Origin of the sequence: Cryobacterium sp. Hz7 (assembly GCF_004402815.1) — a bacterium.
Classification (GTDB): Bacteria; Actinomycetota; Actinomycetes; order Actinomycetales; family Microbacteriaceae; genus Cryobacterium; species Cryobacterium sandaracinum.
Map to the genome: position 1 here is coordinate 1 of NZ_SOFB01000014.1, position 55,808 is coordinate 55,808.

Below are 55,808 nucleotides of genomic sequence, written 5' to 3' on the forward strand. Positions count from 1 at the left end.
CCCCTCCCCGGGCAGGCCGCGGGTGTCGTCGGTGACGGCGCCGGTCGCACTGGCCACCAGGGCACGTTCGGCAGTGCCGAGCTCGTCGGGCGCGACCCGGGCCGCGACCAGGTCGAGGGCCGTGACGATGTTCTCGGCCGCGTCCACGCCGAGGTCCCCGGCGGTGAGGGAATCGGCCACGGCCGGATAGTAGGGCGGCAACATGCTGGTGCCCGCCCGGCGCGGGGTCACGTTCTCGCCCAGGCGCACCCGCCGATTCGCCTCACGCGACGAGACGCGGGTCAGGCGAGTGACCAGGTCGATGCCGCTGCTAGCCCCGTTCTTATACGCCAGGGACTCATGGCCCAGGATACGCCGAGACCGCACCGAAATGTCAGCGGCGGAGGCAACCCTGGCCGCATCGACCCGACGGCCGGGGTCTTCAACCGCGCCCAGCACCATCATCGCGTCCGCCTCGCCCAGGAGGGAGAAAGACACCGAGTCGAGCACGGCTGCGGCCAGATCACGGGCCTGCTGCAGCTGCTGCACGAGGGGTGACTGTGCACGGGGTGCCTGCGCGAGGGGTGCCTGCGCGAGGGACGGCACCCCCTGCGGTGAGGCGGTGGAGTGGTGCGGAGTGGGGGCTCCAGCCATACCTATATCGTATACACGTTCTAAGTTGGAGTCAATAGCTGAGGGAATATAACTGTTGAGTTTCGTTTTCCTGTTCTAATTGATTCGGTGACAGGAGGAGGTGGCGGCGCGGGGCACGGATGGTGCGGCGCGGGTTTGCAGGCTGGACTGCCGGGTTTTGGCACGCTCAACCACCGGCGGCGAGCGCAGCCAGCCCGGGGCATCCGTCGTGACGTCAACTCGGAGAAATACGCGACACGCCGGAACTGATGGCGCCCAAACCGGCGTTTCCTAAGATTCTCAGCGTTTACGTGCCGACGGATGCGGGTGGCGGGCCCGGTGACGGGTACCTCCGACGGGCGGTGCGACGGCTGTCCGCGGGAAACCCATCCGCTCCAGGTCGGCAAAAAAGATCGGCCGCACAACCTGAGCTGCGCGGCCGATCCCGGAACTATACGGTCGGCTGGACTACACCGGCGAGGGCATCGTGAAGCTCTTTGGCTTCAGCGTCGTTCACAGAGACGACAAGTCGACCTCCACCTTCGAGCGGAACACGCACGATGATAAGGCGCCCCTCTTTTACAGCCTCCATTGGCCCGTCTCCGGTCCTTGGCTTCATGGCCGCCATGAACTCCCCTTCCATTCATTCGTCTGAACTTCTATTATCTGCCATTACGGGCTGAGACTGTAATTAGGGAGGTGTCCAGTCCGCTCCGTCGACCCCCCAGCACAGCAGGAGCCAGCCCCACTGTCCGGCGATGAACAGCAGCACGATGCCCACCCGGTAGACGGCGCTCCGCGGCTGCGCCACGGCACCCAACAACGGAAACATTGGCATCAGCAGGCGGAAGGTGCTCGACTGCGGGAAAAACACCGCTAGCAGGTAGAGGCCGTAGCTGGCGAGCCAGAACCGCAGGTCAGTGCCCAGTCGGCGCACCGCCGGCAGCAACAGGGTCAGGCCGAACGCCAGGATGAGCCCCGAGACAACGATGATGCCCAGCGGCATCCCGAGCCACCAGACACCGCCCTGGAACCAGGCGGTGAACGGAACGAGTTCCTGGTAGCCGATGTAGGCCGACCGCCAGGCCAGCTCGGTGTCGGTGTAGGCGGTGATCGACCCCGTGGCGATCCAGGCGATGGCCGGCCAGGCCAGGCCGGAAATGCCGCTGAACACGGCAACGGATGACGCCAGCAACCGTTCGCGCACCGAAAACGGGTCTTGTGTCCGGGCAAGCCAGCGGTGCAGGACGTGCAGCCCCAGGGCGAGCGCGAAGGCCAGGCCGCTGGGCCGGGTCAGCGCCATCACGGCGATCACCGGGAACAGCAGCACATACCGCCGCTCGAGCAGCAGGAGAAGTGCCAACGTGAGCAGGAAGAGGTACAGCGACTCGGCATAACCGAACTGCAGCACGGGCGACAGCGGGGCCACACAGAACAGCACCACCGCGAACAACGCCGTCCCGGAGGCCTGTACAGTGCGCATCAGCCGGTAGAACAGCAGGGCGGCGCCGAGGCTGGCGGCCAGGGACACGAATACGGCCACGGGTGCCCACGGCTGCCCGAGGAGCACCATCAGCAGGCGCACGACCACCGGGTAGCCGGGCATAAAGGCCCAGGCGTTCTCCGCGATCTCCCCGCCGGCGGTGAGCGGCAGTGTCGACGGGTAGCCCGCGACGGCGACGATGTTGTACCAGCGGGCGTCCCACATGTTCGCGAACTCCGCGTAGCCGGGTGACACGCCCGTCCACGGGTTGGCGCCCTGCACATTCGCAAGCAGTAGCACCAGGGTGGTCGTGACGAGCCGGGACGCGGCCCAGATCAGGGCGACCAGGGCCCACCACGGCGTGAGCCGGTAGCCGGCCTTCCAGCCGGACGACGCCACGGCTACCCGACGCTTGTGGTCAGCCACGCGCGAAGGCCGTCCTCGCAGTCCGTGATCTGCGCCAGGGCGACGCGTTCGTCGTCGGCGTGGGCCTTCAGCGGGTCGCCGGGGCCGTAGTTGACGGCGGGAATGCCCAGGGCGGAGAAGCGGGCGACATCCGTCCAGCCGTACTTGGGCTTGGCCTCGCCGCCGACCGCGGTCAGGAACTGCAGGGCCAGCGGGGCATCCAGGCCCGGCCGGGCACCCTCGGCCCGGTCGACGACGGTGATCTCGTAGCCCGCGAAGAGCTCCTCCAGGTGCACGATGGCCTCCGCCGAGGTGCGGCTGGGGGCGAACCGATAATTGATGTGCACCATGCACTCATCGGGGATGACGTTGCCGGCGATGCCGCCGCCGATGCCGACGGCGTTGAGGCCTTCGCGGTAGACGAGGCCTTCGACCTCGACCTGCCGCGGCTCGTAGGCCGCCAGGATGTCGATGACGGGCCCGATCTTGTGGATGGCATTGTCGCCGACCCAGCTGCGGGCGGAGTGGGCGCGCAGCCCGAAGGTGCGGATCTCCACGCGCACGTTTCCGTTGCAGCCACCCTCGATCTGGCTGTTTGTGGGCTCGCCGAGGATAGCGAAGTCCCCCGCGAAGAGGTCGGGCCGGTTGAGGGCGAGGCGGCCGAGACCGTTGAGGTCGTCGGAAACCTCCTCGTGGTCGTACCACATCCACGTTACGTCGACGCTGGACGCGGTCAGTTCGGCGGCCAGCTTCAGCTGCACGGCCACGCCGGCCTTCATGTCGACGGTGCCGCGGCCCCAGAGATAGTCGACGCCATCGATGGTCTCGAACCGGGTCGGCAGGTTGTCGTTCAGCGGGACTGTGTCGAGATGGCCGGCAATGATCACGCGCTGGGCCCGACCCAGGTCGGTGCGGGCGACGACGGTGTCGCCGTCGCGGAAGATGTCGAGGTGCGGGTACCCGGCCAGCGCGCGTTCCACCGCGTCTGCGATGGCGGCCTCGTTACCGGACACCGACTCGAGGTCGCAGAGCGCCCGGGTGAGCTCGATCGAGGTCGCGGACAGGTCCAGGTTCACGGTGTTTTGGGGCACTCTACTAACCTAGAGCCATGACCTCCGCCGTGCCCCCGACATCCGTTTCCCCCTCGAACGCGTGGGGCTACGGCCTCGCCACCGTCGCCGGCGACGGCACGGTGCTGGACACCTGGTTCCCCGAACCTCGGCTCGGAACCCTGCCGGCCGGGCGCGACCGCTGGATCGTGCCGTCTGAACTCGAGGAATTCGCCGGGGTGGACCCGAGGCGAATGGTGCGAATCGAGGCCGTGACGATCGAGATCGACCTCACCGCTGCGCCTGCCGGAACGTCGGATGCCTACCTGCGCCTGCACCTGCTGTCGCACCTGCTGGTGCGCCCGAACACCCTCAACCTCGACGGCATCTTCGGCCACCTGCCCGCCGTGGTCTGGACGAATGCCGGCCCGATGCTGCCCGCCGACTTCACCCGACTGCGGCCGGCCCTGCAGCGCCACGGCATCCAGACGACCGGAATCGACAAGTTCCCGCCGCTACTGAACTACGTCACGCCCGACCGGGTGCGGATCGCGGACGCGTCCCGGGTGCGTCTTGGGGCGTACCTCTCCCCCGGCACCACGGTGATGCACGAGGGTTTCGTCAACTTCAACGCCGGTACCCTCGGCACCTCGATGGTCGAGGGCAGGATCTCTCAGGGTGTCGTCGTGGGTGACGGCGCCGACATCGGCGGCGGTGCCTCCATCATGGGCACGCTCTCCGGCGGCGGTACCGAACGGGTGTCCATCGGCGAACGGGCCCTGCTCGGGGCCAATTCCGGGGTGGGCATCTCGATCGGCGCCGACAGCGTCGTCGAGGCGGGGCTCTATGTGACCGCCGGCACCAAGGTGCTGCTGCCGGGCCAGCCGCGCACTGCCGACGGCACGACGCCGTCGGTGAAGGCCGTCGAACTCTCCGGGGTCGCGAACCTGCTTTTCCGCCGCAACTCGGTCTCGGGCGCGGTCGAGGTGCTGGCGCGCACCGGCACCGGCATCGTGCTGAACGCCCAGCTGCACGCCTGACGCCGGGCGGCCGGTCCGACGCTCGAGCGTGACCGAAACAACCCGCACGGCGGCGCCTCCGCTGAGTACGCTGCCAGTCGCAAGAGAGTGGCGTGGGAACGACGCACCCGACCATCATCGCCGAGGCGCCGCCCGCCTACAGCCCCAGGTCCCTGACGAATTCGACGGAGATTCTGCTCGAAATCGCCCTAAACAGGCCGGAAACCGGCATTTTCGGCAGAATCTCCGTCGAATTGGTTCGATCCCGGCAGCGCGGGCGCGCGGTGCCTCGCGGCGGCTAGCGGCGCGGGAAATCGCGGGCCGGCGACCCGATGTAGAGCTGTTGCGGGCGACCGATCTTGGTCGTGGGGTCCTCGTTCATCTCGCGCCAGTGCGCCACCCAGCCGGGCAACCGGCCGATCGCGAAGAGTACCGTGAACATGCTGGTCGGGAAGCCCATCGCCTTGTAAATGACGCCGGTGTAGAAGTCCACGTTCGGATAGAGCTTGCGCTCCCGGAAGTAGTCGTCGTTGAGCGCGATGTGTTCGAGTTCCTTGGCGATGTCCAGCAGGTCGTCCTTGACGCCCAGTGCGGCGAGCACCTCGTCGGCGCTCTCCTTGACCAGGGTCGCCCGCGGGTCGTAGTTCTTGTACACCCGGTGGCCGAAGCCCATCAGGCGAACGCCCTGTTCTTTGTTCTTGACCCGTTCAACGAACTTCTCGACGCCTTCGCCGGATGCTTTGATCTCGCCCAGCATCTTGAGCACGGCCTCGTTGGCGCCGCCGTGCAGAGGCCCGGAAAGCGCGTTGATGCCCGCGGAGACCGACGCGAACAGGTTCGCCTCAGTGGAGCCGACCAGGCGAACGGTCGAGGTCGACGCGTTCTGCTCATGGTCCTCGTGCAGCATCAGCAGGCGCTCGAGGGCCTTACTGACGACCGGGTTCACCTCGTAGGGCTCGGCGAGTGTGCCGAAGATCAGCCGCAGGAAGTTGTCCACGTAGCCGAGCGAGTTGTCGGGATACAGGAATGCCTGGCCGATGCTCTTCTTGTAGGCGTACGCCGCCATCACGGGCAGCTTGGCGAGCAGGTGCACGGTGGCCAGCTCGACCTGCTCCGGGTCGTTGGGCTCGAGCGCATCCTGGTAGTACGCGGCCAGCGCCGAGGTGCCGGCGGAGAGCACAGCCATCGGGTGCGCGTTGTACGGCAGCACGTCGAAGAGGCGGCGCAGGTCTTCGTGCAGCAGGGTGTGCCGACGGATGCGCGTGTCGAAGGCCTCGAGTTCGCTCGCGCTAGGAAGGGAACCGTAAATCAACAGCCAGGCGGTCTCGAGGAAGTTGGAGTTCTGGGCGATCTGTTCGATCGGATAGCCCCGGTAGCGCAGGATGCCCTTCTCGCCGTCGATGAACGTGATCGCCGACCGCGTGGCCGCGGTATTCACAAACCCGGAGTCGAGGGTGATCAGACCCGATTTGCGGGTCAGCGTCGAGATATCGATGCCGGAGGCGCCGGCCGTGCCTCGCACGATCGGGAACTCGGCGGATCCGCCGGGGAACGACAGTGTTGCCTGCTTGGGTTCGATGGATGGCGTTCGCTCGGCGATGTCGCTCACGGCGGCTCCCTGGGTCTGACTGAGTGTCACTGGATATCACTACCTAACCGTCTGGTGGCTGACCGTCTGTGGCGATGGGCCACAGCACACCGGTGTGTCTGGAGACGTCAACGCGGATACAGCCTAATGGCCGCAACCGCCTACTGTTGCATCCACCAAGAATGTCCACTCTTCATTGGAGAGAGTTGACATTTCCCGACAGTGGGGCATTAGCCAGCGTGCAACCGAGTCACAGCCGCCGCGATGCGTTCGTCCGTGGCGGTGAGGGAGAAGCGCACGTGTCTCGGGTAGCCGTCGCCGTAGAACGGACCGGGTCCGGCGAGGATACCCCGCTCGGCGAGCCGCCCGATCGATTCCCAGGCGGGGCGCCCCTCGGTCGCCCAGAGGTAAAGCCCGGCCTCACTGCGGGTGATGCGGAAGCCCGCCGCCACCAGTGCGGGCAGCAGCACCTCGCGTCGCGTCTGGTAGCGCCGACGCTGCACGATGACGTGTTCGTCGTCGCCGAGCGCGGCCACCATGGCGGCTTGCAGCGGCGCGGGAAGCATGAGGCCGGCATGCTTGCGCACGGTCAGCACCCGGGCGAGCAGGTCCGCGCAGCCGGCCGCGAACGCGCCGCGGTAGCCGGCCATGTTCGACTGCTTGCTCAGGGAGTAGAGCGCGAGCACATCGTGCCGGTCCTGCCCGATGACGCGGGGGTCCAGGATGCTCGGGGTCGGCCGGGCATCCCACCCGTCGGTCCAGCCGAGCTCGGCGTAGCATTCGTCGGAGACGATCACCGCGCCGAGTTCCCGGGCGCGCGCGACGGCCGTGCGCAGCGCGTCGACCGAGAGAACCCGGCCATCCGGGTTGCCCGGGCTGTTCAGCCACACCAGCTTCGTCGTCTCGGGCCAGTCGGCGGGGTCGTCGGCGGCGAGGGCGTCCGCTCCGGCCATGGCCGCGCCGATGCTGTACGTCGGGTACGCGGCAAGCGGATGCACAATGGTGTCACCCTCGCCGAACCCGAGCATGAAGGGCAGCAGGGCCACTATCTCCTTCGACCCGATGGTCGGCAGAACGTTCTTCTCGGTGAGGCCGGTGACGCCGCGCCGGCGCTCGTACCAGTCGATGATCGCCCGCCGCAGCTCCGGCGTGCCGGCGGTCTGCGGGTAAGAGTGGGCGTCGGTGGCCTGGGCCAGCGCTCGGCGGATGACCTCGGGCGTCGGGTCCACCGGCGAACCGATCGACAGATCGACGATGCCGCCCGCATGGGCCCGGGCCCGGGCGGCGAAGGGGACCATCTGGTCCCACGGGTAGTCGGGGAGCGGCTTCAGCATGGCTGAATCAGACCTGGGGAGGCAGCACGGCAATGATGGGGTGGTCCTTATGGATCACGCCGACCTTGGCCGCCCCGCCGGGCGAGCCGATGTCGTCGAAGAACTCGACGTTGGCTTTGTAGTACTCGGCCCACTGCTCGGGCACATCGTCCTCGTAGTAGATGGCCTCGACCGGGCAGACCGGTTCGCAGGCACCGCAGTCGACGCACTCGTCGGGGTGGATGTAGAGCGAGCGGTCACCCTCGTAGATGCAGTCGACCGGGCACTCGTCGACGCAGGCGCGGTCCTTCACGTCGACGCACGGCAGAGCAATGACGTATGTCACGTTGGAGGGCTCCCTTCACAAGCGAATATCCAGTCTATGCCGAACGCGGACGGGCCGGGATTCGTGGCCAGGCCAGCACGATCGTGGCCACCAGGGTCGGCACGACGGTCCAGAGCAAACCCGGAATCCCCTCGGGGACCAGGACAGAGCCGCCGGTGCTGCGCAGAGACAGGATGAAGATCGTGCCGAGGAGGCCGATCGCGCAGGAAAAGACGACCAGGCGGTCCCCCAGCATCAGCCGGAGACCTGCCAGGAGCGTCATGATTCCGGCCAGGGCCAGGATCAGCCCGATCGGGATCGTCACGGGCCCGATTGGGAGGGTGGCCTGGTGCGCGATCGTGCCGAGCACGCCGAAGGCGGCCCCGGTCAGGAGGGCGACGACCGCGGCCAGGCCGCGGCTGAGCAGCCCGGGGGTCGCGTCCGGGTCGGGAGCGTGCGCCAGGGGCAGCCGCAGGAAGGTCTCGGTGCCACCGATCGTGACCGGGCGGTCCGCCGGGTCGGCCGGGTCGGCCGGGTCGGCTGCGGCCACCGACTCGACCGGCACGACGGTGTGGTCGGTGACGCTCCAGCGGCGCGCATACGCGGCGAGGGCGCGCAGCTTCTGGTCGACCTGGCCGCTCACATCGATCGCGACGAGCCGCTGGCCGACGGCATCCGTCACCTGGCGGTGCTCGAAGACCGGCACATTCAGGCTGTCGGCGGCCCCGGCGGCCGCCCGGCGGAGGGTGTCGTCGTCGGCGCCGATCACGACCGCGGTGGCGTGCACGTCCGCGAGCACGTCGGCGACGGCCTCGGCCAGTGACTGCGCCCCGGATGCCGCGGGCAGCATCCGCCAGTCGCTTACGTCGAGCGCCGCCATGGCTGCGCGCACGTCGGAGTCGTCCGCGGAGTGGGAGTCCGTGGAGCCGAACAGAACGACGACCTCGGCGTCGTCTGACCGCAGCCGGGCGATGGTTCCGCCGGTCAAAAGGGATTCCTGACCGGGCCGGTCGTGCACGAACACGACTCGTTCTGCGCTGCCGGACATGACCATTGCTGAGCTCCACGGAGTTGGGACGGGCGGACACCCACGCATGAATGATAGCTGGACACGATCGCAGAACCGAAGCTGGAGTCAGGATACTAAGGTTAGCCTCACCAAACTTCTCCCTCAAACCCAGGAAGCCTTGTGCTCGCGCAATTACCTGATCGGCCTCCGTGAAGGCCTCGAAGTCGCCCTCATCGTGACCATCCTCGTGGCCTACGTCGTGAAGGTCGGCCGCCGGGACGTGCTCCGGCGTATCCGGACCGGATGCAGCCTCACCGTGCTGCTGGCGCTCGGCATCGGCGCGCAGCTCACCAACGGCACCTACGGCCTGTCGTTCACGTCCCAGGAGGCCATCGGCGGCGTGCTGTCGATCGTGGCGACGGGCCTCGTGACCTGGATGGTGTTCTGGATGCTGGCGCGAGCCCGCAACCTGTCCGGCCAACTCCGGTGCAGCATCGACCGCCCCCGCCGGAAACCTCAGCTTCAGCATCACCAACTCGGGCGACCAGGTCGCGGAGTTCTACCTGCTCGCCGATGACGGCCTGCGCATCGACGGCGAGGCCGAGAACATCGGTCAGGGACTCACCCGCGACCTGGTCATGCAGCTGGCCGCCGGCGAATACGTCACCGCCTGCAAGCCCGGCATGACCGGTGACGGGATCGGCAAGGCCGGCTTCATCGTCACCGCCTCCGACCAGGTTGTCGCGGTCGACGACGACTTCGAGGCGCAGATCGAGACCGCCAACGTCAACGACGCCTCCTCTGTGCGCGACCAGGTGGCCCAGCTGGTCACCGGCACCGACTGGCACCAATCGAGAAGGACCTCTGGCCGGCCGACGCCGAGGCCGGTTTTCTCGCCTATCCGGCCGCGGAGCGCCGACGCCTCGCCGACCGCCTGATGCAGGACACCGCGACCCTGAACGAGGAAGTGCAGACCCTCTCCTGCACGCTGTCGCAGCAGACCAACGGCGCGATCGGCCTTCTCGACGAGGTCGCCACCGGCAAGGTCGCCACCGGCAAGGTCACCTTCGAGGAGGAGTTCTGATCGCACACCGACCTCTGGGATTTCCAGGCCAACGTCGACGGTGCCGCGGTGCTCTACGCCGGCGTGCGGGACATCCTGGTCGACAGGGATGCCGCCCGCGCCGATAGCCTCGACACCGAGTTCGCCGCGCTGCAGACACTGCTGGACGCCCAGCGCGTCGGCGACGGCTTCACCCCGTACACCGAGCTGAGCGAGGCCGAGATCAAGGCCCTCGCCGACCAGGTGGACGCCCTCGGCGAACCGCTCAACCAGCGGACCGCAACCCTGGTGTTCTAGGTGACCGGGCAACAGCAGTCGCGCGGCCTGTCACGTCGCGGGCTGCTCGGCCTCGGCGTTCGACGTTTCCGCGGGCACCATCAGGTCCGGGTTGGTCGACTGCTCCGCGACCGGACCGATGCCGCCGCCGCCATGGCTATGGGGTGTGACATCGGCGATTTCGGGGCCGTCAGCGGCCCTTACGACGCACCCCGGAGGACACCGGCGAGGCGCTCGGCCTGCCGGCCTCCGGGCTGACGATCACGTTCGGGTTCGGCCCGAGCCTGTTCGAGAGCATCGACGGCGCCGACCGTTTCGGCATCGGGAGTCGGAGCCCGGTCGAGCTGGTCGAATGCCGCACTTCCCCGGGGACAGGCTCGAGCCGGGACGGAGTGGCGGCGACCTCGGCATCCAGGCCTGCGTGGACGACCCGCAGGTGGCCGTGCACGCCAGCCGCAACCTCTCCCGCATCGCCTTCGGGCGCGCGGCGTTCCGCTGGTCTCAATTGGGGTTCGGACCCACTTCCTCGACGAGTACGGCGCAGGCCACGCCGCGCAACCACTTCGGTTTCAAGGACGGCACATCCATTATCACGGCAGAGGAGCCGGATGCCGCCGCCGACCATGTCTGGGTCGGCGGCGGAGACGGGCCCGCCTGGCTGGCCGGCGGCTCCTATCTGGTGGCCCGGCGCATCCGGATGACCATCGAGTCCTGGGACCGCACCATCCTGCGCGAGCAGGAGGCCGTGTTCGGCCGCAAGAAGGGCGAGGGTGCCCCGCTGTCGGGCGGCACGGAGTTCACCGCTCCGGACTTCGCCCTCACCGGCCGGACAGACCTGCCGCTGATCGGCGCGACAGCGCACGTGCGCCTGGCCCGGCACGACGCTCCGAACGAGTACATCCGCCACGTCGGGTCAGCCCTCTGCGCCGTCCCGCCCGGGGCCGCTTGGGGCCGCCCGCGGCTCCTACGCGGGTGCCGCCCTCTTCGCCTGATCCCCCGCGGCTGAGTGAGCCTGCCTTTCGGTCGGCCTGACCCGGTGCAGCAACTCCGGCCCGAACGAATTCGACGGAGATTTTGCCCGAACCGCGCCCAAACACGACAAAACAGTCGTTTTTCGAAAGAATCTCCGTCGAATTGGTTCTCAGCTAGGCGGCCGGGGACACCGTGTAGAGCACACCCTCGGGAGTGCCGGCGACGACCACCGACCAGGTCTCGTTCGTCAGGGCCGCGACGCCGGCATTGCCGACGTTCGCGGTGGCGGCGTTGTCGGCGCTGAAACCGGCAGCCTCGAGCATCGCCGTGGCGTCGGCCAGCGGGTCCGCGGCGCTGGTGGTGACGGTGACGACCCAGCCCCGGCCGGCGTCCGCGGTGTTCGCTGCCCCGAAACCGAGATCCCCGTCGATCACGGGGATCTCTTTCGGCCAGCCCTCGGGCAGCTGCCCGCCCAGGCTGACATCGCCTCCGGTTGCCCCGTTCACCGCGCCGTCGACCGCGGAGCCGACGGCCTCGCCGGAGCATCCGGACAGCAGGGCCACGCCCGCGACGGCCAAGGTGACGGCCAGCACACGTACTCGGTTCAACTGCATCAGGGATCCCATCCTTCGGTTCGATCGTTCACGTGCTTAAAAGCGCGAAACCGCAGGGGCAGCACTATGGAAAACCATAACCGCACCCCTACGGTTTCGCTCGTCGCGGCCGCTCAGCCGCACGGTGGCGACGGTTAGTTCGCGTCCTGCTTTTTCAGACGCGAGACGTTGCGCTGACGTGCCGAGGCGGCCAACTCGACCTTGCGGATGCGCACGACGGCCGGGGTGACCTCGACGCATTCGTCTTCACGGGCGAACTCGAGGCACTGCTCGAGCGTGAGCTGCTTGGACGGGGTCATCGACTCGAACGTGTCGGAGGTGGACTGACGCATATTGGTCAGTTTCTTCTCCTTGGTGATGTTCACGTCCATGTCGTCGGCGCGCGAGTTCTCGCCGATGACCATGCCCTCATAGACCTCTTCGGTCGGGTTGACAAAGAACGACATGCGCTCCTGCAGAGCGATGATCGCGAACGGCGTGACCACGCCGGACCGGTCGGCGACGATCGAGCCGTTGGTACGAGTGGTGATCGTGCCGGCCCAGGCCTCGTAGCCGTGGAAGATGGCGTTCGCGATACCGGTGCCGCGGGTGTCCGTGAGGAACTCGGTGCGGAATCCGATCAGGCCACGCGACGGAACGATGAATTCCATCCGGACCCAGCCGGTGCCGTGGTTCGCCATGTTCTCCATGCGTCCCTTGCGGGCGGCGAGCAGCTGGGTGATCGCGCCGAGGTACTCTTCCGGCGAGTCGATAGTGAGGTGCTCGTACGGCTCGTGAATTTTGCCGTCGACGCGCTTGACGACGACCTGCGGCTTGCCGACGGTGAGCTCGAAGCCTTCGCGTCGCATCTGCTCCACCAGGATGGCGAGGGCGAGTTCGCCTCGGCCCTGGACCTCCCAGGCATCCGGGCGTCCGATGTCGATAACGCGGAGCGAGACGTTGCCGACGAGCTCCTTGTCGAGACGGTCCTTGACCATGCGGGCGGTGAGCTTGTGGCCCTTGACCTTGCCGATGAGCGGCGAGGTGTTGGTGCCGATCGTCATCGAGATGGCCGGGTCGTCGACCGTGATGGTCGGCAGCGGGCGCGGGTCCTCCGGGTCGGCCAGGGTCTCACCGATGGTGATGTCGGCGAATCCGGCGACAGCGACGATGTCGCCGGGGCCGGCGCTCTCGGTTGGGTAGCGGTCGAGCGCCTTGGTGATCATGAGCTCGGTGACACGCACATTTGCGATGGTGCCGTCGTGCTTGATCCAGGCGACCGTCTGACCCTTCTTGATGGTGCCCTGGAAGATGCGCAACAGTGCGAGACGGCCGAGGAACGGCGAGGAGTCGAGGTTGGTTACCCAGGCCTGCAGCGGGTGCTGGTCGTCGTAGACCGGCGCCGGAATGTGCTCGAGGATCGCTGCGAAGAGCGGCTCGAGGTCTTCGTTGTCGGGCAGCTGGCCGTTCTCGGGACGGTTGAGGCTGGCGGACCCGTTACGGCCGGACGCGTAGACGACGGGCACGTTGAGAACCAGGTCGAGGTCGAGGTCGGGCACATCGTCGGCCATGTCGCTGGCGAGGCCGAGGAGCAGGTCCTGGCTTTCCTCGACGACCTCGTCGATGCGAGCATCGGGACGGTCAGTCTTGTTCACCAGGAGAATGACGGGCAGGTGGGCCTCGAGCGCCTTGCGCAGCACGAAGCGGGTCTGCGGCAGCGGACCCTCACTGGCGTCGACGAGAAGCACGACACCGTCGACCATGGAGAGGCCGCGCTCGACCTCACCGCCGAAGTCGGCGTGGCCGGGGGTGTCGATCACGTTGATGGTGATGGGGCCATCCTTGGCGTGGATGCCCTTGTAGGAGATCGCCGTGTTCTTGGCGAGGATGGTGATGCCTTTTTCGCGCTCGAGTTCGTTCGAGTCCATGGCGCGCTCTTCGGTGTGTGAGTGCTCGGCGAACGAGTTGGTCTGCTGGAGCATCGCGTCGACCAGCGTGGTCTTGCCGTGGTCAACGTGGGCTACGATCGCGACATTTCGGAGGTTATTGCGCGTGGCAATCGCCATGAAGTAAATCCTTACGAAGAATGGATGCCGCAAAGTACCGCATGCGACGAAGAATGGATGTGTGTGGTCAAAGTCCGACCCAACGGATAATCCTATCGCACTCTCCCCGTCCGGGGGCTGAGAGTCCCTCGGATCCCGACTCGGAGCACGAAAAACGGGGCGGAGGGCTCAAGTCCCCGTCCCGTCCTCCGTGCTGTGTTGCGGGTGTGTCCGCCACTGGGTGGCCCTGTGGTTGACGAGGCCGGACTTCACGGCGTACACGTTCGGCAGCGGCGCGATCGGGATGATGGGCACGTACGCGGCGAGGACCGTGTTGATCTCGTTGGCGATGACGATGCGCTTGTCGGCGTCGAGCTCCGTGTTGGCCACGTCGTAGCCGATTGCGTCGCCCACGTTGTCTTCATATCCCTTTTGACCCGGCATAAAGATGAAGCTGCCCTGGGTGGTGGCGTCGACGCCTACCGGCGTGTTGACCGACTCGGAGATGAGACCGCGGTTGACGGCGTGGCCGATGGCGCGCCGCAGTTCGACGTCCGCGAGCGGGCCCTTCGAGCCGTTCATGGTGACGTGGGTCCAGGTGAGGCCACCGGATGCCTGGATCTCGGCATCCGCGCGCTTCTCAGCCCTCTGGTCGGCATCGGCGTTCGACGAGATGTGGAGCAGGTCGGTTTCGGAGTTGCCGAACGACGTGGCTGCCGATGCGCCGCTGGCCGGCAGCACGCTCGTGAAGATCGACGCCCAGTCGGCGTTGATCGAGTCGAACGTGACCGTGAAATCGAATTCGGTTCCGGTGGATTCGATCGCGCTGATCTGGTCGAAGATGGCCGTGGAGGCTGGGGAATACTTCTCGTTGGTGCCGTTCATGGCCGTCCAGGTGGCCACGTAGTCCTTGTACGTGATCGGAGTGCGCTCTTCCCAGACCGCGGCCGGGTTGAGCTCGGATCAGACCAGGGTGCCGGGAACGGCGACGATCTGCGTACAACGATGCGAAACCATGAAGACTCCCCCATCGTTCCCCCCGCCGGGATACCGGGGGAAGGAACTGCTCTCGTGTGCTTGAGGGGAGAGCCTATGCCTGCGTGAAGCGACTCTGCCCCAGATGCCAGTCTGGGGCACTCTAAGACGGAAAATGTAACAGTTTTGAAACTTTGAGGGCACAATGCGCAAGAACACGATCTGTCCTGGAGCAAAGCTCAGGCGCAACCAGAAAATTCAGGCCAGCGACGACCACGCCAGCTGAACGGCCGGCCCGAGGACGAGCACGGCGCCGACCAGGAACGACCGTCGATGCCAGCGGCGCACCACTCGCTCCCCGGCGCGCTGCGGAGCCTCGTGCCGGTCCCAGAAGCCGCGGATGGCCCGGTGCGCGGACGACCCGGTGATCCGCCCGCTGGCCTCCCGCACCTGCCCGGCCGCCCGAGAGGTCTCCGGCGAAGTCGCCACCGACGACCGGACAGCGGACGGTGCACCCCAGCACACGAGGCGTTCGCCCGATCGGGTCACCACGACGACCTGGTGCCGAAGCACCCGGAACCCGGTCAGCGGCCAAACTGGAAGTTGCCACCGGGGATGGCCGCGAGCAGCTCCTGGGTGTAGGCCTCGCGAGGACTGTCGAAGACCTCGTCCGTGGACGCGGTCTCGACGATCTTGCCCTTCTGCATGACGCAGACGTTGTCGGCGACGAGCCGCACGACCGCGAGGTCATGCGTGATGAACAGGTAGGTCAGGCCCAGTTCAGTCTGCAGCTCGGTGAGCAGGTTGAGGATCTGTCCCTGCACGAGCACGTCGAGGGCGGAGACCGCCTCGTCGAGCACGAGCACGTCCGGCTTGAGCGCCAGGGCGCGCGCCACGGCGATGCGCTGGCGCTGCCCACCGGACAGTTCGCTCGGGTACCGGTACCGGGTGGCCCAGGGAAGGGAGACCTGGTCAAGCAACTCGCGCACGCGGGCCTGCCGCTCCGCGGCGTTGCCGATCTTGTGGGCCAGCAGGGGCTCCGCGATCGTGTTGCCCACGTTGTACTGCGGGTCCAGGGAACCGTACGGGTCCTGGAAGACCGGCTGAACGCGACGCCGGAACTTGAGCAGCGCCGCACCCTTGAGCCCGGCGACATCCTGGCCGTCGAATTCGATCTGCCCGCTGGTGATGCTCTCCAACTGCAGGATGAGCTTGGCCACCGTCGACTTGCCCGACCCGGATTCGCCGACGAGCGCCGTGGTGGTGCCCTTCTTGATGGCGAAGGAGACGTCGTTGACGGCCAGCAGCTCGTTGTACCTCAGACCCTTGGTGCGGATGCGGTACATCTTGGAGATGTTCTGCACCTTGATCAGGTCCTGCGTCGCCGCCGCCTGCTCCCGCTCGGCCGCACGGGCCACGAGGGTCGTGTCGAGCGATCCACCGGAGAAGATCTCCACGTCGTCCGCATCCTGGCTCTTGGCCGACTGGATGCGGCGCGACGCGAGGCTCGGAGCCGCGGCCACAAGGCGCTGGGTATAGGGATGCTGCGGGTTGGCGAGGATCTCCAGCGACGGCCCGGATTCGACGACCTTGCCCTTGTACATCACGACGAGCTGCTCGGCCCGCTCGGCCGCGAGGCCGAGGTCGTGGGTGATGAACAGCACCGAGGTGCCGTAGTCGCGGGTGAGGGTGCCGAGGTGGTCCAGGATCTGACGCTGCACCGTGACGTCGAGCGCCGAGGTGGGCTCGTCGGCGATCAGGAGCTTCGGCCGGGCGGACAGGCCGATGCCGATCAGAACACGCTGGCGCATGCCGCCGGAGAACTGGTGCGGGAACTGCTTGAGGCGGTCCTCCGCGTCGCTGAGGCCCGCCTCCTGCAGCACCTGGATGGTGCGCTGACGCGCCGCCTTGCCCTGAGCTACGTTGTTTGCCCTGATGGCCTCCTCAACCTGGAAGCCGATGTTCCAGACGGGGTTCAGGTTGCTCATCGGGTCCTGCGGCACGTAGCCGATCAGGCGACCGCGCACATCCTGCATCTGTTTGTCCGACAGCCCGGCGAGGTCGCGGCCCTCGAACAGGATCTGTCCGGCCGTAATCTTGCCGGTACCGGCGAGGAGCTTGATGATGGCCTGTGCGGTCGTGGTCTTGCCCGAGCCGGACTCCCCCACGATCGCCAGCGTCTGACCGGCATACAGGGTGAGGCTGACCCCCCGCACGGCGGGGACGAGGCCGTGCTGGGTCTGAAAACCGACCTCGAGGTCGCGGATCTGGAGCAGAGGCTCGGTGGAAACGACGGCGCTCTCGCCGATGGATTCGATGACGGTCTGGCTCATCGGCGGGCCCTCGCTTCGGGGTCGAGGGCGTCGCGCACGACGTCGCCCAGCATAAGGAACGCGAGAACGGTCACGGACAGTGCCGCCGCCGGGTAGAGCAGCACCTGCGGGTTGGTGCGGAGCGAACTCTTCGCCGCGTCGATGTCGTTACCCCAGGACATGATGCCCGGCGGGAGGCCGATGCCGAGGAACGACAGGGTGGCCTCGGCCACGATGAACGTGCCCAGCGAGACGGTGGCGATCACGATCACGGGGGCGATCGAGTTCGGCACGACGTGGCGCAGCAGAATCCGGAATTTGCTGACGCCCAGGGCGACGGACGCCGTGACGTAGTCCGAGTTGCGGGCGGAGAGTACCGCGCCGCGCATGATTCTCGCGATCTGCGGCCAGGCGAAAAGCGACAGCACGAGTGCGATGGTGACGGGGGTTCGCTCCGGCAGGACCGACATGAGCACGATCGCGCCCAGCACGGTGGGGACGGCGAAGAAGATGTCGCCGATGCGGGAGACGATTGAGTCGAGCACGCCGCCGTAGTAACCGGCGAGCGCGCCGACGATGATTCCCGTGAAGGTCACCAGGATCGTGGCGAGCAGGCCGACGGTGACCGAGGCCTGCGTGCCGAAGATGATTCGCGCGTAGATGTCGCAGCCCTGACGGGTGTAGCCGAGCGGATGTCCGTCTCCCGGACCAGCGTGGCTGTCGCCGAGGTCGCACTCGGTGGGCGACACCTGGGCGAACAGGCTCGGGAACAGGGCGACGATAACGATCAGGAGGATCAGGGCCGAAGAGATCCAGAAGGTGGGCCGCACGCGCATGGCGTCCCAGGCATCCGCCCAGGTGCTGCGGGCCTTCTGCGATTCATCGAGGCGGTCGACGACTTCGACCGGGGTTTCTTCGAGCGCGGCCACGTAGTGGGTCTGCGCGTTCGGGTTCTTATTTGGCATAACGAATCCTCGGGTCCAGAGCTGCGTAGAGGAGGTCGACGAGCAGGTTGGCCAGCACGAAGATCACGACCATCACCGCGATGAACGACACCACGGTGGGTCCTTCGCCGAGCTTGATCGCCTTATAGACGGTGCCGCCGACGCCGTTGATGTTGAAGATGCCCTCGGTGACGATGGCACCGACCATCAGTGAGCCGAGGTCGACGCCGAGGAAGGTGACGACCGGGACCAGGGAGTTGCGCAACACGTGCACGCCCACCACCCGGCGGCGGGAGAGCCCCTTTGCTGTGGCGGTTCGCACGAAATCCGCGCTGAGGTTGTCGGAGACACTGGCCCGGGTGAGCCGCACAATGTAGGCGAAGGACACGGAGGCCAGAACAAGGGCCGGCAGCAGCAGTTCACTCAGGGGAGCTTCGCTGCTCACCGTGGTGCGCGCCCAGCCGAGCTTCACCGCGAAGACGTATTGCAGCACGAAACCGATGACGAACGTGGGGACGCTGATCAGGAGGAGGCTGACCACGAGGGCGCTGGTGTCGAAGAGCTTGCCCTTGCGGAGCCCAGCGACGAGACCGACGAGGATGCCGAAGATGGCTTCTATGGCCAGCGCGAGCAGGGCCAGACGGGCGGTGATCGGGAAGGCCTTCGCCATCACGTCGCTGACCGGGCGGCCGGAGTAGGTGGTGCCAAGGTCACCCTGGAAGAAGTTGCCGATGTAGATGAAGTACTGCACGATGAATGGCTTGTCCAGGTTGTACTGGGCGCGGATCTGCTCGATCACTCCAGGAGCCGGGGGCCGATCGCCGTACAGGGCCGCGATGGGGTCTCCGGGAAGAGAGAACACCATGAAGTAGATCAGGAGTGTCGCACCGAAAAACACCGGGATCATCTGGAGCAGGCGTTTGCCGGTATACCAGATCATCAGGTCCCCAAGCCGGAACGTATGTACATGAAATTCTCAATCACTGGTTGAGTCTAGTCACGTGTGGGGTCCGGGGCTGTATGCCCCGAACCCCACACGTGTTATCTGTTTACTGCTGACGAGCTGGTTGAACGAGAGCTACTCGCTCTTGGTGATGTCGGTGTACATCGGCACGGAGTCCCAGCCGAAGACGACGTTCTCGACCGACTCGGACCAGACGCCACTGACGTTGGAGTACCAGAGCGGGATCGTGGGAAGGTCGGCGAGGAGGACTTCCTGTGCTTCCTGGTACTTCGCGGTGGCGTCCTCGACGGAGGACGCGGCTGCGCCTTCCTTGAGCAGCGCGTCGAACTCTTCGCTGGTGTAGTCCTCGTAGTTCGAGCCGGCACCGGTCTGGTACAGCGGAGCGAGGAAGTTGTACAGCGACGGGTAGTCACCCTGCCAGCCGGCGCGGGTTCCACCGGTCAGCTTGTCGGCGGAACGGTCGTCGAGCGCCGCAGCGAACGTCGGGTACGGCTTGCCGATGGCTTCGATGCCCAACGTGTTCTTGATGCTGTTGGTCACCGCGTCGACCCAGGCGGCATGGCCGCCGTCGGAGTTGTAGGCGAGGTCGAACGTGCCGGTGTAAGGTGCGATCGCGTCGGCTTCGGCCCACTTGGCCTTGGCTTCTTTCGGGTTGTATTCGAGGACTTCGGCACCCTTGAGGGAATCGGAGTAACCGTCGATGACCGGCGAAGTGAAGTCGGTCGCAGGGGTGCGCGTGCCCTGGAAGATGACGTCCGTGATTTCCTTGCGGTCGATCGACATCGAGATGGCGGCGCGTCGCAGCTTGCCCTCCTCACCACTCCAGTGCTCGAGGTAGTACGGCATGTTGAAGCCCTGGAAGATGGCGGCCGGCTGGTTCACGAAGCGGTCCGGGAAGTCCGACTCGTAGGACTCGAACGCGGCGTCCGGGACGGCGTCGAGCACGTCGAGGTTGCCACCCTGGACATCCGCGTACGCGGCGTCCATCGAGGCGTAGAAGACGATGTTCAGGCCACCATTGGCGGGCTTGCGCACGCCGTCGTACTCGGGGTTGGTGACGAGGTCGATTCCGACCTCGTGCTCCCAGGCGCCCTCTTTGGCCAGCATGTACGGGCCGTTGCCGATCGGGTTCTCGCCGAAGGCTTCCATGTCCTCATACGCGGCGGAGGGCAGCGGCATGAACGCCGTGTAGCCCAGGCGCAGCGGCCAGTCGGCCTCGGGCGAGGCCAGCTCGACCGTGAAGGTGGATTCGTCGACAACCTTCAGACCGGTCAGTTCGGCGTCAGCGTCGTAGCTGAAGCCGGCGATGTTGTCAAAGAAGTAAGAGGCGCTCTGAGCGTTGCTGAACTTCGCTCCGAAAGTCCAGGCGTCCACGAAGGAGTCAGCCGTGACGGCCTCGCCGTCGGTGAACTCCCAGCCGTCGTTCAGCGTGACGGTCCAGTTCTGGGCGTCGTCGGACTCGATCGACTTGGCGACCTCGTTCTCGATCTCGCCTTTGGCGTTGTACGAGACGAGCCCGGCGAAGATCGAGGTGGTGATCTTGCCGCCTCCGGTCTCGGTGGTGTTCGTCGGGACCAGCGGGTTCTGCGGCTCGGATCCGTTCGTGGTGATGATCGCCGCGGTGTCACTCTCTGCCGGGGCGTCTCCGCTGGCGCAACCGGAGAGCACGAGGGCTCCCGCGGCAGCCAAGGCGATGGCAGGTATGCCCAGTCTCCTGATTTTCAATTTTCCTCCAGTGCACAGGGAAATGCCGCGTGACCCTCAGGCGAGCAGACATCTCGGATATACCGACCTTAAAGAGTGGGCGCGGACTTCGCATAATCTATTGGGGAAACGTTACAGATGCGAAACAAACTGCGCAGGATAGTTGCGCCACAGCAGGTTCTTGCGCGCAATCCGTCCACCGAATTCAGCAACCTGCACGTTCCGGGCAGTGGGAAGATGGGAGGATGATCGTGACCGCCCACGCACGCCCTCCGCTGTTGATCTTCGACGGCGACTGCGCGTTCTGCACGACCTCCGTGAACACCATGAAGCGTCTGATTCCCGGCATGCCGGCTTCCGCTCCCTACCAGTGGACCGACCTGACGTCCTATGCGCTGACGACGAAGGATGCCCAGTCCCGGGTTTGGCTGATCGTCGACGACCACCGGTTCGGCGGCGCCGCGGCCGTGGCCGCCCTGCTTCGGCACCAGCCGAATGTGCTCATGCGCGTCTTGGGCTGGCTCGGCACCGTGCCGCCGTGGTCGTGGGCGGCCGAAGTGGGCTACCGGCTCGTGGCGCGGTACCGCCACCGGCTGCCCGGGGGAACACCGGCCTGCCGGATGAAGCCGGGCGCGTGACTCTGCGCGGCAATCGAACCGGGCTCCGCTGGGAGGTGGGGATCGTCCTCGGAATGTCGCTCGGGGCATCCGCGCTCTACTCGATCATTTCGATTATCGCCCGGCTGACCGACGCCCGGCCGCTCTCGGAGCAGTCGGCGACCCTGAACGGGTCGCAGTCGCCGCGGGAATGGCTCGACTTCAGCTATCAGTTCCTCGGCATCTTCTTCGCCCTGTTCGCCGTGGCCCTGGTGCTCTACCTCCTGTGGCTGCCGGGGCAGAGCCCGTTCCGGCGGCTGGGCTTCGACTTCACGCAGCCGGGGCGCGACCTACTGCGCGGTTTCGGGCTGGTGCTCGTGATCGGTATCCCCGGACTGGGGCTCTACCTCGCCGGGCGGTCCCTCGGCTTCACCGTGGCGATCGTGCCGTCGCCGCTCGACACGTTCTGGTGGACGATCCCGATCCTGGTGCTCTCGGCGTTGCGCTCGGCACTGGTCGAGGAGCTGATTGTGGTCGGCTACCTGTTTACCCGGCTGCGCGAGCTGGGTTGGTCCACCTGGACCATCATCGTGTCCTCGGCGCTTCTGCGCGGCAGCTACCATCTCTACCAGGGCATCGGGCCGTTCTTCGGCAATGCGGCCATGGGGGTGCTGTTCGGCTGGTGCTATCTGCGTTGGGGACGCACAATGCCGCTCGTGATTGCGCACTGGATCCTCGACATCGTCTCCTTCGTCGGGTACCCGCTCGCCCTCACCTGGTGGCCGGGGCTCCTCGCCCCCGCTGCCTGACCTGCCGGCCGACCTGACCTGCCTGACCTGCCGGCCGGCCGGCCTGCGAATTCGACGGAGATTTTGCCGAGAATGGCGCGAATCGGGCCAAAACCTGGCCGGACAGGCGAAATCTCCGTCGAATTCGTTAGGGAGTGGCGGTCTACTCGAAGGCCTCGGGGGGCGGGCAGGCGCAGACGAGGTTGCGGTCACCGAAGGCGTTGTCGATGCGGCGCACCGGCGGCCAGTACTTGCCACGGATGAGACTGCGCACCGGGTAGACCGCGGTCTCACGGTCGTAGGCGTGCGTCCACTCCCCCTCGATCACCGACTGTGCAGTGTGCGGGGCATTGTGCAGCGGGTTGTCCTCGGCAGGCCAGCGGCCGGCGGCTACGGCATCCGCTTCGGCCTTGATCGCGATCATGGCCTCGACGAACCGGTCGATCTCGCCCAGGTCTTCACTCTCGGTGGGCTCGATCATGAGCGTACCGGACACCGGAAAGCTCATGGTCGGCGCGTGGAAGCCGTAGTCGACGAGGCGCTTGGCCACATCATCGACGCTGACCCCGGTGGCCTCGGTGAGCGGGCGTAGATCGAGGATGCACTCATGTGCGACCAAGCCGTTGTCACCGGAATACAGCACCGGGTAGTGAGCCTCGAGGCGCTTGGCCACATAGTTGGCCGCGAGAACCGCGGCGCCGGTGGCCGCGTGCAGACCCTCGGCCCCCATCATGCGCACATAGGCCCAGGAGATCGGTAAAATGCTCGGGCTGCCGTACGGCGCCGCCGAGACCGGCCCGCCGGAGTGCACGACCGTGCCGCCCACCGTGCCGCCCACCGTGCCGCCGACCGTGCCGCCACTTTCATCGACACCGCCGTCGACCGCCGCCGCATCGCCGGAGGCGAGGAGGTAGTGCTCGTCGCTCTGAGCGAGGGGATGCCCCGGCAGGAACGGAGCGAGGTGCGCCTTGGCCCCGACCGGACCGACGCCCGGCCCGCCGCCGCCGTGCGGGATGCAGAACGTCTTGTGCAGGTTCAGGTGCGACACGTCGCCGCCGAAGTCGCCGTAACGGGCGAAACCGAGCAGGGCGTTCAGGTTGGCGCCGTCGACGTAGACCTGGCCGCCGGCGTCGTGCACGGCCGTGCAGATGGCGCCGACCTCGTGCTCGTAGACGCCGTGCGTCGACGGGTAGGTGATCATCAACGCGGCGAGGTTCTCGGCGTGCTTCGCGATCTTGGCGCGCAGGTCCTCCAGGTCGACGTTGCCGAGCTCGTCGCAGGCGACGACGACGACCTTCATGCCGGCCAGCACGGCGGATGCCGCGTTGGTGCCGTGCGCGCTGGACGGGATCAGGCAAACCGTGCGCTGGGTATCCCCGGTGGAGAGGTGGTAGCCGCGGATCGCGAGGAGCCCGGCGAGTTCACCCTGGCTGCCGGCGTTGGGCTGGAGGGACACGGAGTCGTAGCCGGTGACATCCGTCAGCCAGGATTCGAGCTGCCGGATCAGTTCCAGGTAGCCCTCGATGTCGGCACGCGGCGCGAACGGGTGCAGCCCGCCGAACTCGGGCCAGCTGACGGCCTCCATCTCGGTGGCCGCGTTCAGCTTCATGGTGCAGGAGCCGAGCGGGATCATGCCGCGGTCGAGCGCGTAGTCGAAGTCGGCGAGGCGCTTGAGATAGCGCATCATGCTCGTCTCCGAGCGGTGCGTGTTGAACACCGGGTGGGTGAGGAACTCGCTGGTGCGATGAAGTTCGGGCGGAAGGCCGGCCTCGACCATGCTGAAGTCCACCAGGCCGAAGGCATCCCGCCCGCCGAACGCGCCGACGACCAGGGCGAGATCCGCGAGAGTCGTCGTCTCGTCGACGGCGATGCCGACGGTGTCCGCGTCGACCAGGTAGAGGTTGACCCCGCTGGCGGAGGCGGCCTGGGTGATCTCGGCGGCGCGGCCCGGAACGGAGGCACGGACCGTGTCGAAGAACGTCGCGGTGACAACGTCGACACCGGCGGCGAGGAGAGCGACGACGAGTTGCCCGGCGCGCTCGTGCACCTGGGCGGCGATCTTCCGCAGGCCGTCGGGCCCGTGGTAGACCGCGTACATGCCGGCCATGACGGCCAGCAGCACCTGGGCGGTGCAGATGTTCGAGGTGGCCTTGTCCCGACGGATGTGCTGCTCACGCACTTGCAGCGACAGGCGGTAGGCCGGGTGGCCGGCCGCGTCAACGCTGACGCCGACCAGGCGGCCGGGAAGCTGACGCTCGAGGCCACTGCGCACGGCCATGTAACCCGCGTGCGGACCGCCGAAGCCCATCGGCACGCCGAAGCGCTGGCTGGTGCCCACGGCCACGTCGGCGCCGAGCTCGCCGGGCGAGGTGATCAGGGTCAGGGCGAGCAGGTCGGCGGCGACGACGACGAGCGCCCCCTGCGCCTGGGCGGCGGCGATAACGCCGGCCGGGTTCCAGACCCGGCCGGATGCGCCGGGGTACTGCACGAAGAGACCGAAGTACTCGCCGAGGTCCTCAGCGGACCCAGCCAGGTCGACCTCCACGAGGTCGATCCCGACGGCGGCCGCGCGATTGCCCAGCAAGGCCTTCGTCTGCGGCAGCGCGTCGGCGTCGACGAGGAAACGGGTCGACTTCGACTTCGACGCCCGACGGGTGAGGAGCATGCCCTCCACCACGGCGGTCGACTCGTCGAGCATGGACGCGTTGGCCGTGGAGAGTCCGGTCAGGTCGGCGATCATGGTCTGGAAGTTGATCAGCGCTTCAAGACGGCCCTGGGAGATTTCGGGTTGGTACGGAGTGTAGGCCGTGTACCAGCTGGGATTCTCGAACACATTGCGCTTGATCACGGCCGGGGTGACGGTGTCGTAGTAGCCGAGACCAATCATGGACCGCTTCACGGTGTTGCGGCCGGCGAGGTCCCGCAACTCCGCGATGGCCTCCCGCTCGGTGGCGGCGGGCGGCAGGGTGCTATCACCGATGGTGCGGAACTGGTCCACCTGGATCGATTCGGGCACGGCCGCGTTGACGAGGGCGTCGACCGAGTCGTAACCGAGGATCGACAGCATGCGGGACTGCGCGTCGGCATCCGTGCCGATGTGGCGCTGAGTGAAGGGCTGTGACATGTGTGCGGAACCTGGCTTTTCGTTTTCGTTACTCGCCGATGAGGGCGGAGTAGTCGGCGTAACTGAGGAGAGGAGGCAACTCCGCGAACGTGACCTTGAGCAGCCAGCCGGCGCCGAACGGGTCGCTGTTGACGAGCTCGGGGCTCTCGACGACGGCGTCGTTGGTCTCGGCGACGGTGCCCGTGACGGGGGCGAAGAGCTCGCCGACCGACTTGGTGGACTCGATCTCGCCGACGACGGTGCCGCCGGCGACATCGCTGCCGACGGCTGGCAACTCGACGAAGACGACGTCGCCGAGCTTGTCGGCGGCGTAGGCGGTGATGCCGACGGTGGCGGTGTCGCCGTCGACGAGAACCCACTCGTGCTCGGCGGTGTACTGGAGTTCAGACTGTTCGGCCATGGGGGTGTTCCTCTCGAGGGGTGGACTATTTCTGACGCTTGTAGAACGGAAGGGCGGTCACAGTTGCGGGGATGCGGGTGCCGCGCACATCGACGAAGACCTGGGTGCCGAGTCGCGCCAGGCCGGGAGCCACGTAGGCCATGGCGATCGGATGTCCGAGCGTCGGCGACAGCGCCCCGCTCGTGATCACGCCGTCGGCCACGGTCGCGTCGGCACTGCGATACACCGGGTAGTCGGCGCGCCCGGCACGCTTGCCGGCAGATTCCAGTCCCACGAGTACGCGCGCCTCCGCGCTGGGACCCTCTTCGCTGGCCTCGCGACCGATGAAATCGACCTCCTTGGCGAGGTTCACAACGCGGCCGAGTCCGGCCTGCGCCGGGTAGGTCGAGGTGCTCAGTTCGTGGCCGTAGAGCGGCATGCCGGCCTCAAGACGGAGGGTGTCGCGGCTGGCGAGCCCCGCCGGCACGAGGTGGAAAGAGGCGCCCGCCGCGCGGAGCGCGTCCCAGAGCGCCGCGGCATCCGGCACATCGACATAGAGTTCGAAGCCGTCTTCACCGGTGTAGCCGGTGCGGGCAATGAGAACGCGGCCGGCCTGGAAGGTACCACCCAAGGCGCGGTAGTACTTCAGCGCTGACAGGTCGCCGTCGACCGTGAGGTCCGCCGTGGCCTCGAGGATGGCGCGCGAATTCGGCCCCTGCACGGCGATCAGGGCGACGTCGTCACTCTGATCGGTGACGGTGACGTCGAAGCGGGTGGCCCGGGCCGTGAGCGCCTTGACCGCCGGGAAACGGTTGCCCGCGTTGGCGATGACGAGGTACTCGTTCTCGGCCGTGCGGTAGACGACGATGTCGTCGATGATGCCGCCGGCGCGGTTGAGGATGAGGCTGTACTTGGCCTGCAGCAGGTCGATCGTGGAGAGTTGGCCGGCGAGGGCATAGTCGAGGAACGCTCCGGCGTCCGGCCCGGCCACCAGGATCTCGGCCATGTGCGAGAGGTCGAAAATGCCCGCGCTGGTGCGCACGGCGTGGTGCTCGGCGAGATCGCTCGAGTAGCGCACCGGCATCTGCCACCCGGCGAAGTCCGTGAAACTGGCGCCGGCATCCACGTGCGCCAGGTGCAGCGGGGAGAACCGCTCCACCGTGGGGGTTGAATCGGTGTGGGCTTCAGTGTCCGAGGTCATGAGTTCTCCAGGTTGTCGCCGGTTGGGGGCCGAGCAAGAATCTCCGGGGCGCGATCGATCGATCGTACCCCTGGGAACTCCCCCTCTGTCGTCAGGCCTGAGAGCTTCACCGCAGCCGTTCGTCGGGCGCGATTTTCACCGTGGGCGAGCCGCTGTAGAGCCGCGACTACTTTTCAGAGTGGCCAGTTCGATGCGGTACGAGTACCTGAGAGATTGTCGGGGAGGATTGCTCCTTCGGTGTTCGACTGCCTGAGGGCGCCGAACTCTCCCGCATCGACCTTGATGGCCCTATATTCACTTGAGGGTGTGCGCTCCGAGCCTAGCGCGTGCGGGCCCGGCAGCGCGGTGCGGCCGCTTCCGTTGCCTCCCGGCGACACCTCCAGCGGGAACGCGTACCCTTGTCACTTCGCCCGCGATTCGTGCGGCCCACACAGAAAGGCGTTCCGTGGACATCACACTCCTCCGGCATTTCATCGCCGTCGCCGAGGAGTTGCACTTCCCGCGCGCCGCGATGAACCTCAATATCTCCACCCCGAAATTGCGCTCCTCGATCGCAAAACTCGAGGCGAACATCGGCGTCGTGCTGATCGACCGCACCACGGAGACCACCCGGCTGACCGCGGCGGGCAACCTATTTCTCACGGATGCCCGCACCGAGCTGGCCGCCTCGGATGAGTCCTGGAAGCCGCCGCTTCCGGCGGGCGGAAAGGCCAAGGCGGCGAAGGGCAAGGGCCGCGCGCCCGAGGTGAAGGGCCAGCCGCGTCCCGGCAAGCGCCGCCAGGGCCGCTAGCTGTTGTTCCCACTGACGTTGTGAGCACGGTTGATGGGTGATTTGCCGCCGATGCCGGTATGGGGTCTGTGGTGATTGTAGCTATGGATCCAGTCTTGGTAGATTGCGGCAGCCTCAGGTGGTAGCCGATGCGGTGCGGCCCCCACCGCCTCGTGAAGCGCAGCGCGATGATTCGCCGTTCGGTGCGCCGGGCACATTGGTTCGGGGAGAAGTGCGGGCGCGACGACCGGTCGACGAGCCCGGAACCACCCTGAGCCCGGTACCGGGTAACCCATTTGGCCACGGTCGCGCGAGAGACCTGGAGCCGTTCGGCGACCCGGGCTTGAGCCCAGCCGTCGTTCACGACGAGCTGAACCAGCTTCAGCCGGCCTCCCGGGGTCAGCGGGGCGTTGGCATGAGTAACGTAAGAGATGAGGGCCTCCGNGCACGCTCGACTTCGGACTCTAGACGCCGGCCGAGGCACGGCGCCAGGCCGAGAAACTGGCCACCGATCCGCTATGCGGCGGCACCAGCCACGGCCACGGATGCAGCACGGCCGCGCCCTCCGCGTAGCGCGCAAAGCTGGGTACCGGCGCAAACGTGACTGCTGCGTCGAGGTCCGGAACGATCACTCGCGGGTCACCCAGGTACACGACCACCTCGCGACGCCGGGCCAGATCCTGAAGGGTTTCCACGGTGAAGATCAGTCTTTTGCTTGAGAGCCGCAGCCTGGCCAGGGCCGGCTCGTCGAAGACGAAGGCGGCCGGGAGTGCGGGATGCGCCGCAAGGGCCGGATCGGCGTCACCCAGGGAATCCACCGTCAGCAGCACCGACCGGGGTGCGCGGCGGCGCACGACGTCGGTAGGCCCCTGCGTGTCGGACAGGTGCGGATCGTGCGTGAGGTTCGCCGGCGCATCCGTCACCGGCACTGGCGCTGCCCCCACCGGAAACTGCTCGATCGGGCAGGCCCGGGCGAGCGGACAGTCCCGGCAGAGCTGCGGCGCTCGTTTCTCAACCTGCCAGCGGGCGAAGCCGTAGGCGGAGCCGGTGCCGGCACCCACGGTCCACTGCCAGCCCAGGAGGTTGGCCGCGCGGGAGCCGTCGAGCAGGTGCCGGTAGAATTCTTCCTGGCCGGCATGCCACCCCGCGCCAGACCGGACCGTGTACTGGGAGGCCAGCCACATCCGGGTCTGGTTGACCAGCCAGCCGTCGGTTTCCAGTTCCGACACGACCGAGTCGATGCAGTGCATCCGGTGCGGCCAGGCCTGGGGTTCGAATTCTCCGGACCAGGGTGCCGCAAAGCGCAGGTTTCGGTGCAGGGCCACACCCACACGCGCATAGAGATGTCGGGCGTATTCCTGCCAGAGCAACTCGTCCCGGAATTTGCGGGTATCTCTGGCAGGTCCGTCTGCGACGTGCTCCCAAGCCCGGCTAAGCGGCACCAGGGAGTGCCGAATGTACGGTGATAGCCGGGATGCCCCGCGATCGATTTCCGGCAGCACCTGGCTGCGCCTAGCCGCATAGCCCGCGACCGAGAATGCCGCGAGGGCACGGTCGGCGCTGGTCTGGCCACCCCGGATGCTCGGGCTCGCCCGCACCTCGTCGTCGACCAGGTGGTGCAGATGGCGCCGCACCACGGCATCCGCGGTTCCGTCATTCAGAGCGATGAGCACACCTGATTTTAGACCCTGCCTGAGGGGCAGCAGAAAGCGAAACGGGCCTGGGCCGGTCACGATCAAAATGATCGCGATCGGCCCAGGCCCGCTGGCGGTGAGCAGGTGGCCGGGTAGGCCTACTTGTTCCGCACGTGCACCGGGGCGGCGATCTCCTCGGCCTCATCGACCGATAGTTCGAGGTGTGCGAACGCCGGGTCATCCGCGAACGATTTCATCCGCGCGATCCGGTAGATGATCAGACCGTAGAGGGCCTTGGCGAGGATGTCGGCGACCGAGTATCCGATCTGTTTGCCGACCCAGGCATCCGAGCCGTCGATACCAAGCATGGGCAGTAGGTAGGCGATCGGGTAGACACCCCAGGTCAGCAGCAGAAGCAGACGCAGCTGGCTGATCGTGCGGCGCACACTCCGCGGCTGGCGGTCGAGGGACTTGGTCAGTTCGATGAACAGAACATAGAGGATGTATGCGAACGGGATGGTGGAGAGCAGACCGAAGATTCCGCGCACCCCGTTGTCCCCGCTGAGCTCGCCAGGGTACCCGAGGATGATCATCAGGGCCGAAGCCGGAATGAGCCGGTACAGGAGACTGGTCTGCACCTTGCGGGCCAGGGCGAGAACCGCGATCAGTTCGAGCAGCAGCAGGGGAACCGTGAGCAGCCAGTCGACGTAGCGGTAGCCCTCATTGAAGGACTCCCCGGCGACCTGCACATAGTTGCCCGCCCCGCCGATGGCCTCGGTGACGAAGGCCGCCTTGAAGGAGTCGAAAATGCGGAAGTAGTGGTAGGCGGCAATCGCACAGACGATGGCCGCGACGGTCATCGCCTGACGGTACCGGGGCAGGACCCGCTTGAGCGAGATGATGATGAAGATCGACGTGAACAGCTGTGACGCGATGACGAGCGAGAACACGTTGTAGACGGTGTCGTATTGAATCTGGGTGAGGGAATCGGGAATCACGTTGTCCTCCGAATAAGCGAGAAAGAACAGGAAAGAGCCGTGCTGTAGAGCTTTGCTGTGTTTATTGATTGATCAGTCATTTAACTGCCTAGCTGACTGCTGTCTAAAAATTTAGTACGAGTTTCCTGAATCTTTGCATAGAGTATGCCCCCAGTCAAAAGCTCAATAGCGTGCAGACAGATGACGGCCCCTGGGAGCACGGATGAGCGGGTCCTCCGGCAGGGGGTCGGCCGATCCGGTACGCGCCACGTCGGCGAACACCCCTAGCCTGACAGCGTGGTGCTTGAGCAGGTGGTTGCGGATGGCGCGCAGCCGCTACACGCTCGGTGACCTGGTCGACACCAGGCCGACCGCGCCCAAGCCGATGAAGATGGCCGTGCGAATCAGCAGACGCACCATGACTACCCCTTCTTGACCGCGGCCTTTGCCGCGCGCTTGGTTTCCCGCACCCGGGTCAGCGATTCGGGGTCGACAATGTCGGCGACGGACCGGAACGAGCCGTTCTCGCCATAGGGCTCGGAGGCCTCGCGCCAGCCCTCCGCGACGAGCCCCTGACGCTTGCCGAGCAGGGCAAGGAAGATCTTCGCCTTCTGCTCGCCGAATCCCGGGAGCGCTTTCAGGCGCCGCAGGATCTCGGCGCCGTCCGGGGAGTCGGCGGTCCACAGGGCGGACGCATCACCCCTCCAGTCTGAGGCGATCACACCCGCGAGGGTCTGCGTGCGAGCGGCCATCGAGCCCGGATAGCGGTGCACGGCCGGCGTGGCCCGGAACACCTCGACGAGTGCGTCGGCGTCGAAGCCGGCGATGGTCGCCGGATTGAGCGTGCCGATCCGGTCGCGGATCTTGGCCGGACCGGTGAACGCGGTCTCCATCGCGATCTGCTGATCCAGCAGCATCCCGAGGAGGAGCGCGAAGGGGTCATCACTGAGCAGGGCGTCGGCGGCGTCGTCGCCGGTGAGGTGCAGAATCATGCGCCCATTGTGCCACCGGCGGCGCGCCGGCGGGACTCCCCTAGACTCGGCGGATGTCCCGCCTCGTCGTCGTCCTCCCGCTCACGGCGCTCAGCACCGGCGACAGCTTCCCGGTGTCGGAATGGCCATTGCACATCACCGTGCTGCCCCCTTTTCACACGGATGTCGCGGCATCCGTCATCGCGGATGTCATTTCCGGCGTCGTCGCCGCCACGGCATCCGGCCGCACCGCCCTCACGGCGGTCGCGGGTGCCGACGCGCTCTTCGGCCGGCGCGAGGACGTGCCGGTGACGCTCGTCGGGGACGATCCACGCCTGACCCGATTGCACCGCGCCCTCATCGAGGCTGTGCGGCCGCTTGCCTCCATCCCCGACGAGCCCGCGTTCACGGGTCCCGGCTTCCGGGCCCACATCACGATCAAGAACGGCGCCCGGGTGCACGAGGGCCAGCGGCTCGCTCTCACCCAGATCGCCCTCGTGGACATGGCGCCCCGATCGGCGGCGAGCGGCCGCACGGTGCTCGCCACGTTCCCGTTGCCAACTGCCGTGTGAGCGCAGTCACCCGGTCGGGTGCAGCGGGTCTGTGCGCCGAGTTCGACGACTGCAAGCGAGGTCGGCGCCTCTGCCGGGCAGGTTGCCGGGTGGGAGGCGATCGCGATGCTCGGCAGCCGATTCGGCGGGCACGCGGAATACGTCTGCATCCCGCAGGATGGCGCGATCACGGCGAAGCCACGGAACATGACCTTCACGGATGCCGTGACTCTCGTCTTCGGCGGGACCACCGCCCATGCTTTTTTCAGTCGCACCGCGATCAAATTGGGCAGCACCGTGCTCGTGAACGGCGCATCCGGTGCCGTGTGCACGGCGGCGGTGCAGCTCGCCAAGCAGATGGGCGCGCGAGTCACCGGTGTGTGCAGCGGCGCCAACCGCGAGCTGGTCACCGCGCTCGGCGCCGACCGGGTGATCGACGACACAACGGAGGATTTCCTGCTCGAGGGGCAAACCTACGACGTCATCATGGATTGCGTCGGGAACGCCTCCTTTGAACGCGCTGCGGCGTGCCTCACTCCGGGCGGCGCCCTGTTGCTCGTCGTTTCCGATCTCCGGGGGCTGCCTCTGGCCGCCTGGCACACCAGGAGGAGCGGGAGTAGGGTCGTCGCGGGCAACATCGACAGCACCGCGGATGCCCTCGCGCACCCAGTCGACCTTGCCGAGTCGGGTCTGTTCCTGGCGGTCATCGATTGGACGTACGACCTGACCGACATCGCTCTGGCGCACCGTTTCGTCGAGGCCGGCCATAAGAAAGGCAACGTCATCCTGTGCGTCGCGGGCGGTTGAGGGGGCGGAAGGTTGAGGGGACGGAAGCAGTCGCTCTGGTCCGTGAGCGTCGGGGTACGCGGTTTTGAGTTCATCGAGCGTGGCCCCGATCCCGATTCTGTTGCTCGTCCGCGGAGAAGTCGAGGTGTCGGCCGAGGGATCTCCCCGTTCCCTGCAACACGATTTGCTGAAGCGGGGAGCCCCGCGCGGTGGCTAATTCAGGAGAATTGTCCGGCCCGCGGCTGTATCCACATTGAAAGACCAGTCTGGGGGCATCCCCGGGCGACAGATCTCCTGATTTAGCCACACCCCACCGTGCCGGCTCCGTCGAGCGAGGCCTACCGCGAATTCTCACGCGCCGGATGCCCCGCTGAGAGCGCTGGCAGCGGAGTTCGTCGGCTGCGGTCGAGATCGCCCCACAACACCGGGGAAACTCGACCGGACCTGTCGATCTCGGCGACCGCGACCGCGGGCACGGTCGATCGACACGCCACATGCAACGCGCTGGACGTTGAAGCGGAACTCCACCGCATCACCGCACGAAAACACATTACGAGTACCAGATAACTCAGCCGGCCAAGCCAAGGAAGACCATCACGACTCGCTCGAGTGCCGCGAGCTTCGCCATCGCAACTGATGCCGGAACGGACAACTGCGCCCCGTGCACCGGCCACAATTGTCCGAAACGGAAACAGTTGCGGCCGGAACTCGGCTAGACGTTGAAGCGGAACTTCACCACGTTCCGTCACCGATAGACATGGCCCCGCCCACGAAGGCCGCCGACACGTAATCTGTGCAACGATGTCCCGACTGCAGTCAGATCCAAGGCGACATCGGGGGAAGTATGATCGTTTACGGGGTGCCGGATAAGTTCGACAGAGCGCTGGCAGCTCTGTTTCTGATTGCAGCTCTGTTTCTGACCGGATGTTCCGGCCCACCGGGTCCCGTCCTCGGCGGCGCAAGCCCGACGGCAACAGCAACGCCGACGGCGACAGCAACGCCAACGCCGGGCCGCACTGAAGCGGCGCATCCGTCAGCTCCGGCCCCTGTGACGGACCTCCTCATCACTGCAACGTCGATCGAACTTCGAGACGCGTCCGGCACGACCCTGTCCACGTTCGATTATTTTCAACCTGCCGGCGAGTTGGTTGCCGGTCTGTCCACGGCTTTCGGAAGCGCACCTACCTCAAAGCACTTCGAGGGCGGCAGCGAGGTGCCTCCGGGAACCAATTACATCTGGGGCGATATCCTGCCTAAGGGCTCTGAGTCGCCTACTCCATGGGACGGCGATTTCGTCCTCGTGGATGGTGTGCCAGGCGGGACGTCACCACATGAACCGAACACCTGGGTGAAGGTTTCCTCGTCCGCCGTGAACGGTGTTCAGATCAGCACCGTCGACGGAATCGCTGTTGGAGATGATGCCGCCGAGATCGCGGCACGACACCCCGACACCGCGCGCCCACAAGGCAGCAGACGCGACATCTTCGTTGGTCTCGTACCGCTCCCACCCTTGGACTCCCTGTCAGAACTGACGTTTTCAGTCTGGCTCATCGCCGCCGACCCACTCGGCCCTATCACCGAATTCCGCTCTCCCTCACCTAACTGGGGCGTGTGAGGTTTTCACTCTTGGAGAGGACACAGTATCTCGCGGTGAGGATCCGGGAGCCAGAGACTCTGTACGAAACGTTCCGGCCACTGCGAGTGACCTCTTCTGGGGAAGCGTGAATGAACGGAGGCTATGCCCCGGAGCCCTGAATCGACCGAAGCCGCGCGGGTAAGAAGTAGGCTCCGACCAGGCCCCAACATCAACACCTGGAGGACTTTGTAATGCGCCGGCCGCTGGCTCTGACCGCCATTGTGGCCGCCGCTTTGCTCACCCTTACCGCATGCAGCACCGACCAGGTCGACGGCGATGTCGCCGCATCGTCACCGACACCGGTCGCGACCGCCACGGTAACACCCACACCGGAACCCACTCCATCGGCGACACCTGCCGCGCTGCCGGCAACCATAATCATCGGCGCCGAAGCCACCGATATCGTCACAGCCGACGGCACGGTCCTCGCATCGCTGAACTATCAGAGCGATGGGGATGCAGCTGTGGCCGTACTCAGGGGCCTTCTCGGCGAGCCGACGTCAGAATCGGTGCAGGAGTCCTCCCACTACCCAAGGGCCGAACTCACGGAATGGGACTGCTTCACGATTGGGGTGAACCGTCCTGACGCAGACTTCAATCCGCGGCCGGGCCCGTACATCCCCGCCTTTCAGGTCAGGGCATCCGGAACCATGGCCACCAACGGTGTCGCCATTGAGGATGTCAACGGCAACCAGACCGGGCAGGACTTCGAGTCAACAGCTGACGGCAAGCCTGCCGATCAAGTGCATTATGACGAAACCTTCGGGATCGACTCTGTCACCCTCGACATGCCGTCGTCATTCTCAGGCGCGATTCCGGATTACGGACTGCCAATGACCTACGGCGTGATCGGTTTCACCGGCCGAGACACCGGCATCATCGAAAAAATCCTCGCCCCCACCGACTCGTTCTCGCTAACATAGCTGCGCCCTCAAACGTCGGAACGAGCTGGATCAACTCACCTGCCTCGTCCTCGACGCACGCCGCAGACATGACGTTGTGTCCCACTTCCCGCACCAGGTCGGACGGATACAGACTCTCGACCGTTGTCATGCCCAACCCGGAGCGGGCTACACGTTGAAGCGAAATCCACGGAGTGGCATCGCGGAGCAACCTTAAGAGCCACGTTTCGCGCCCTCCTGGCTATCTCCGCATCGTCGCTGCCAGCAGCGTAGTGCCCCCTACTCTCTGCCTTCCTCAAGCGGGATGAGCATCGTTCGAAATGGTCCGACAACGTCGTGGAGGTCCCAAATCCGATCGGCGACGCCGTCGATGCCGTTGGCAAGCTGAAGCTGAGGAATGCCTCCTGGGATCACGAGTTGGTTGACACGGACGCCCTCACCCGCGAGGGCATCGTGGAGCATCTCGCCGTAGGCGCTCTCAGCCGGAAAGGCGACCGATGTACCTGCGAAGTCAGCGCGGGCCTTCACCGAGGTTCCGCCGTTGATCATGATAATGCTGCCGCTTCCTGCCTGCCGCATCGCCGGGAGCACTGCACGCACCGCGTGGATGAGCCCGAGGGTCGAGAACTGCAGGGCCTCTAGCGCCAGCTCGGGAGTCATCTCAAGCACCGGCTTCAGGTAGTCGCGCGATGGGAGCGGACTGTACTGCAGCGCGGTGATGGGCCCGAGCTCTGCCGCGGCGCGCTTAAGGGCAGCTTCGAGCGACGCCGGCGTGCGGACATCAGCAGCGTAAGCACTCGCGGTGAAGCCGGCAGCGGTGAGCTCGGCTGCCATAGCGTCTATTTTCGACTGGTTTCTGGCGATCAGGGCAATTGAGAAGCCCTCGCGCCCGAACCTTCGCGCAACTGCTGCTCCGAGTCCCGGTCCGGCTCCGATGATGACGATGACAGGCACGATGGTCTCCTTCGATTGCTGCTTCGATGACTAACGCGAGGAGCTAGAGCCTATACATTGAACCTGAACTCCACCACGTTTCGGAACCAAAGAACGTTACCTTGAGACGGCAACACCTACCCACTCCTGAGGAATATCTGATCGTCTGTGTAACGATGAACCGAGGGCGCTATGCGTCCGATGACTCTGGGGGAAAACCATGGCCGATCACGGCGTGTCTGGTGTGGGCGCAGTCCTCTCAGCCCTGCTCCTCGCTTTTGGCGCGGTGCTGCTGACCGGCTGTTCTGGTCCAGCAGTTCCTATCCCCCGCACTCCCAGCCCGACGGCAATGCCCACGGCGGCACCGACACCAACTCAATCGGTGTCGCCGCCCGATCCAGCCGAAGTGACGGACATCTTCCTCAGTGCGACGTCAATCGAGCTGCGGGATGCATCGGGCAATGCCCTGTCCACATTCGACTATTTCCAGCCCGCCAGCGAGTTGGTCCCTGCACTTTCGTTGGCCCTGGGCAGCGCGCCAATATTCGATACCTTGGGCGACGAGCGGCATCCGAGAATCACCTACTCCTGGGCCGATTTTGTCGTGCAGGATTGGGATCGGGATTGGGATAGCCCGAATGCACCTCGTTGCCCGAACACCACTTTCGCAGTGTCAGCCGAGACCGTGAACGGGGTCCACATCGGCACAGTCGACGGAATCGCCGTCGGAGACAACGCCGCTGAACTTGAAGCCCAGTATCCCGATTCCTCGTGGAACATCTCTTCGCTTGGCCAGCCCACGGATGACCCGCTCCAGCTCCGCATCGTCGTGGGTCATGTTTCACTTCCACCCTGCACGCCATCATCAGACCGACAAGACCGCACATTGTCAGTCGTCCTCATCGCCGACGATCCACTCGGGCCGATCACCCACTTCTATGTCCCCTCGGTGGATTCAGGGGCCTGAGCCGCCACACACCCCGTGAAAGGGTCTGCCCAACCCCGCCGGCTGCTGCGCCCATCGCGAGAGTCGTCCCGGGTCTATTAGTCTGCGGGCTCCACGTTGAAGCGGAACTGCGCCAGCTAACCGGGAAGTGCATGACGCGAAAATAGGCCGTCCAGCCGGCCAGGAGGAGGTAAATCACACCTGAGCGAGACGGAAACTCTGCTGCCGCATGCGGGCCCGCGGTCCACGAGAGAGGTACTCACCCACGAGATCAGGGCAGTTGTTGCCGGAACGGACAACTGCTGCCGGTGCGCCGGCCACAATTGTCCGAAACAGGAACAGTTGCAGCCGGGACTACGAGCTATACATTGAACCTGAACTCCACCACGTCGCCGTCCTGCATGATGTATTCCTTGCCCTCGATGCGGGCCTTGCCCCTGGAGCGGGCCTCCGCCACGGAACCGGCCTCCATCAGGTCGTCGAAGGAGAAGATCTCCGCCTTGATGAAGCCCTTCTGAAAGTCGGTGTGAATGACGCCGGCGGCCTGCGGAGCGGTCCAGCCCTTTCGGATGGTCCAGGCGCGTGTTTCCTTGGGGCCGGCCGTGAGGTAGGTCTGCAGGCCGAGGGTGTCGAAGCCGATGCGGGCGAGCTGGTCGAGTCCGCTCTCGGCCTGGCCGGTGGAGGCCAGCATCTCGGCGGCGTCCTCGGCGTCGAGTTCACTGAGCTCGGATTCGAGCTTCGCGTCGAGGAACACGGCGTTGGCCGGGGCCACCAGCGCGGCCAGAACAGCGAGCTTTCCGGCATCCTGCAGCACCGCCTCGTCGACGTTGAACACGTAGATGAACGGCTTGGCCGTCAGCAGGCCCAGCTCGCGGATGGGCTCGATGTCGAGCGTGGCCGATGACAGCGGCGCTCCGGCGTCGAGGATGGCCTGCGCCTTGAGCGCGGTCTCCAGCACGATGGGGGGAAGCTTGCGCCCTTTGACCTCTTTCTCGAAGCGGGAGACCGCCTTCTCGAGGGTCTGCAGGTCGGCGAGGATGAGTTCGGTGTTGATCGTCTCCATGTCGCCGGCCGGGTCGACGGCGCCGTCGACATGCACCACGTCGGGGTCGGCGAAGCCGCGGATGACCTGCGCGATGGCGTCGGCCTCCCGAATGTTGGCAAGGAACTTGTTGCCGAGCCCCTCCCCCTCGCTGGCGCCGCGCACGATGCCGGCGATGTCGACGAACGACACCGGGGCAGGCAGCAGACGCTCGCTACCGAAGACCGCGGCCAGCTTGGCCAGGCGGTGGTCGGGCAGGTTGACGATGCCGACGTTGGGCTCGATGGTGGCGAACGGGTAGTTCGCCGCGAGCACGTTGTTCTTGGTCAACGCGTTGAAGAGGGTGGACTTGCCAACATTGGGCAGTCCGACGATTGCAATAGTAAGAGCCACGAAAGTCAATCGTACCGTCTGCGACCCGAGGCCGGTCGGCACAGCGGCGACGCGCTGTCGGCGGCCCGTGACAGGATGAAGCGGTGCCAGTCAACTTCACCGCCATCGACTTCGAGACCGCCAACTCCTCCAGCGCTTCGGCCTGCTCGGTGGGGCTGGTGAAGGTCCGTGACGGCAAGGTAGTCGACCGCATCGCCTGGTTCATCAAGCCGGCCGTCGGGCACGACGTCTTCCTGGCCTGGAACATCAAGATCCACGGCATCCGGCCGACGGATGTCGCCGGTGCGGCCACCTGGGCGCAGCAGCTTCCCGACCTGGTCGCCTTCGCCGGCGACGACCACCTCGTGGCGCACAACGCCGGGTTCGACCTGGGGGTCATCAAGACGTCCTCCACGGTCGCCGGGCTGGTCGTGCCCGACTTCAACTACGTCTGCAGCCTCCAGGTGGCCCGCCGCACCTACCACCTCGACTCGTACCGGCTCCCGGTGGCCGCGATGGCCGCGGGCTTCGAGGGTTTCGCCCACCACGACGCCCTGGCCGACGCGGAGGCCTGCGCGGCCATCATGATCCACGCCGCCGACCGGCACGGGGCCGACACTCTCGAGGAGCTGGCGCAGATCACCGGCGTGAAGATCGGCGCCATCGGGCCGTTCGCCACGAAGGAGAAGTCCGCCACGCACGGCCCGATGGCGCTGAACTAGGCATCCTTGGGGCACCGGCTCGGGCAATGTCGGTGGCCACTGGCAGAGTAGAACCATGGATTCCTGGTTCAGTCTTCTTCTCGGCCTTGTCGTCGGCGCCCTGCTCGGCACCCTGCTCACGGTGGTCCTCACGGCGCGTTCCGCCGAGCGCCGCAACGAAGGCTCGTCCGGCACCGATCCCCTCGTCATCGAGGCCCGGCACCAGGTGGCCTTGGCCGAGGTGTATGCCCGAGAGGCCGGCATCCAGTCCATCCTGCGCGAAGAGCTGGCCTCAGTCCAGGCCACCGCCGACGCCCTGCGCGGACAGGTCGTCGACGCGGGGCGGCAATACCGCGAACTGAGCGACCGCCAGCGCAACGACCAGGACGCGCGCACCGAGCAACAGAATCAGGAAAGCAAGGTGCTCCAGGCCCTCGCTCCGGTCAAGGAGAGCCTGCAGGACATGCAGCAGAAGGTCGCCGAGCTCGAGGCCCAGCGCAGCCTGCAACACGGCGAGCTCAGCCAGCAGCTGCGGTCGGCGACCGAGTCGGAGGAGCGCCTACGGAGCACCGCCGAGTCGCTCGCGTCGGCCCTGCGCGCCAACAACACGCGCGGGGTCTGGGGCGAAACCCAGCTGCGCAGCGTGGTCGAGGCCGCCGGCCTGATCGAGCGGGTCGACTTCGATGTGCAGTCGAGCATCACCTCCGACGCCGGCGCCGGCCGCCCCGACATGGTCGTGCACCTGCCCGGCGGCAAGAACATCGCCGTCGACGCGAAGGTGCCGTTCACGGCGTTCCTCGAAGCCAGCCAGATCCCGGTCACCGCCACCGGTGCCCTGGGAGCCCAGCGGGCCGTCTACATGAAAGCTCACGTCAAGGCCGTGCGCGACCACATCACCGCCCTCGGCAGCAAGGCCTACTGGCAGGGCTTGGAGGCCTCCCCGGAGATCGTGATCGCCTTCATCCCGAGCGAGTCCCTGGTCTCCTCGGCGCTGGAGGCCGACCCCTCGATCATGGAATTCGCGTTCTCGAAACGGGTGGCCCTCGCCTCCCCGGTGACCCTGTGGTCGGTGCTCAAGACGGTGGCCTTCACCTGGCAGCAGGACGTGCTCACGCATGACGCAAAAGTCTTGTTCGACCTCAGTCGGGAGCTATACGGCCGTCTGGCCACCACGGCCACGCACATCGAGAAACTGGGCCGGTCGATCGAGCGCACGGTGAAGGACTACAACGGCTTCGTCGGCTCGATGGAACGCCAGGTACTGCCCACCGCACGCAAGCTCAATGCCCTCGACGAGTCCAAGGTGCTGGCGCCGCTGGCGGGCATCGAGGACACACCGCGCGAACTGGCCGCCTGGGAGTTCGTGTCGGAGCTGGAGGCCGCGGTACTCGAAAGCGCCGCACTCGATGCCGCCGCACTCGAGGCCGCCGCACTCGAGGCCGCCGCACTCGAGGCCGCCGCACTCGAGGCCGCCGCACTCGAGGCCGCCGCACTCGAGGCCGCCGCACTCGAGGCCGCCGCACTCGAGGCCGCCGCACTCGAGGCCGCCGCACTCGAGGCCGCCGCACTCGAGGCCGCCGCACTCGAGGCCGCCGCACTCGAGGCCGCCGCACTCGAGGCCGCCGCACTCGAGGCCGCCGCACTCGAGGCCGCCGCACTCGAGGCCGCCGCACTCGAGGCCGCCGCACTCGAGGCCGCCGCACTCGAGGCCGCCGCACTCGAGGCCGCCGCACTCGAGGCCGCCGCACTCGAGGCCGCCGCACTCGAGGCCGCCGCACTCGAGGCCGCCGCACTCGAGGCCGCCGCACTCGAGGCCGCCGCACTCGAGGCCGCCGCACTCGAGGCCGCCGCACTCGAGGCCGCCGCACTCGAGGCCGCCGCACTCGAGGCCGCCGCACTCGAGGCCGCCGCACTCGAGGCCGCCGCACTCGAGGCCGCCGCACTCGAGGCCGCCGCACTCGAGGCCGCCGCACTCGAGGCCGCCGCACTCGAGGCCGCCGCACTCGAGGCCGCCGCACTCGAGGCCGCCGCACTCGAGGCCGCCGCACTCGAGGCCGCCGCACTCGAGGCCGCCGCACTCGAGGCCGCCGCACTGACTGACTCCGAGAATCGCCGATAAGGCCGAAAATCGCCGTCGGGACGGCGATTTTCGGCCTTGCAGGCAGCTAAAGCCGAGCGCCTAGAGCCACTTCGAGGCGAGGTGCTCGGCGATCACCCGACGCGTGGTGCCGGACTTCGAGCGCAGCACGATGCTCTCGGTGCGGATGATCGGGCCCTGGCGGCGCACGCCGTCGACGAGTCCGCCATCCGTCACGCCCGTGGCGACGAAGAAGGTGTTGTCGCCGCTGACCATGTCGTCCAGCTCGAGCAGCTTGTCGACGTCGAGGCCGGCCGCGACGGCACCCGCACGCTCGGCGTCGTCCTTCGGTGCCAGGCGTCCCTGCATGTAGCCGCCGATGGCCTTGAGCGCGCAGGCCGTGGTGATGCCTTCCGGGCTGCCACCCGTGCCGACGCACATGTCGATGCGCGTTTCCCAGCGAGCCGCGTTGATGCCGCCGGCGACGTCGCCGTCGCTCATCAGCCGCGTGCCCGCTCCGGCGCTGCGAATGGCGTCGATAAGTTCGGCGTGGCGGGGACGGTCGAGCACGGCGAGGACCATTTCGCCGACTGGCTTGCCCGTCGCCTTCGACAGCTCACGGATGTTGTCGCCGATCGGGGCGTCGAGGCTGACGACTCCGCGCCCGGCGGCGCCCGTGACGATCTTGTCCATGTAGAACACGGATGACGCGTCGAGCATGGTGCCGCGGGAGGAGACCGCGATCACGGAGAGGGCATTCTGGCGTCCGGCGGCGGTGAGGCTGGTGCCGTCGATCGGGTCGACCGCGATGTCGCAGGCGGGTCCGGTTCCGTTGCCGACGCGCTCACCGTTGAAGAGCATCGGGGCTTCGTCTTTCTCACCCTCGCCGATGACGATGAGTCCGTCGAAGTTCACGGTGCCGAGGAAGACGCGCATGGCGTCGACGGCTGCCTTGTCTGCGGCATTCTTGTCGCCGCGGCCGATGAACGGGACCGCACGAATCGCTGCGGCCTCGGTGGCCCGCACCAATTCCATCGCAAGGTTGCGGTCGGGGTGCATGAAATTGGGGGCGACTTCGGGGCTGTTCACAGATGGTCCTTCCCGGACGAAGAGTGCGGCAGTGGCAAGACCCATCTTTGGGCCGGCACCGGTGTCGGTGCTGCCTCGTTCAGCCTAGCGCCCGCTCTTCGTCGCGGGGGCGTTCGCTCGCTGGCACGGCCGGAGACCCACCTCGGTAGGATGAGAAGACCGAAACGGTTCAATCGAGGAGACTCAACAATGCCCATCGCAACCCCAGACCAGTACGCCGAGATGCTCAACAAGGCCAAGACGAAGGGGTTCGCCTACCCGGCGTTCAACGTTTCGTCTTCTCAAAGCATTAATGCCGTTCTTCAGGGCCTGACCGAAGCCGGCTCTGACGGCATCATCCAGGTCACCACTGGTGGCGCAGATTACTTCGCCGGCCACACGGTCAAGAACCGCGCATCCGGTGCGCTCGCGATGGCGCGCTTCGTGCAGTCCGTCGCCGACAATTACCCCATTACCGTTGCGCTCCACACGGACCACTGCCCCAAGGGCGCGCTCGAGGACTTCGTCCTCCCGCTCATCTCCGCTTCCGAAGACGAGGTGAAGGCCGGCCGCAACCCGATCTTCCAGTCGCACATGTGGGACGGCTCCGCAATCCCGCTGGCAGAGAACCTGGACATCGCCAAGGACATCCTGAAGCGCACCCAGGCGATCAACACCATCCTCGAGGTCGAGATCGGCGCCGTCGGCGGCGAAGAAGACGGCGTCGAGGGCGACATCAACGAGAACCTGTACACGACACTCGACGACGCGCTCTCGATGATCGATTCCCTCGGCATGGGCGAGAACGGCCGCTACATGGCTGCCCTCACCTTCGGCAACGTGCACGGCGTGTACAAGCCCGGCAACGTCAAGCTGCGCCCGGAGCTCCTCAAGGAGATCCAGGACGGCGTCGCCGCCAAGCTGGGTACCGGCCCGAAGCCGCTCGACCTGGTCTTCCACGGTGGGTCAGGCTCGACCGACGCCGAGATCGCCGAGGCCGTCGCGAACGGTGTCGTCAAAATGAACATCGACACCGACACCCAGTACGCGTTCACCCGCGCGGTCGCCGGCTACATGCTGAGCAACTATGACAGCGTGCTCAAGGTTGACGGCGAAGTCGGCAACAAGAAGGTCTACGACCCGCGCGCCTGGGGCAAGGTTGCCGAGACGGGCATGGCCGCTCGCGTCGCCGACGCCACCCGCCAGCTCGGCTCCGCCGGCCACTCGAACAGCTAGCACCGGATGACGATGGCCGAGAATTCTTCGTCGACTCCTTCGGGAACCCCTCCGGAGGATTCCCGGCCCCGTCCCCAGTACGGTGAGCTTGCGCCCGAGGGTTGGAGCTGGACTCCTAGCCCGGATGAGCCCACGCTCGCCACACCGCCGGCTCCGGGGCCGTCCGCGGCCCCCGAGCGGGCTGTGCGCCCGGCCGGAACCGCGCCGGCCTGGGACCGGCCGGTGACTCTGAGCCTGCTCGTCCTCGGGCTCCTGTCCACGTTCTTCGCGGTCAGCATGCTCACGATGATCACCGAGTCCATTCAGTTGCTCCATACCCAGCTGGATCTCGCCGCGTATGAGCCGGATCCCTCCGCGGCCGGGCTGGTCACGGCCGGGATCATCGGTGTGTCCCTGGTCTGGCTGGCCACGGCGGCAGGCGTGATCCTGTTGCTGGTCCGAGGCAAGCGCGCGTTCTACGTGCCGCTGATCGGTGTGGTCCTGTCCGCGTTCGTGTTCATCGCCTTCACCACCGCGGTTTTGGCCACCGACCCGACGCTTCTCAACGACCCGAACCTGATGGACGTCTACGGCCAGCTGTAGACGACGCCATTCTGCCGGGTCCGGCGTACACGAAGGCCCCCGTCGGTCAGATCCTGGATCTGATCGACGGGGGCCTTCGTGGTGAACGCAGTTGGCCGGTTCCTAGCTGCTGACCCGTCCGCCGAGACCGCGGGCATCCGCGTTGCCGGCCAGGTCCTTGCGCAGTTCCTTCGGCAGCGAGAACAGCAGGTCCTCCTCGGCCGTCTTGATCTCTTCGATGTCGCCGTAGCCGGCCTCGGCCAGATCGGCGAGCACCTCGTGCACGAGTTCGTCGGGCACGGATGCCCCGCTGGTCACGCCCACGGTGACAACCCCGTCGAGCCACTCCTGCTGGATCTCGCTGGCGAAGTCCACGCGGTAGGCAGCCCGGGCACCGTACTCCAGCGCCACCTCGACCAGTCGCACCGAGTTGGACGAGTTCGCCGAGCCGACCACAATGACGAGGTCCGAATCACGGGCCACCTTCTTGATCGCCACCTGGCGATTCTGGGTGGCGTAGCAGATGTCGTCGCTGGGGGGATCCTGCAGATTTGGAAAACGGGTACGCAGGCGACGCACGGTTTCCATGGTCTCGTCCACGCTCAGCGTGGTCTGGGACAGCCAGACCACCTTGTCGGGGTCGCGCACCTCGATGGTGTCGGCGTCGTCAGGGCTCCCGACGAGCGTGGTGTGCTCGGGTGCCTCCCCCGCGGTTCCCTCGACCTCTTCGTGGCCTTCGTGGCCGATCAGCAGGATCTGGAAGTCGTCCCGGGCGAAGCGCACGGCCTCACGGTGCACCTTCGTGACCAGTGGGCAGGTGGCGTCGATTGCCAGCAGGCCGCGGTCCGCCGCCGCAGTGACGACGGCCGGTGACACGCCGTGGGCGCTGAAAACGATGTGGGAGCCGGTGGGCACCTCGTCTACTTCCTCGACGAAGATCGCCCCCTTCTTCTCCAGCTCGGAGACCACGTGGATGTTGTGCACGATCTGCTTGCGCACATACACGGGGGAGCCATACAGTTCGAGGGCCTTCTCGACGGCGATGACGGCACGGTCCACGCCGGCGCAGTAGCCTCGCGGGGCGGCCAGCAGCACCCGTTTGCGTCCGAGCACCGGGGTATCCTTGAGCCTGTTGCGTGCGCGGGGAAGCCGTGGCATGCCAAGGCCGATCACAGGCGAATCCGTACTGATAGTCACCTCCTCATCTTATGGGGGCCGACTGTGCAGTCCGTGGGAGGAACGATTGATGACGGACGCACCACCCACCCTCGAGACCCCCTGGCCGGTCGGGCTGCTGGCCAACAAGATCCGCGGCTACATCGAGCGCCTCGGCACGGCCTGGGTCGAGGGCGAGATCACCCAGTGGGGCGCCAGCGGCGGCAACGTTTACGGCAAGCTCAAGGACCTCACCGAAGACGCCACGGTCGGCTTCACGATCTGGTCGTCGGTGCGCGCGAAGCTGACCAACGACTTCAAGCAGGGCGACCGGGTCATCGCCCTCGTCAAACCCAACTACTGGGTCAAGGGTGGCACTCTCACCATGCAGATGCTCGAGATGCGCCACGTGGGCCTCGGCGACATGCTGGAACGGCTCGAACGACTGCGCAATCGGCTGGCCAGCGAGGGTCTGTTCGACGCGTCCCGCAAGAAGCCGCTGCCCTTCCTCCCCCATTGCATCGGCCTGGTCACCGGCAAAGACTCCGACGCTGAGAAAGACGTCATCCGCAACGCCCAGCTGCGCTGGCCGGCCGTCACTTTCGACCTGGCCTACGCCGCCGTGCAGGGTGATCGCATGGTGTCCGAGGTGACCGCGGCCATCCAGCGGCTGGACGCCGACCCGGAGGTCGACGTGATCATCGTCGCCCGCGGCGGCGGCGACTTCCAGAACCTGCTCGGCTTCAGCGACGAGACGCTGATCCGGGCTGCGGCGGCCTGCACGACCCCGCTGGTCAGCGCGATCGGCCACGAGGCCGACCGGCCGCTGCTCGACGACGTGGCCGACCTTCGCGCGTCGACGCCGACGGATGCCGCCAAACGCGTCGTGCCGGACGTCTCCGACGAACTCAACCGGGTACAGCAGGCCCGGGCCCGCCTCAGCAACCGGCTGACCGGTATCCTCGCGCACGAGGTCGACCGGATCGGTCAGCTTCGCTCACGCCCGGTGTTGAGCACCCCCGAGTGGATCATCGATTCCCGATCCGAGGACCTCACCCGCTACGTCGCCCGCGGCGCCGAGCTAATCGACCGGGCGGTCGAGCGGGCCGGAGCGGTGATCGTCGACCTGCGTTCCCAGTTGCGCGCCCTCTCCCCCCAGGGCACCCTCGACCGCGGCTACTCGATCGTGCAGTTGCAGGGCGGCCAGGTGGTGCGCTCGCCCGGGCAGGCACCGTCGCAAACGAAACTCCTGATCACGCTCGCCGAGGGCGCTCTGGCGGCCACCGCGGACGTGGCAACCTCCGACCCGACACCGTCGAATGAGAAATTAGAATGGACACCATGACCTCGGCACCAGACGAAATCAACGCACTGAGCTACGAACAGGCCCGGGATGAACTCGTGCGCGTGGTGAACGCCCTCGAGCAGGGAGCCTCGTCGCTGGAGGAATCGCTCGCGCTGTGGGAACGAGGTGAGGCTCTCGCCCGCCGCTGCGAAGAGTGGCTGATCGGCGCGAAAGCCAGGCTGGATGCCGCCAGGGCAGGCCAAGTCGACTCCGCCGCGACAGCCGGATGAGCCCCGCCAAGCGCGCGCCCCGAATCGTCGCAGAGCTGGGTCGCCCGGAGACGCCGGATGAAACCCGCACCCGGCTGGCCGAGAACTCCCGCAAGTACCGCTCCCACAAGACCGTGAACAATCTGGTCCTGTCCCTGCTGGCCACACTGGGCACAGTCCTGGTGCTCGTGCTGCTGGTGCCGCGCAGCGACGCCCCGCAGAACCGCGACGTCGATTTCGCCGCCGTCGCCGCGCAGGTGCAACCCGGCCTCACCGATCCCCTGCTGGTTCCGGAGTTGCCGAGTGGGTGGACGGCCAACGCCGCGCAGTGGCGCCTGGGCGGAAGCGACAAGATCCCGTCCTGGTACATCGGTCTGATCACGGCCAAGACCGAGTTCATCGGCCTCACCCAAGCGCTCGGCGCCAACCCGAGCTGGCTCGCCGACGAGCTGCAGGATGCTCCGGTCGCCGGCACCGTCATGATCGCCGGAGTCACCTGGGACGTCTACCGCAACACCGCACCGGAAGATGACCGCGGCAATTTCGAATCCGCTCTGGTGACCACGGCCGGCGACAGTACCTACCTCCTCGTCGGCACCGCCGATGACGAGGAACTCGCCGTCCTGGCCGCAGTGCTGGCCGAACAGATCAGTTCCAACAGCACCGAGGGACAGTAATGGGCGAGGCAGCAACACCGGCAGACGTCTGGACCGACCTGCAGCGCGGAAACGACCGCTTCGTGAGCGGCGAGCCGCGGCATCCGCGGCAGGATGTGGACCGCCGAGCCGAACTCGCCTTCGTACAGACCCCCGACGCGGCCCTGTTCGGCTGCAGCGACTCGCGGCTGGCCGCCGAGATCATCTTCGACAAGGGCCTCGGCGACCTCTTCGTCGTGCGCAATGCCGGTCAGGTCATCTCCGATTCGGTGCTCGGCTCACTCGAATACGCGGTCGCCGTGCTCCGTGTGCCGCTCATCCTGGTGCTCGGCCACGACGGCTGCGGGGCCGTGCGCGCCGCCATCGATTCCCAGGCCGCCGACGCGCAACCTCTGCCCGCGCACATCAGCCGGATCATCGAGAAGATCGTGCCGGCCGTCCGCCGGGTGGCGGAGTCCAAGGATGCGACGTCGATCGATCCCGAGCTGGTCGACGCCCTCGCCGTCGGCCGCGAACACCTTCGCGACACGGTGTCCGAACTGCTCGAGCGCTCTGAGATGATCAGGGCGGCCGTGGCAGAAGGTACATTGGCTATCGTCGGGGCGAACTACCGGCTGCTCGAAGGCCGTGCCGTGCCCGACATCGTTGTCGGCGTGGTTTAGCCGAGCAGCCCGCCCGCGGCGAGCCGCCCAGGCCGTCGCCGCGCGTTCCCGTACCGAAGAGATTCCCAACCGAAAGGTAATACACACCGTGGTGGACAAGACCGCTGAAGCCGAGTACCGGATCGAACACGACACGATGGGCGAGGTCCGGGTTCCGGTCGCCGCCCTCTACGGGGCGCAGACGCAGCGGGCCGTCGAGAATTTCCCGATCTCCGGCTCGGTACTGGAGCCCGCCCAGATCGCCGCCCTGGCACGCATCAAAAAGTCCGCCGCCCTGGCGAACGCGAAACTAGGGGTACTAGACGTCGACATCGCCAACGCGATCGCCACCGCCGCCGACGAGGTCTCCACCGGTCGCTACGACTCCGAGTTCCCGATCGACGTCTACCAAACCGGCAGCGGCACCTCCTCGAACATGAACATGAACGAGGTCCTCGCGACCCTGGCGACCCGCAGCCTCGGGCGCCCGGTGCACCCGAACGACCACGTGAACGCGTCTCAGTCCTCCAACGACGTGTTCCCGACATCCGTGCACCTCGCCGTGACGAGCGCGCTCATCGACGAGCTCGTCCCCGCACTCGACCACCTGGCTGTGGCCTTAGAGGCCAAGGCCGAGCTGTGGGCCGGCGCGGTCAAGGCCGGCCGCACCCACCTGATGGATGCCACCCCGGTCACCCTCGGCCAGGAGTTCGGCGGATACGCGCGGCAGATGCGCCTCGGCATCGAGCGCGTGCGGACCGCGCTTCCCCGCGTCGCGGAGGTCCCCCTCGGCGGCACTGCGGTCGGAACCGGCATCAACACGCCCGCCGGGTTCCCGCAGCTCGTGATCGAGCTGCTCGTCGAGGAGACCGAACTGCCGGTCACCGAGGCACGCGACCACTTCGAGGCGCAGGCCAACCGGGACGGCCTGGTGGACGCATCCGGCGCCCTTCGCACCATCGCGGTGAGCCTCACCAAGATCTGCAACGACCTGCGCTGGATGGGCTCGGGACCCAACACGGGCTTCGGCGAGCTGAACATCCCCGACCTGCAGCCGGGCTCCTCGATCATGCCGGGCAAGGTGAACCCGGTGATCCCCGAGGCCGTGCTGATGGTCTGCTCCCGCGTGATCGGCAACGACGCCACAATCGCCTGGTCGGGCGCGTCGGGCTCGTTCGAGCTCAACGTCGCGATCCCGGTGATGGGCACCGCCCTGCTCGAGTCGATCCGCCTGCTCTCGAACGCGGCCCGCGTGCTCGCCGACAAGACCGTCGACGGCCTCACAGCGAATGTCGAGCGCGCGCGCGCGCTGGCCGAGTCCTCCCCCGCCATCGTCACTCCTCTAAACCGGGTCATCGGCTACGAGGCCGCGGCCAAGGTGGCAAAGTACTCGGTGGCCGAAGGGGTGACCGTGCGCGATTCCGTCATCGCGCTCGGTTTCGTTGAGCGCGGCGAGGTCACCCTCGAACTGCTCGACACCGCCCTCGACGTGCTGAGCATGACCCGCCCGCCTCAGGCGAAGTAGCCCCGCGCTTTCTCACTTGCGCAGCTCCTTGTCCGTTCAGCGCTCACCAATTCGACGGAGATTTTGCTCCCAGTTGCCTGTTTTCGTACCGAAAGCGGCTTCTGGGGCAAAATCTCCGTCGAATTCGTCAGGGCGCTAGCGCACCTCGTTGCCCTCGAGCATCTCGGTCACGAGGGCGGCGATCGCGCTCCGCTCCGAGCGGGTGAGCGTCATGTGGGCGAAGAGCGGATGTCCCTTGAGCGTCTCGATCACCGACGCCACCCCGTCGAAGCGGCCGACCCGCAGGTTGTCCCGCTGCGCCACATCGTGGGTGAGGACCACCCGCGAGTTCTGCCCGATCCGGCTGAGCACCGTGAGTAGCACGTTGCGTTCGAGCGACTGAGCCTCATCGACGATCACGAAAGCGTCGTGCAGGGACCGGCCGCGGATGTGCGTCAGCGGCAGGACTTCGAGGATGCCGCGCTCGATGACCTCCTCCAGCACGTTCTCGGAGACGATGGCCCCGAGTGTGTCGAAGACCGCCTGGGCCCACGGGCTCATCTTCTCGGCGGCGTCGCCGGGCAGGTACCCCAGCTCCTGGCCGCCGACCGCGTAGAGCGGTCGGAAGACCATGATCTTGCGGTGCTGCTGGCGTTCCAGCACGGCCTCGAGCCCGGCGCAGAGGGCGAGCGCCGACTTCCCCGTGCCGGCCCGACCTCCCAGTGACAGGATACCGATCTCCGGGTCGAGCAGCAGGTCGATGGCGAGCCGCTGCTCCGCCGAGCGTCCCTTCAGCCCGAAGACGTCCCGGTCGCCGCGCACGAGCTTCATCGCGCCGTTGCCGGTCACCCGGCCGAGCGCCGAACCGCGGTCGGAGTGGATGACCAGGCCCGTGTTCACGGGCATGTCCTGCACGAGACGGGTGTGCACGACCTCCTTGTCGTAGAGCTCGTCGATCAGGTTCGAGCCCAAGGTGATCTCGTCGATGCCGGTCCAGCCGGAATCCACGGCAAGTTCATGACGGTACTCTTCTGCGGTGAGGCCGAGCGAGGCCGCCTTGACCCGCAGGGGCAGGTCCTTGGAGACGACGGTCACATTCAAGCCGTCGTGGGCGAGATTCAGGGCCACGGCCAGGATGCGGGAGTCGTTGTCACCGAGTTGCAGTCCGGACGGAAGCACCGACATGTTCGAGTGGTTGAGCTCCACGCGGAGGCTGCCGCCGTCACCGACCGGGATCGGGAAGTCCAACCGTTCGTGCTTCACCCGCAGTTCGTCAAGGAACCGCAGTGACTGGCGAGCGAAGTAGCCGATCTCCGGGTCGTTGCGTTTGGCCTCGAGCTCCGCAATCACCACGACGGGGAGCACGACGGCGTGCTCCGCGAAACGGAAGATCGCTTTGGGATCGGAGAGCAGAACCGAGGTGTCAAGAACGTACGTGCATTCGGTCTGCCCCGTCGCCGACGCGCTCTGGTTAGAACCCTTGTTATCGATCTGATTAGCGGTCACAACCACTCCCACCCCGTGCCCCGTGAGGCACAGATTGTGTTGGCGAGCGGCCACAGGGTTCTCGAGCCGTACTTATGTGGCCGTCTCGATCAGGCGCCATACCTGATAAGCATGACGCTACTTACCCGCACGCTCCAGGGGAAGAGCGACACGCCCATTCGAAACAATGTTCACCGAGCCGTCGTCAGTAGGTCACGGCGGTCGCATACGAGGTGAACGCCCCGCGCAGCATGTCGACCGTGTCCGGGCTGAGCGCAGCATGGGTGCTCAGCCGCACGGTCCCGCTGCGGGTCGTCGCCGTCACCCCGTGGTTGTGCAGCGCGATGCTCAGCAGCGTGAGCTGGCTCGCCGGTGGCTCGAGCACCAGGATGCCGGCCCGCTCCCGGTCGTCTCGGGAGGAAACCACGGGCACAGCGAACTCGTCCGCCAGATCGATCAGAAGCGACACGTTCACGGCGATCGCATCTTCAATGGCACGGATACCGACCTCGGCCACCTCCTCGAGGGCGGCCGCGAACCGGGCCTGGGCGATGGCGTCGCCATTGCTCACCCGGAACGCGTTTGCGCTGCGGCTCGGCGGCAACACTTCGTCCCACGGCTCGGGGACGTCGGTGCCGGCGAAACCGGAGAACACGGGGACCAGGCGTTCCACCGCACGGTCGCTGAGAGCCAGGAACCCGGTGCCCCAGCCGGCCCTGGACCATTTCTGCCCGCCCGACGCGACGACGTCTGCCACCTCGTAGGGGACATCCACTGCGCCGAAACCCTGGATGGCGTCGACGATGAGCAAACGGTCGCCGATGACCTGACGGATGCCCTCGAGGTCCACGCGATGGCCGGTGCGGGAATCGACGAGGCAGACCGCCACTGCGGCAGTGGCCGGGGTGAGCTGCTCCCGGATCTGACCAGGGGTGACGCGGCCGTGGTCGGTCGCCAGCCAGAGCGGGGTGACCACCTGCAGCGCCTCCGCGGCGCGCACGACCGCGAACGGGACCGTGGGAAAGTCGCCCGACGACAGCAGCACCGCCCCCGTCAGGCCGAACATGGCCTGCATCACGCCGGTGGTGGTGTTGGGCTCGGAAACGACCTGGTCGGCGCGGAATCCGGTCGCCCGGGCCACGGCGGTGCGCAGCCGCTCGTCCTGGGCTTGGAAGTGGTCCAGGCTGCCGAACCGGGCCCGCGAGAGCACCTCGGTCTGGCCGAGGGTTTCGGCGACCACACCCGCCGACAGCGGGCCGATCCGGGCATAGTCGAGGTAACCGGGTTCCGCGATGAACCCGTCAAGGAACCGTTCGAGAGCCGTCATGAGGTGCCCCTACCCTCCGAAGCGGCGCTGGCGCCGAGCAAAATCGCGCAGGGCGCGCAGAAAATCGACCTGGCGGAGGTCAGGCCCGAGCGCCTCCACGAAGTAAAACTCGCTGTGTGCGCTCTGCCAGAGCATGAAATCGCTGATGCGCTGCTCCCCCGACGTGCGGATGACCAGGTCCGGATCGGGCTGGCCGCCCGTGTACAGGTGCGCGCCGATCAGATCCGGGGTCAGCGTCTCCGCAAGGTCCTCGAGCACGCCGCCGCTGGCAAGGTGCGCTCCCACGATGCTGCGCATGGCGTCGGTGATCTCGGTGCGCCCGCCGTAGCCGACGGCAAGGTTGACGTGCAGCCCCTTCTTGCGGGCCGTGCGCGCTTCCGCGGCGTTCAGTGCGGCCACCAGCGGCTCGGGCAGTCCGGTCTTCGAGCCGACCTGCTGCACCCGCCAGTCGCGGTACCGGGACAACTCCTCCGCGAGCTTGGCGATGATCTTCGTCAGCTCCGCGAGTTCTTCGCTGGGCCGGTTGGTGAGGTTGTCGGACGACAACAGGTAGAGCGTGACGACGGAGATGCCGAGGTCGTCACACCACTTGAGGAACTCCCGCATCTTGGCGGCACCGGCCCGATGCCCGTGGGCGGCGGAGTCGAACCCGAGCTGTTTGGCCCAGCGCCGGTTGCCGTCGATGATCATGGCGACGTGGTTTGGAAGCACATCCGGCGTCAGCCCGCGACGAAGCCGACGCTGATAAACCCCGTAGAGAATGCCGCGCGCCCAAGGAACTTCCCGTTTCTGCACACAGTTACGCTAGCCCACTCGGGAGCGTCGCGTACCGCGCGCGGCATGCACACTGTCCTATTCTTGCAGCATGGCCTCAGCGGATGACATCCCCAACCTGCCGTTGTTCGAGGACGACCTGCCCCCGCAGGTGGACGTCAAGCCCACCTGGCGAGGATGGATCCACGCCGGCACGTTCCCGGTCACGATCGTGGCCGGGATCGTGCTGCTCCTGTCGGCCGAGGGCAGCGCGGCCCGGTGGAGTTCGCTCGTGTTCGTGCTCAGCTCGATGCTGCTGTTCGGCAATTCGGCGCTGTACCACCGGTTCGACTGGAGTCCGCGCACGAAGGTCATCCTCAAACGGATCGACCACGCCAACATCTTCCTGCTGATCGCGGGCTCTTACACGCCCATCGCCGTGCTGGCCCTGCCGCCCGCCAAGTCCACGCTGCTTCTGTCGCTGGTCTGGGGCGGCGCCATCCTCGGAATCGCGTTCCGGGTGTTCTGGATCCACGCCCCACGCTGGCTCTACGTTCCGCTGTACCTGGCACTCGGCTGGGGAGCGCTGATGTTCATCGTGGACTTCTTCCAGGCCAACGCAGCGATGATGACACTGATCATGGTCGGCGGGCTCTGCTACTCGGTCGGCGCCGTCATCTACGGCATGAAGCGGCCGAACCCGCTGCCGGGCGTATTCGGCTTCCACGAGATCTTCCATACCCTGACCGTGGTGGCCTTCCTCTGCCACTGGGCGGCGATCATGATCATCGCGACGAACCCGATCCACCCGTAGTTCGCTAGTCCTTGTCGGCGATTCCGGCCTCTGCGGCCTTCTGTGCGGCCATCTCCGCCTGCAGACGTTCCTGAATCTCTGCGCGGTAGGTGTTGCGGCGCACTCGGCGGGCCATGTCCATCGCCAGCAGCACCGCTCCCACGGCGACCAGAGCAATCGCCACAAAGCCTTCCGGGCCCGGCGTCACCGTGTTCGGGTCGAACTCCGGCGGTGGGGTGGCGGCCAAGACGATGCTCACGAGGGGAGCCAGGATCAGGCCGCTCACGAGTCGTCCCGGATTCCGGTGAAGAGGTCGGATTCAGGTATCACGGTGTCCACTTTCGATTCGACGAGCTGGAAGTCTTCATAGGGCCACGCCTCGCGGATGAGGTCGTTCGGCCAGAAGAAGAAACTGCTGGTGGGAGCAACCTGACTCGCGTGGGCTCGAAGCGCCGCGTCCCGCACCTCGAGGAAGTCACCGACGGGCACATGGGTCGTGGCCAGCTTCGGGTAGTCTTTCATCCATTCCCTGGCCGCTCCGAGCGGCTCCAGCAGGGGCGAGTCCGGCTCCGTGACGCTCAGTTCCAGGAACATGGCGTCGACGCGTTCAAGGTTGAAAATCCGATCGTAATAGAGCTTCTCGACCTGCCAGGGCTCACCGGCATCCGGGTACCGGGTCGGGTCGGCGGCGGCACGGTAGGCCTCCATCGACACGTCGTGGCAGCGGATGTGGTCGGGATGCGGGTAGCCGCCCTTCTCGTCGTAGGTCACCAGGACCTGCGGCCGAAATTCGCGGATCAGCCGGACGACCGGTTCGGCGGAGATCACCACCGGGATGTCCGCGAACGAGTTCGGGGGCACCGAACCGTCTTCGTTCATGCCGGAGTCCTCGTAGCCGAGCCAGCGGTGCTGCACGCCGAGGGCCCGCTGGGCCTCGGCCATTTCCAGACGGCGCAGTCCTGGCAGGTCGCGCTCGGCCAGCGGATGGCCGAGCAGAGCCTCATTCAGGATGCTCCCCCGCTCGCCGCCCGTGCAGCTCAGGATCATCACTTCGGCGCCGAGACGCCGGTAGTGGGCATAGGTCGCAGCGCCCTTGCTCGACTCGTCGTCGGGATGGGCGTGCACCGCCAAGAGTCGCAGCGCCATGAAACTCCTCAGAAATGCCAGATAACCTTGGTACCAAGACTAATCGTTGATCCGTGAGTGTGGAGTCTGAGTGGCCCTGAGCAGCAACCTCGACACCCGGTACGGGCGCGCCCCGAACCGGGGCACGAGAGACCGCCGCGTTCTGTTCGTCTCAGCCGGCTCCCTCGCGGCAATCCTCCTGGGCTTCGTGGTCTGGGTGGGACTGGGGGCGTCGCAGCCTTTGATCGAGACCCGGGACATCCGTCACAGCATCATCGACGAGAACACTGTGAGCGTCACGTTCGAGGCGTCCATCCCGGTCGGCCGCACCGCCAGCTGCGCGGTTCAGGCGCTCAACGAGAGTTTCACGGTGGTTGGCTGGAAAGTCGTCAACCTGCCCGCGAGCATCGTGTATTCGCGGTCGACGACGACGGATGTGCGCACCACCGAGCAGAGCAACACCGGATTGATTTACCGCTGCTGGCTGACCTAGACTGATGACTTCGCCCTGACGTGATCGTCGGGGCGTCCGTTGTATATCTGCGGGTTCACCCGCACGGGCATCGAACGAGCACGAACAAGCATGAGGAGATTCCACCCATGACTACCGAAACCACGGTCACCTGGCTGACGCAGGAGGCCCACGACCGCCTCGCCGCGGAGCTGGACACGCTCAGCACCGTCGGGCGCGTCGAGATCGCGAAGAAGATCGAATCGGCTCGCGAGGAGGGCGACCTCAAGGAGAACTCGGGCTACCACGCGGCCAAGGATGAGCAGGGGAAGATGGAGGCCCGCATCCGCACCCTCGTTCTACTGCTGCGCAACGCCGAGGTCGGCCATGCGCCGAAAAGCCGGGGCGTCGTCGAGCCGGGAACCGTGATCACGGCCACGATCGCCGGCGATGAGACCCGCTT

General features: G+C 66.6%; 57 protein-coding genes, 2 pseudogenes and 1 riboswitch (1 of these 60 running past the window's edge). Of the genes and pseudogenes, 26 read left to right on the forward strand and 33 right to left on the reverse strand.

From position 1 onward, the window contains the following. The 4 genes from E3N86_RS03260 to dapE form a co-directional block, all read right to left on the reverse strand. A partial coding sequence (locus E3N86_RS03260; protein ID WP_134511325.1) for a DUF222 domain-containing protein occupies window positions 1-633 on the reverse strand: 633 nt, incomplete at its 3' end. A gap of 430 nt (window positions 634-1,063) precedes the next feature. Beyond that, window positions 1,064-1,240, reverse strand: coding sequence for a DUF3117 domain-containing protein (locus E3N86_RS03265; RefSeq protein ID WP_104099180.1), 177 nt, complete (start codon window positions 1,238-1,240; stop codon window positions 1,064-1,066). A gap of 63 nt (window positions 1,241-1,303) precedes the next feature. Next, a complete protein-coding gene (locus E3N86_RS03270) occupies window positions 1,304-2,521 on the reverse strand; it encodes a hypothetical protein (RefSeq protein ID WP_233191089.1) in 1,218 nt (405 codons plus the stop codon). Continuing rightward, window positions 2,497-3,591, reverse strand: coding sequence for a succinyl-diaminopimelate desuccinylase (gene dapE, locus E3N86_RS03275; protein WP_134511326.1), 1,095 nt, complete (start codon window positions 3,589-3,591; stop codon window positions 2,497-2,499). Before dapE ends, E3N86_RS03270 begins: the two co-directional genes overlap by 25 nt. Window positions 3,592-3,608: 17 nt before the next feature. Here dapE and dapD point away from each other — a divergent pair, with 17 nt between their 5' ends. Continuing rightward, window positions 3,609-4,589 carry a 2,3,4,5-tetrahydropyridine-2,6-dicarboxylate N-succinyltransferase gene (gene dapD, locus E3N86_RS03280; protein ID WP_134400793.1) on the forward strand — a complete coding sequence of 327 codons (981 nt, stop codon included), beginning with the start codon at window positions 3,609-3,611 and terminating at the stop codon, window positions 4,587-4,589. 277 nt (window positions 4,590-4,866) lie between these two features. Here dapD and E3N86_RS03285 read toward each other — a convergent pair whose 3' ends face one another. From E3N86_RS03285 to E3N86_RS03300, 4 genes are all read right to left on the reverse strand, one after another. Beyond that, the gene (locus tag E3N86_RS03285) at window positions 4,867-6,147 is read right to left on the reverse strand and encodes a citrate synthase (RefSeq protein ID WP_369827911.1); all 1,281 of its coding nucleotides are present in this window, start codon (window positions 6,145-6,147) and stop codon (window positions 4,867-4,869) included. Window positions 6,148-6,386: 239 nt separating this feature from the next. After that, window positions 6,387-7,490, reverse strand: a complete 1,104-nt coding sequence (gene dapC, locus E3N86_RS03290; protein ID WP_134511327.1) for a succinyldiaminopimelate transaminase — start codon at window positions 7,488-7,490, stop codon at window positions 6,387-6,389. Between the two features lie 7 nt (window positions 7,491-7,497). Then, window positions 7,498-7,815 (reverse strand): ferredoxin, encoded by a 318-nt coding sequence (gene fdxA / locus E3N86_RS03295; protein WP_104099174.1) that lies wholly within the window; start codon window positions 7,813-7,815, stop codon window positions 7,498-7,500. 34 nt (window positions 7,816-7,849) lie between these two features. Next, window positions 7,850-8,842 (reverse strand): PIG-L deacetylase family protein, encoded by a 993-nt coding sequence (locus E3N86_RS03300; RefSeq protein ID WP_104099173.1) that lies wholly within the window; start codon window positions 8,840-8,842, stop codon window positions 7,850-7,852. A gap of 139 nt (window positions 8,843-8,981) precedes the next feature. Here E3N86_RS03300 and E3N86_RS03305 point away from each other — a divergent pair, with 139 nt between their 5' ends. The 5 genes and pseudogenes from E3N86_RS03305 (at window position 8,982) to E3N86_RS03315 (ending at window position 11,148) form a co-directional block, all read left to right on the forward strand. Then, a complete protein-coding gene (locus tag E3N86_RS03305; RefSeq protein WP_370295301.1) occupies window positions 8,982-9,380 on the forward strand; it encodes an FTR1 family protein in 399 nt (132 codons plus the stop codon). Window positions 9,381-9,441: 61 nt separating this feature from the next. Next, window positions 9,442-9,741 carry a hypothetical protein gene (locus tag E3N86_RS17235; RefSeq protein WP_241985927.1) on the forward strand — a complete coding sequence of 100 codons (300 nt, stop codon included), beginning with the start codon at window positions 9,442-9,444 and terminating at the stop codon, window positions 9,739-9,741. After that, window positions 9,741-9,887 (forward strand): hypothetical protein, encoded by a 147-nt coding sequence (locus E3N86_RS17240; protein ID WP_241985928.1) that lies wholly within the window; start codon window positions 9,741-9,743, stop codon window positions 9,885-9,887. The genes E3N86_RS17235 and E3N86_RS17240 overlap by 1 nt, the downstream gene beginning before the upstream one ends. A gap of 48 nt (window positions 9,888-9,935) precedes the next feature. Next, window positions 9,936-10,163 carry a hypothetical protein gene (locus E3N86_RS17245; protein ID WP_241985929.1) on the forward strand — a complete coding sequence of 76 codons (228 nt, stop codon included), beginning with the start codon at window positions 9,936-9,938 and terminating at the stop codon, window positions 10,161-10,163. 239 nt (window positions 10,164-10,402) lie between these two features. Continuing rightward, window positions 10,403-11,148: pseudogene (locus E3N86_RS03315) on the forward strand (Dyp-type peroxidase). Window positions 11,149-11,287: 139 nt separating this feature from the next. Here E3N86_RS03315 and E3N86_RS03320 read toward each other — a convergent pair. From E3N86_RS03320 to E3N86_RS03355, 8 genes are all read right to left on the reverse strand, one after another. After that, on the reverse strand, window positions 11,288-11,728 hold the full coding sequence (locus E3N86_RS03320) for a hypothetical protein (RefSeq protein WP_134420487.1): 441 nt from the start codon (window positions 11,726-11,728) through the stop codon (window positions 11,288-11,290). Window positions 11,729-11,862: 134 nt separating this feature from the next. Then, window positions 11,863-13,773 (reverse strand): translational GTPase TypA, encoded by a 1,911-nt coding sequence (gene typA / locus E3N86_RS03325; protein ID WP_134342334.1) that lies wholly within the window; start codon window positions 13,771-13,773, stop codon window positions 11,863-11,865. 168 nt (window positions 13,774-13,941) lie between these two features. Next, a complete protein-coding gene (locus tag E3N86_RS03330; protein ID WP_134511329.1) occupies window positions 13,942-14,655 on the reverse strand; it encodes an ABC transporter substrate-binding protein in 714 nt (237 codons plus the stop codon). 330 nt (window positions 14,656-14,985) lie between these two features. Continuing rightward, window positions 14,986-15,276, reverse strand: a complete 291-nt coding sequence (locus E3N86_RS03335; protein ID WP_134511330.1) for a hypothetical protein — start codon at window positions 15,274-15,276, stop codon at window positions 14,986-14,988. A 35-nt stretch (window positions 15,277-15,311) separates the two neighbouring features. Continuing rightward, window positions 15,312-17,060 (reverse strand): ABC transporter ATP-binding protein, encoded by a 1,749-nt coding sequence (locus tag E3N86_RS03340; protein ID WP_134342331.1) that lies wholly within the window; start codon window positions 17,058-17,060, stop codon window positions 15,312-15,314. After that, on the reverse strand, window positions 17,057-18,004 hold the full coding sequence (locus E3N86_RS03345) for an ABC transporter permease (protein WP_104100880.1): 948 nt from the start codon (window positions 18,002-18,004) through the stop codon (window positions 17,057-17,059). The genes E3N86_RS03340 and E3N86_RS03345 overlap by 4 nt, the downstream gene beginning before the upstream one ends. Beyond that, entirely contained in the window at window positions 17,994-18,923 is a 930-nt protein-coding gene (locus E3N86_RS03350) for an ABC transporter permease (RefSeq protein ID WP_104100879.1), read from the reverse strand. The genes E3N86_RS03345 and E3N86_RS03350 overlap by 11 nt, the downstream gene beginning before the upstream one ends. 138 nt (window positions 18,924-19,061) lie before the next feature. Further along, complete coding sequence (locus tag E3N86_RS03355) at window positions 19,062-20,672, reverse strand: ABC transporter substrate-binding protein (RefSeq protein WP_134511331.1); 1,611 nt, start codon at window positions 20,670-20,672, stop codon at window positions 19,062-19,064. 230 nt (window positions 20,673-20,902) lie between these two features. Between E3N86_RS03355 and E3N86_RS03360 the strand changes: the two genes are divergently transcribed. Together E3N86_RS03360 and E3N86_RS03365 are read left to right on the forward strand one after the other, a co-directional pair. Next, complete coding sequence (locus E3N86_RS03360) at window positions 20,903-21,289, forward strand: thiol-disulfide oxidoreductase DCC family protein (protein WP_241977339.1); 387 nt, start codon at window positions 20,903-20,905, stop codon at window positions 21,287-21,289. Between the two features lie 53 nt (window positions 21,290-21,342). Then, the gene (locus E3N86_RS03365; RefSeq protein ID WP_134511354.1) at window positions 21,343-22,056 is read left to right on the forward strand and encodes a CPBP family intramembrane glutamic endopeptidase; all 714 of its coding nucleotides are present in this window, start codon (window positions 21,343-21,345) and stop codon (window positions 22,054-22,056) included. 142 nt (window positions 22,057-22,198) lie between these two features. Here E3N86_RS03365 and gcvP read toward each other — a convergent pair whose 3' ends face one another. From gcvP to gcvT, 3 genes are read right to left on the reverse strand one after another with little or no spacing between them, the layout of a single operon-like run. Beyond that, window positions 22,199-25,159 carry an aminomethyl-transferring glycine dehydrogenase gene (gene gcvP / locus E3N86_RS03370; protein ID WP_134511332.1) on the reverse strand — a complete coding sequence of 987 codons (2,961 nt, stop codon included), beginning with the start codon at window positions 25,157-25,159 and terminating at the stop codon, window positions 22,199-22,201. A 28-nt stretch (window positions 25,160-25,187) separates the two neighbouring features. Continuing rightward, the gene (gene gcvH / locus E3N86_RS17050) at window positions 25,188-25,559 is read right to left on the reverse strand and encodes a glycine cleavage system protein GcvH (protein ID WP_104100875.1); all 372 of its coding nucleotides are present in this window, start codon (window positions 25,557-25,559) and stop codon (window positions 25,188-25,190) included. A gap of 25 nt (window positions 25,560-25,584) precedes the next feature. Further along, window positions 25,585-26,739, reverse strand: a complete 1,155-nt coding sequence (gcvT, locus tag E3N86_RS03380) for a glycine cleavage system aminomethyltransferase GcvT (RefSeq protein WP_134374714.1) — start codon at window positions 26,737-26,739, stop codon at window positions 25,585-25,587. A 183-nt stretch (window positions 26,740-26,922) separates the two neighbouring features. Next, window positions 26,923-27,020, reverse strand: a riboswitch (glycine riboswitch). Between the two features lie 164 nt (window positions 27,021-27,184). Here gcvT and E3N86_RS03385 point away from each other — a divergent pair. Then, a complete protein-coding gene (locus tag E3N86_RS03385) occupies window positions 27,185-27,529 on the forward strand; it encodes a LysR family transcriptional regulator (protein WP_134374716.1) in 345 nt (114 codons plus the stop codon). Here the strand turns inward: E3N86_RS03385 and E3N86_RS17760 are convergent. The 5 genes and pseudogenes from E3N86_RS17760 to E3N86_RS03410 all read right to left on the reverse strand — a co-directional run bounded on the left by E3N86_RS17760 (window position 27,526) and on the right by E3N86_RS03410 (window position 31,111). Further along, a complete protein-coding gene (locus E3N86_RS17760) occupies window positions 27,526-27,675 on the reverse strand; it encodes an integrase core domain-containing protein (protein WP_166784992.1) in 150 nt (49 codons plus the stop codon). The genes E3N86_RS03385 and E3N86_RS17760 overlap by 4 nt on opposite strands. Next, window positions 27,606-27,941 (reverse strand): annotated as a pseudogene (locus E3N86_RS17250) (leucine zipper domain-containing protein); the annotation flags it as partial. The gene E3N86_RS17760 and the pseudogene E3N86_RS17250, both read right to left, overlap by 70 nt. Before the next feature lie 31 nt (window positions 27,942-27,972). After that, complete coding sequence (locus E3N86_RS03400) at window positions 27,973-29,181, reverse strand: FAD-binding domain-containing protein (RefSeq protein WP_198412868.1); 1,209 nt, start codon at window positions 29,179-29,181, stop codon at window positions 27,973-27,975. A gap of 119 nt (window positions 29,182-29,300) precedes the next feature. Further along, entirely contained in the window at window positions 29,301-30,140 is an 840-nt protein-coding gene (locus E3N86_RS03405; RefSeq protein ID WP_104100872.1) for a bacteriorhodopsin, read from the reverse strand. 401 nt (window positions 30,141-30,541) lie between these two features. Then, entirely contained in the window at window positions 30,542-31,111 is a 570-nt protein-coding gene (locus E3N86_RS03410; protein WP_134511334.1) for an HhH-GPD-type base excision DNA repair protein, read from the reverse strand. A 53-nt stretch (window positions 31,112-31,164) separates the two neighbouring features. Between E3N86_RS03410 and E3N86_RS03415 the strand changes: the two genes are divergently transcribed. The 4 genes from E3N86_RS03415 to E3N86_RS03430 all read left to right on the forward strand — a co-directional run bounded on the left by E3N86_RS03415 (window position 31,165) and on the right by E3N86_RS03430 (window position 34,986). Next, window positions 31,165-31,662, forward strand: coding sequence for a 2'-5' RNA ligase family protein (locus E3N86_RS03415; RefSeq protein ID WP_134374720.1), 498 nt, complete (start codon window positions 31,165-31,167; stop codon window positions 31,660-31,662). Window positions 31,663-31,767: 105 nt separating this feature from the next. Beyond that, the gene (locus E3N86_RS03420; RefSeq protein WP_134511335.1) at window positions 31,768-32,448 is read left to right on the forward strand and encodes an NAD(P)-dependent alcohol dehydrogenase; all 681 of its coding nucleotides are present in this window, start codon (window positions 31,768-31,770) and stop codon (window positions 32,446-32,448) included. An 823-nt stretch (window positions 32,449-33,271) separates the two neighbouring features. Continuing rightward, the gene (locus tag E3N86_RS03425) at window positions 33,272-34,042 is read left to right on the forward strand and encodes a hypothetical protein (protein ID WP_206751005.1); all 771 of its coding nucleotides are present in this window, start codon (window positions 33,272-33,274) and stop codon (window positions 34,040-34,042) included. A 212-nt stretch (window positions 34,043-34,254) separates the two neighbouring features. After that, complete coding sequence (locus E3N86_RS03430; protein WP_134511336.1) at window positions 34,255-34,986, forward strand: hypothetical protein; 732 nt, start codon at window positions 34,255-34,257, stop codon at window positions 34,984-34,986. A 258-nt stretch (window positions 34,987-35,244) separates the two neighbouring features. Here E3N86_RS03430 and E3N86_RS03435 read toward each other — a convergent pair whose 3' ends face one another. Next, entirely contained in the window at window positions 35,245-35,919 is a 675-nt protein-coding gene (locus E3N86_RS03435; protein ID WP_134511337.1) for an SDR family oxidoreductase, read from the reverse strand. 199 nt (window positions 35,920-36,118) lie between these two features. On the opposite strand from E3N86_RS03435, the gene E3N86_RS03440 reads away from it, so the two are divergent. Further along, window positions 36,119-36,865, forward strand: a complete 747-nt coding sequence (locus E3N86_RS03440; RefSeq protein ID WP_134393785.1) for a hypothetical protein — start codon at window positions 36,119-36,121, stop codon at window positions 36,863-36,865. 340 nt (window positions 36,866-37,205) lie between these two features. On the opposite strand, the gene ychF is transcribed toward E3N86_RS03440, so the two are convergent. Then, window positions 37,206-38,279: a redox-regulated ATPase YchF gene (gene ychF / locus E3N86_RS03445; RefSeq protein ID WP_104100896.1), complete on the reverse strand. Its 1,074-nt coding sequence runs from the start codon at window positions 38,277-38,279 to the stop codon at window positions 37,206-37,208. An 83-nt stretch (window positions 38,280-38,362) separates the two neighbouring features. On the opposite strand from ychF, the gene E3N86_RS03450 reads away from it, so the two are divergent. Continuing rightward, the gene (locus E3N86_RS03450; protein ID WP_104100864.1) at window positions 38,363-38,980 is read left to right on the forward strand and encodes an exonuclease domain-containing protein; all 618 of its coding nucleotides are present in this window, start codon (window positions 38,363-38,365) and stop codon (window positions 38,978-38,980) included. A 55-nt stretch (window positions 38,981-39,035) separates the two neighbouring features. Then, window positions 39,036-41,078 carry a DNA recombination protein RmuC gene (rmuC, locus tag E3N86_RS17055; protein ID WP_194087812.1) on the forward strand — a complete coding sequence of 681 codons (2,043 nt, stop codon included), beginning with the start codon at window positions 39,036-39,038 and terminating at the stop codon, window positions 41,076-41,078. 60 nt (window positions 41,079-41,138) lie between these two features. Here rmuC and glpX read toward each other — a convergent pair whose 3' ends face one another. Then, complete coding sequence (gene glpX, locus E3N86_RS03465) at window positions 41,139-42,095, reverse strand: class II fructose-bisphosphatase (RefSeq protein WP_233191397.1); 957 nt, start codon at window positions 42,093-42,095, stop codon at window positions 41,139-41,141. A gap of 219 nt (window positions 42,096-42,314) precedes the next feature. Between glpX and fbaA the strand changes: the two genes are divergently transcribed. Together fbaA and E3N86_RS17255 are read left to right on the forward strand one after the other, a co-directional pair. Beyond that, complete coding sequence (gene fbaA / locus E3N86_RS03470) at window positions 42,315-43,340, forward strand: class II fructose-bisphosphate aldolase (protein WP_104100861.1); 1,026 nt, start codon at window positions 42,315-42,317, stop codon at window positions 43,338-43,340. A gap of 12 nt (window positions 43,341-43,352) precedes the next feature. Continuing rightward, window positions 43,353-43,922 carry a DUF6264 family protein gene (locus E3N86_RS17255; protein ID WP_233191389.1) on the forward strand — a complete coding sequence of 190 codons (570 nt, stop codon included), beginning with the start codon at window positions 43,353-43,355 and terminating at the stop codon, window positions 43,920-43,922. Between the two features lie 102 nt (window positions 43,923-44,024). On the opposite strand, the gene E3N86_RS03480 is transcribed toward E3N86_RS17255, so the two are convergent. After that, window positions 44,025-45,059: a 4-hydroxy-3-methylbut-2-enyl diphosphate reductase gene (locus E3N86_RS03480; protein WP_134511355.1), complete on the reverse strand. Its 1,035-nt coding sequence runs from the start codon at window positions 45,057-45,059 to the stop codon at window positions 44,025-44,027. Window positions 45,060-45,147: 88 nt separating this feature from the next. Between E3N86_RS03480 and xseA the strand changes: the two genes are divergently transcribed. The 5 genes from xseA (at window position 45,148) to E3N86_RS03505 (ending at window position 49,432) form a co-directional block, all read left to right on the forward strand. Continuing rightward, on the forward strand, window positions 45,148-46,401 hold the full coding sequence (gene xseA, locus E3N86_RS03485) for an exodeoxyribonuclease VII large subunit (RefSeq protein WP_104100859.1): 1,254 nt from the start codon (window positions 45,148-45,150) through the stop codon (window positions 46,399-46,401). Next, window positions 46,398-46,631 carry an exodeoxyribonuclease VII small subunit gene (locus E3N86_RS03490; protein WP_347232351.1) on the forward strand — a complete coding sequence of 78 codons (234 nt, stop codon included), beginning with the start codon at window positions 46,398-46,400 and terminating at the stop codon, window positions 46,629-46,631. The genes xseA and E3N86_RS03490 overlap by 4 nt, the downstream gene beginning before the upstream one ends. Further along, the gene (locus tag E3N86_RS03495) at window positions 46,628-47,287 is read left to right on the forward strand and encodes a DUF4245 domain-containing protein (RefSeq protein ID WP_104100857.1); all 660 of its coding nucleotides are present in this window, start codon (window positions 46,628-46,630) and stop codon (window positions 47,285-47,287) included. The genes E3N86_RS03490 and E3N86_RS03495 overlap by 4 nt, the downstream gene beginning before the upstream one ends. Next, the gene (locus tag E3N86_RS03500) at window positions 47,287-47,928 is read left to right on the forward strand and encodes a carbonic anhydrase (RefSeq protein ID WP_104100856.1); all 642 of its coding nucleotides are present in this window, start codon (window positions 47,287-47,289) and stop codon (window positions 47,926-47,928) included. Before E3N86_RS03495 ends, E3N86_RS03500 begins: the two co-directional genes overlap by 1 nt. An 88-nt stretch (window positions 47,929-48,016) precedes the next feature. Continuing rightward, window positions 48,017-49,432, forward strand: coding sequence for an aspartate ammonia-lyase (locus tag E3N86_RS03505; protein ID WP_134511338.1), 1,416 nt, complete (start codon window positions 48,017-48,019; stop codon window positions 49,430-49,432). 135 nt (window positions 49,433-49,567) lie between these two features. Here E3N86_RS03505 and E3N86_RS03510 read toward each other — a convergent pair whose 3' ends face one another. The 3 genes from E3N86_RS03510 to E3N86_RS03520 form a co-directional block, all read right to left on the reverse strand. Further along, window positions 49,568-50,902, reverse strand: coding sequence for a PhoH family protein (locus E3N86_RS03510; RefSeq protein WP_233191395.1), 1,335 nt, complete (start codon window positions 50,900-50,902; stop codon window positions 49,568-49,570). Between the two features lie 199 nt (window positions 50,903-51,101). Beyond that, complete coding sequence (locus tag E3N86_RS03515; RefSeq protein ID WP_134511339.1) at window positions 51,102-52,223, reverse strand: aminotransferase class V-fold PLP-dependent enzyme; 1,122 nt, start codon at window positions 52,221-52,223, stop codon at window positions 51,102-51,104. 9 nt (window positions 52,224-52,232) lie between these two features. Next, on the reverse strand, window positions 52,233-53,018 hold the full coding sequence (locus E3N86_RS03520; protein WP_104100852.1) for an isoprenyl transferase: 786 nt from the start codon (window positions 53,016-53,018) through the stop codon (window positions 52,233-52,235). Window positions 53,019-53,088: 70 nt separating this feature from the next. Between E3N86_RS03520 and E3N86_RS03525 the strand changes: the two genes are divergently transcribed. After that, a complete protein-coding gene (locus tag E3N86_RS03525; RefSeq protein ID WP_134342318.1) occupies window positions 53,089-53,790 on the forward strand; it encodes a hemolysin III family protein in 702 nt (233 codons plus the stop codon). Window positions 53,791-53,794: 4 nt separating this feature from the next. Here the strand turns inward: E3N86_RS03525 and E3N86_RS03530 are convergent, their stop codons facing one another. Continuing rightward, on the reverse strand, window positions 53,795-54,055 hold the full coding sequence (locus E3N86_RS03530) for a hypothetical protein (RefSeq protein ID WP_233191388.1): 261 nt from the start codon (window positions 54,053-54,055) through the stop codon (window positions 53,795-53,797). Further along, window positions 54,052-54,915, reverse strand: a complete 864-nt coding sequence (mca, locus tag E3N86_RS03535) for a mycothiol conjugate amidase Mca (RefSeq protein ID WP_174842992.1) — start codon at window positions 54,913-54,915, stop codon at window positions 54,052-54,054. The genes E3N86_RS03530 and mca overlap by 4 nt, the downstream gene beginning before the upstream one ends. 70 nt (window positions 54,916-54,985) lie before the next feature. Between mca and E3N86_RS03540 the strand changes: the two genes are divergently transcribed. Together E3N86_RS03540 and greA are read left to right on the forward strand one after the other, a co-directional pair. Further along, the gene (locus tag E3N86_RS03540; protein WP_134342317.1) at window positions 54,986-55,387 is read left to right on the forward strand and encodes a DUF4307 domain-containing protein; all 402 of its coding nucleotides are present in this window, start codon (window positions 54,986-54,988) and stop codon (window positions 55,385-55,387) included. A 107-nt stretch (window positions 55,388-55,494) separates the two neighbouring features. Continuing rightward, window positions 55,495-55,808, forward strand: the 5' portion of a protein-coding gene (gene greA, locus E3N86_RS03545) for a transcription elongation factor GreA (RefSeq protein ID WP_104170843.1). The gene runs 178 nt beyond the window's last position; the window shows 314 of its 492 coding nt (coding positions 1-314); its start codon is at window positions 55,495-55,497; its stop codon lies off the right edge, out of view.

Bases quoted from the DNA above. Each gene is read 5' to 3' on its own strand.
- E3N86_RS03265 (WP_104099180.1), bottom strand. From the start codon at position 1,240: ATGGCGGCCATGAAGCCAAGGACCGGAGACGGGCCAATGGAGGCTGTA.
- dapD (WP_134400793.1), top strand. From the start codon at position 3,609: ATGACCTCCGCCGTGCCCCCGACATCCGTTTCCCCCTCGAACGCGTGG.
- dapC (WP_134511327.1), bottom strand. From the start codon at position 7,490: ATGCTGAAGCCGCTCCCCGACTACCCGTGGGACCAGATGGTCCCCTTC.
- E3N86_RS03300 (WP_104099173.1), bottom strand. From the start codon at position 8,842: ATGTCCGGCAGCGCAGAACGAGTCGTGTTCGTGCACGACCGGCCCGGT.
- E3N86_RS17235 (WP_241985927.1), top strand. From the start codon at position 9,442: ATGCAGCTGGCCGCCGGCGAATACGTCACCGCCTGCAAGCCCGGCATG.
- E3N86_RS17240 (WP_241985928.1), top strand. From the start codon at position 9,741: ATGCAGGACACCGCGACCCTGAACGAGGAAGTGCAGACCCTCTCCTGC.
- E3N86_RS03320 (WP_134420487.1), bottom strand. From the start codon at position 11,728: ATGCAGTTGAACCGAGTACGTGTGCTGGCCGTCACCTTGGCCGTCGCG.
- typA (WP_134342334.1), bottom strand. From the start codon at position 13,773: ATGGCGATTGCCACGCGCAATAACCTCCGAAATGTCGCGATCGTAGCC.
- E3N86_RS03340 (WP_134342331.1), bottom strand. From the start codon at position 17,060: ATGAGCCAGACCGTCATCGAATCCATCGGCGAGAGCGCCGTCGTTTCC.
- E3N86_RS03345 (WP_104100880.1), bottom strand. From the start codon at position 18,004: ATGCCAAATAAGAACCCGAACGCGCAGACCCACTACGTGGCCGCGCTC.
- E3N86_RS03350 (WP_104100879.1), bottom strand. From the start codon at position 18,923: ATGATCTGGTATACCGGCAAACGCCTGCTCCAGATGATCCCGGTGTTT.
- E3N86_RS03365 (WP_134511354.1), top strand. From the start codon at position 21,343: ATGTCGCTCGGGGCATCCGCGCTCTACTCGATCATTTCGATTATCGCC.
- gcvP (WP_134511332.1), bottom strand. From the start codon at position 25,159: ATGTCACAGCCCTTCACTCAGCGCCACATCGGCACGGATGCCGACGCG.
- gcvH (WP_104100875.1), bottom strand. From the start codon at position 25,559: ATGGCCGAACAGTCTGAACTCCAGTACACCGCCGAGCACGAGTGGGTT.
- gcvT (WP_134374714.1), bottom strand. From the start codon at position 26,739: ATGACCTCGGACACTGAAGCCCACACCGATTCAACCCCCACGGTGGAG.
- E3N86_RS03410 (WP_134511334.1), bottom strand. From the start codon at position 31,111: ATGATTCTGCACCTCACCGGCGACGACGCCGCCGACGCCCTGCTCAGT.
- E3N86_RS03415 (WP_134374720.1), top strand. From the start codon at position 31,165: ATGTCCCGCCTCGTCGTCGTCCTCCCGCTCACGGCGCTCAGCACCGGC.
- E3N86_RS03420 (WP_134511335.1), top strand. From the start codon at position 31,768: ATGCTCGGCAGCCGATTCGGCGGGCACGCGGAATACGTCTGCATCCCG.
- E3N86_RS03425 (WP_206751005.1), top strand. From the start codon at position 33,272: ATGATCGTTTACGGGGTGCCGGATAAGTTCGACAGAGCGCTGGCAGCT.
- E3N86_RS03430 (WP_134511336.1), top strand. From the start codon at position 34,255: ATGCGCCGGCCGCTGGCTCTGACCGCCATTGTGGCCGCCGCTTTGCTC.
- E3N86_RS03440 (WP_134393785.1), top strand. From the start codon at position 36,119: ATGGCCGATCACGGCGTGTCTGGTGTGGGCGCAGTCCTCTCAGCCCTG.
- rmuC (WP_194087812.1), top strand. From the start codon at position 39,036: ATGGATTCCTGGTTCAGTCTTCTTCTCGGCCTTGTCGTCGGCGCCCTG.
- glpX (WP_233191397.1), bottom strand. From the start codon at position 42,095: ATGCACCCCGACCGCAACCTTGCGATGGAATTGGTGCGGGCCACCGAG.
- fbaA (WP_104100861.1), top strand. From the start codon at position 42,315: ATGCCCATCGCAACCCCAGACCAGTACGCCGAGATGCTCAACAAGGCC.
- E3N86_RS17255 (WP_233191389.1), top strand. From the start codon at position 43,353: ATGGCCGAGAATTCTTCGTCGACTCCTTCGGGAACCCCTCCGGAGGAT.
- E3N86_RS03480 (WP_134511355.1), bottom strand. From the start codon at position 45,059: ATGCCACGGCTTCCCCGCGCACGCAACAGGCTCAAGGATACCCCGGTG.
- xseA (WP_104100859.1), top strand. From the start codon at position 45,148: ATGACGGACGCACCACCCACCCTCGAGACCCCCTGGCCGGTCGGGCTG.
- E3N86_RS03490 (WP_347232351.1), top strand. From the start codon at position 46,398: ATGACCTCGGCACCAGACGAAATCAACGCACTGAGCTACGAACAGGCC.
- E3N86_RS03495 (WP_104100857.1), top strand. From the start codon at position 46,628: ATGAGCCCCGCCAAGCGCGCGCCCCGAATCGTCGCAGAGCTGGGTCGC.
- E3N86_RS03500 (WP_104100856.1), top strand. From the start codon at position 47,287: ATGGGCGAGGCAGCAACACCGGCAGACGTCTGGACCGACCTGCAGCGC.
- E3N86_RS03515 (WP_134511339.1), bottom strand. From the start codon at position 52,223: ATGACGGCTCTCGAACGGTTCCTTGACGGGTTCATCGCGGAACCCGGT.
- E3N86_RS03525 (WP_134342318.1), top strand. From the start codon at position 53,089: ATGGCCTCAGCGGATGACATCCCCAACCTGCCGTTGTTCGAGGACGAC.
- mca (WP_174842992.1), bottom strand. From the start codon at position 54,915: ATGGCGCTGCGACTCTTGGCGGTGCACGCCCATCCCGACGACGAGTCG.